This window comes from Arcobacter suis CECT 7833, assembly GCF_003544815.1.
GTDB classification, from domain to species: domain Bacteria; phylum Campylobacterota; class Campylobacteria; order Campylobacterales; family Arcobacteraceae; genus Aliarcobacter; species Aliarcobacter suis.
Map to the genome: position 1 here is coordinate 1497604 of NZ_CP032100.1, position 56318 is coordinate 1553921.

Annotated in this window: 66 protein-coding genes, 1 tRNA gene, 1 pseudogene and 1 riboswitch (2 of these 69 only partly in view); of the genes and pseudogenes, 15 read left to right on the top strand and 53 right to left on the bottom strand. The window is 25.3% G+C overall.

Annotated features, from left to right (window positions below):
• The 9 genes and pseudogenes from ASUIS_RS07680 to ASUIS_RS07715 all read right to left on the bottom strand — a co-directional run.
• Positions 1 to 1046 carry the 5' portion of a chemotaxis protein CheA gene (locus tag ASUIS_RS07680; protein ID WP_118886477.1) on the bottom strand. The gene continues 37 nt to the left of window position 1, outside the view, so the window shows 1046 of its 1083 coding nt (coding positions 1–1046); it begins with the start codon at positions 1044 to 1046; its stop codon lies off the left edge, out of view.
• Positions 1047 to 1658 carry a hypothetical protein gene (locus ASUIS_RS07685; protein ID WP_118886478.1) on the bottom strand — a complete coding sequence of 204 codons (612 nt, stop codon included), beginning with the start codon at positions 1656 to 1658 and terminating at the stop codon, positions 1047 to 1049.
• Positions 1659 to 1668: 10 nt separating this feature from the next.
• Complete coding sequence (locus ASUIS_RS14000) at positions 1669 to 2139, bottom strand: CZB domain-containing protein (protein ID WP_407923312.1); 471 nt, start codon at positions 2137 to 2139, stop codon at positions 1669 to 1671.
• A pseudogene (locus tag ASUIS_RS14005) lies at positions 2130 to 2709 on the bottom strand (methyl-accepting chemotaxis protein); the annotation flags it as partial. The pseudogene ASUIS_RS14005 and the gene ASUIS_RS14000, both read right to left, overlap by 10 nt.
• A gap of 579 nt (positions 2710 to 3288) precedes the next feature.
• The gene (locus ASUIS_RS07695; protein ID WP_118886480.1) at positions 3289 to 5139 is read right to left on the bottom strand and encodes a methyl-accepting chemotaxis protein; all 1851 of its coding nucleotides are present in this window, start codon (positions 5137 to 5139) and stop codon (positions 3289 to 3291) included.
• A 40-nt stretch (positions 5140 to 5179) separates the two neighbouring features.
• Positions 5180 to 7171, bottom strand: coding sequence for a HAMP domain-containing methyl-accepting chemotaxis protein (locus ASUIS_RS07700; RefSeq protein ID WP_118886481.1), 1992 nt, complete (start codon positions 7169 to 7171; stop codon positions 5180 to 5182).
• Positions 7172 to 7289: 118 nt separating this feature from the next.
• Positions 7290 to 7595, bottom strand: coding sequence for a hypothetical protein (locus ASUIS_RS07705; protein ID WP_118886482.1), 306 nt, complete (start codon positions 7593 to 7595; stop codon positions 7290 to 7292).
• Between the two features lie 257 nt (positions 7596 to 7852).
• On the bottom strand, positions 7853 to 8041 hold the full coding sequence (locus ASUIS_RS07710) for a hypothetical protein (RefSeq protein WP_118886483.1): 189 nt from the start codon (positions 8039 to 8041) through the stop codon (positions 7853 to 7855).
• A 10-nt stretch (positions 8042 to 8051) separates the two neighbouring features.
• On the bottom strand, positions 8052 to 8870 hold the full coding sequence (locus tag ASUIS_RS07715; RefSeq protein ID WP_118886484.1) for an HDOD domain-containing protein: 819 nt from the start codon (positions 8868 to 8870) through the stop codon (positions 8052 to 8054).
• A gap of 204 nt (positions 8871 to 9074) precedes the next feature.
• On the opposite strand from ASUIS_RS07715, the gene ASUIS_RS07720 reads away from it, so the two are divergent.
• Positions 9075 to 10130: a PAS domain-containing sensor histidine kinase gene (locus ASUIS_RS07720; RefSeq protein WP_118886485.1), complete on the top strand. Its 1056-nt coding sequence runs from the start codon at positions 9075 to 9077 to the stop codon at positions 10128 to 10130.
• Here ASUIS_RS07720 and ASUIS_RS07725 read toward each other — a convergent pair whose 3' ends face one another.
• The 7 genes from ASUIS_RS07725 to ASUIS_RS07755 all read right to left on the bottom strand — a co-directional run bounded on the left by ASUIS_RS07725 (position 10131) and on the right by ASUIS_RS07755 (position 15522).
• Positions 10131 to 10823, bottom strand: coding sequence for a winged helix-turn-helix domain-containing protein (locus ASUIS_RS07725; RefSeq protein WP_118886486.1), 693 nt, complete (start codon positions 10821 to 10823; stop codon positions 10131 to 10133).
• 69 nt (positions 10824 to 10892) lie between these two features.
• Positions 10893 to 12005: a hybrid sensor histidine kinase/response regulator gene (locus ASUIS_RS07730; protein WP_118886487.1), complete on the bottom strand. Its 1113-nt coding sequence runs from the start codon at positions 12003 to 12005 to the stop codon at positions 10893 to 10895.
• Between the two features lie 8 nt (positions 12006 to 12013).
• The gene (locus ASUIS_RS07735) at positions 12014 to 12643 is read right to left on the bottom strand and encodes an NAD(P)H-dependent oxidoreductase (protein ID WP_118886488.1); all 630 of its coding nucleotides are present in this window, start codon (positions 12641 to 12643) and stop codon (positions 12014 to 12016) included.
• A 24-nt stretch (positions 12644 to 12667) separates the two neighbouring features.
• Positions 12668 to 13573: a DMT family transporter gene (locus ASUIS_RS07740; protein WP_118886489.1), complete on the bottom strand. Its 906-nt coding sequence runs from the start codon at positions 13571 to 13573 to the stop codon at positions 12668 to 12670.
• Positions 13574 to 13593: 20 nt separating this feature from the next.
• Positions 13594 to 14622: an NADH:flavin oxidoreductase/NADH oxidase gene (locus ASUIS_RS07745; RefSeq protein ID WP_118886490.1), complete on the bottom strand. Its 1029-nt coding sequence runs from the start codon at positions 14620 to 14622 to the stop codon at positions 13594 to 13596.
• 12 nt (positions 14623 to 14634) lie between these two features.
• Positions 14635 to 14931, bottom strand: coding sequence for a putative quinol monooxygenase (locus ASUIS_RS07750; protein ID WP_118886491.1), 297 nt, complete (start codon positions 14929 to 14931; stop codon positions 14635 to 14637).
• A gap of 9 nt (positions 14932 to 14940) precedes the next feature.
• Complete coding sequence (locus ASUIS_RS07755; RefSeq protein WP_118886492.1) at positions 14941 to 15522, bottom strand: NAD(P)H-dependent oxidoreductase; 582 nt, start codon at positions 15520 to 15522, stop codon at positions 14941 to 14943.
• A 131-nt stretch (positions 15523 to 15653) separates the two neighbouring features.
• On the opposite strand from ASUIS_RS07755, the gene ASUIS_RS07760 reads away from it, so the two are divergent.
• From ASUIS_RS07760 to ASUIS_RS07770, 3 genes are all read left to right on the top strand, one after another.
• Entirely contained in the window at positions 15654 to 16025 is a 372-nt protein-coding gene (locus tag ASUIS_RS07760) for a winged helix-turn-helix transcriptional regulator (RefSeq protein WP_118886493.1), read from the top strand.
• A gap of 3 nt (positions 16026 to 16028) precedes the next feature.
• Positions 16029 to 16928: an AEC family transporter gene (locus tag ASUIS_RS07765; RefSeq protein WP_118886494.1), complete on the top strand. Its 900-nt coding sequence runs from the start codon at positions 16029 to 16031 to the stop codon at positions 16926 to 16928.
• An 83-nt stretch (positions 16929 to 17011) separates the two neighbouring features.
• Positions 17012 to 17746 carry a thioredoxin fold domain-containing protein gene (locus tag ASUIS_RS07770; protein WP_118886495.1) on the top strand — a complete coding sequence of 245 codons (735 nt, stop codon included), beginning with the start codon at positions 17012 to 17014 and terminating at the stop codon, positions 17744 to 17746.
• Between the two features lie 20 nt (positions 17747 to 17766).
• On the opposite strand, the gene ASUIS_RS07775 is transcribed toward ASUIS_RS07770, so the two are convergent.
• The gene (locus ASUIS_RS07775) at positions 17767 to 18789 is read right to left on the bottom strand and encodes a YeiH family protein (RefSeq protein ID WP_118886496.1); all 1023 of its coding nucleotides are present in this window, start codon (positions 18787 to 18789) and stop codon (positions 17767 to 17769) included.
• A gap of 101 nt (positions 18790 to 18890) precedes the next feature.
• On the opposite strand from ASUIS_RS07775, the gene ASUIS_RS07780 reads away from it, so the two are divergent.
• The gene (locus ASUIS_RS07780) at positions 18891 to 19760 is read left to right on the top strand and encodes a LysR substrate-binding domain-containing protein (RefSeq protein ID WP_118886497.1); all 870 of its coding nucleotides are present in this window, start codon (positions 18891 to 18893) and stop codon (positions 19758 to 19760) included.
• 1 nt (position 19761) lies between these two features.
• Here ASUIS_RS07780 and ASUIS_RS07785 read toward each other — a convergent pair whose 3' ends face one another.
• The 5 genes from ASUIS_RS07785 to ASUIS_RS07805 all read right to left on the bottom strand — a co-directional run bounded on the left by ASUIS_RS07785 (position 19762) and on the right by ASUIS_RS07805 (position 25659).
• Entirely contained in the window at positions 19762 to 20286 is a 525-nt protein-coding gene (locus ASUIS_RS07785) for a YbhB/YbcL family Raf kinase inhibitor-like protein (protein WP_118886498.1), read from the bottom strand.
• A 65-nt stretch (positions 20287 to 20351) separates the two neighbouring features.
• On the bottom strand, positions 20352 to 21197 hold the full coding sequence (locus tag ASUIS_RS07790) for a helix-turn-helix domain-containing protein (RefSeq protein WP_118886499.1): 846 nt from the start codon (positions 21195 to 21197) through the stop codon (positions 20352 to 20354).
• A 9-nt stretch (positions 21198 to 21206) separates the two neighbouring features.
• On the bottom strand, positions 21207 to 23876 hold the full coding sequence (locus ASUIS_RS07795; protein WP_118886500.1) for an ABC transporter substrate-binding protein: 2670 nt from the start codon (positions 23874 to 23876) through the stop codon (positions 21207 to 21209).
• 78 nt (positions 23877 to 23954) lie between these two features.
• Entirely contained in the window at positions 23955 to 24767 is an 813-nt protein-coding gene (locus ASUIS_RS07800; RefSeq protein ID WP_118886501.1) for an aldo/keto reductase family protein, read from the bottom strand.
• 10 nt (positions 24768 to 24777) lie between these two features.
• The gene (locus ASUIS_RS07805; RefSeq protein WP_118886502.1) at positions 24778 to 25659 is read right to left on the bottom strand and encodes a DMT family transporter; all 882 of its coding nucleotides are present in this window, start codon (positions 25657 to 25659) and stop codon (positions 24778 to 24780) included.
• A gap of 188 nt (positions 25660 to 25847) precedes the next feature.
• On the opposite strand from ASUIS_RS07805, the gene sugE reads away from it, so the two are divergent.
• Positions 25848 to 26171, top strand: a complete 324-nt coding sequence (gene sugE, locus ASUIS_RS07810; protein ID WP_118886503.1) for a quaternary ammonium compound efflux SMR transporter SugE — start codon at positions 25848 to 25850, stop codon at positions 26169 to 26171.
• A gap of 16 nt (positions 26172 to 26187) precedes the next feature.
• A complete protein-coding gene (locus ASUIS_RS07815) occupies positions 26188 to 27543 on the top strand; it encodes an SLC13 family permease (protein WP_118886504.1) in 1356 nt (451 codons plus the stop codon).
• 13 nt (positions 27544 to 27556) lie between these two features.
• Here the strand turns inward: ASUIS_RS07815 and ASUIS_RS07820 are convergent, their stop codons facing one another.
• A complete protein-coding gene (locus ASUIS_RS07820; RefSeq protein ID WP_118886505.1) occupies positions 27557 to 28084 on the bottom strand; it encodes an NAD(P)H-dependent oxidoreductase in 528 nt (175 codons plus the stop codon).
• Between the two features lie 122 nt (positions 28085 to 28206).
• Between ASUIS_RS07820 and ASUIS_RS07825 the strand changes: the two genes are divergently transcribed.
• Entirely contained in the window at positions 28207 to 28548 is a 342-nt protein-coding gene (locus ASUIS_RS07825; protein WP_118886506.1) for a winged helix-turn-helix transcriptional regulator, read from the top strand.
• A 2-nt stretch (positions 28549 to 28550) separates the two neighbouring features.
• Here the strand turns inward: ASUIS_RS07825 and ASUIS_RS07830 are convergent, their stop codons facing one another.
• From ASUIS_RS07830 to ASUIS_RS07840, 3 genes are read right to left on the bottom strand one after another with little or no spacing between them, the layout of a single operon-like run.
• Positions 28551 to 29141: a Crp/Fnr family transcriptional regulator gene (locus ASUIS_RS07830; protein WP_118886507.1), complete on the bottom strand. Its 591-nt coding sequence runs from the start codon at positions 29139 to 29141 to the stop codon at positions 28551 to 28553.
• Between the two features lie 4 nt (positions 29142 to 29145).
• The gene (locus tag ASUIS_RS07835; protein WP_118886508.1) at positions 29146 to 29766 is read right to left on the bottom strand and encodes a hypothetical protein; all 621 of its coding nucleotides are present in this window, start codon (positions 29764 to 29766) and stop codon (positions 29146 to 29148) included.
• Position 29767: 1 nt separating this feature from the next.
• Positions 29768 to 30343 carry a TetR/AcrR family transcriptional regulator gene (locus tag ASUIS_RS07840; protein WP_118886509.1) on the bottom strand — a complete coding sequence of 192 codons (576 nt, stop codon included), beginning with the start codon at positions 30341 to 30343 and terminating at the stop codon, positions 29768 to 29770.
• Between the two features lie 91 nt (positions 30344 to 30434).
• On the opposite strand from ASUIS_RS07840, the gene ASUIS_RS07845 reads away from it, so the two are divergent.
• Positions 30435 to 30971 carry a carboxymuconolactone decarboxylase family protein gene (locus ASUIS_RS07845; RefSeq protein WP_118886510.1) on the top strand — a complete coding sequence of 179 codons (537 nt, stop codon included), beginning with the start codon at positions 30435 to 30437 and terminating at the stop codon, positions 30969 to 30971.
• A 44-nt stretch (positions 30972 to 31015) separates the two neighbouring features.
• On the opposite strand, the gene ASUIS_RS07850 is transcribed toward ASUIS_RS07845, so the two are convergent.
• From ASUIS_RS07850 to ASUIS_RS07880, 8 genes are all read right to left on the bottom strand, one after another.
• Positions 31016 to 31360: a zinc ribbon domain-containing protein YjdM gene (locus ASUIS_RS07850; protein WP_118886511.1), complete on the bottom strand. Its 345-nt coding sequence runs from the start codon at positions 31358 to 31360 to the stop codon at positions 31016 to 31018.
• A 49-nt stretch (positions 31361 to 31409) separates the two neighbouring features.
• Positions 31410 to 31652 carry a helix-hairpin-helix domain-containing protein gene (locus ASUIS_RS07855; protein WP_118886512.1) on the bottom strand — a complete coding sequence of 81 codons (243 nt, stop codon included), beginning with the start codon at positions 31650 to 31652 and terminating at the stop codon, positions 31410 to 31412.
• 16 nt (positions 31653 to 31668) lie between these two features.
• The gene (locus ASUIS_RS07860) at positions 31669 to 32115 is read right to left on the bottom strand and encodes a GyrI-like domain-containing protein (RefSeq protein WP_118886513.1); all 447 of its coding nucleotides are present in this window, start codon (positions 32113 to 32115) and stop codon (positions 31669 to 31671) included.
• Positions 32116 to 32175: 60 nt separating this feature from the next.
• Complete coding sequence (locus tag ASUIS_RS07865; protein WP_118886514.1) at positions 32176 to 32931, bottom strand: alpha/beta fold hydrolase; 756 nt, start codon at positions 32929 to 32931, stop codon at positions 32176 to 32178.
• 236 nt (positions 32932 to 33167) lie between these two features.
• Positions 33168 to 33581 carry a VOC family protein gene (locus ASUIS_RS07870; protein ID WP_118886515.1) on the bottom strand — a complete coding sequence of 138 codons (414 nt, stop codon included), beginning with the start codon at positions 33579 to 33581 and terminating at the stop codon, positions 33168 to 33170.
• A gap of 61 nt (positions 33582 to 33642) precedes the next feature.
• The gene (locus tag ASUIS_RS13710; RefSeq protein ID WP_153801669.1) at positions 33643 to 33807 is read right to left on the bottom strand and encodes a hypothetical protein; all 165 of its coding nucleotides are present in this window, start codon (positions 33805 to 33807) and stop codon (positions 33643 to 33645) included.
• Positions 33797 to 36628, bottom strand: coding sequence for an HD domain-containing protein (locus ASUIS_RS07875; RefSeq protein ID WP_118886516.1), 2832 nt, complete (start codon positions 36626 to 36628; stop codon positions 33797 to 33799). Before ASUIS_RS07875 ends, ASUIS_RS13710 begins: the two co-directional genes overlap by 11 nt.
• 260 nt (positions 36629 to 36888) lie before the next feature.
• Positions 36889 to 37173 (bottom strand): hypothetical protein, encoded by a 285-nt coding sequence (locus ASUIS_RS07880; RefSeq protein ID WP_226799879.1) that lies wholly within the window; start codon positions 37171 to 37173, stop codon positions 36889 to 36891.
• A gap of 97 nt (positions 37174 to 37270) precedes the next feature.
• On the opposite strand from ASUIS_RS07880, the gene ASUIS_RS07885 reads away from it, so the two are divergent.
• A complete protein-coding gene (locus ASUIS_RS07885; RefSeq protein WP_118886517.1) occupies positions 37271 to 37516 on the top strand; it encodes a helix-turn-helix domain-containing protein in 246 nt (81 codons plus the stop codon).
• Positions 37517 to 37538: 22 nt separating this feature from the next.
• Here ASUIS_RS07885 and ASUIS_RS07890 read toward each other — a convergent pair whose 3' ends face one another.
• From ASUIS_RS07890 to ASUIS_RS07900, 3 genes are read right to left on the bottom strand one after another with little or no spacing between them, the layout of a single operon-like run.
• Entirely contained in the window at positions 37539 to 38570 is a 1032-nt protein-coding gene (locus ASUIS_RS07890; protein WP_118886518.1) for a GNAT family N-acetyltransferase, read from the bottom strand.
• Positions 38567 to 38854, bottom strand: a complete 288-nt coding sequence (locus ASUIS_RS07895) for a chorismate mutase (protein ID WP_118886519.1) — start codon at positions 38852 to 38854, stop codon at positions 38567 to 38569. The genes ASUIS_RS07890 and ASUIS_RS07895 overlap by 4 nt, the downstream gene beginning before the upstream one ends.
• A 12-nt stretch (positions 38855 to 38866) precedes the next feature.
• Positions 38867 to 39310, bottom strand: a complete 444-nt coding sequence (locus tag ASUIS_RS07900; RefSeq protein WP_118886520.1) for a GyrI-like domain-containing protein — start codon at positions 39308 to 39310, stop codon at positions 38867 to 38869.
• Between the two features lie 96 nt (positions 39311 to 39406).
• A riboswitch (FMN riboswitch) is annotated at positions 39407 to 39548 on the top strand.
• A gap of 71 nt (positions 39549 to 39619) precedes the next feature.
• On the opposite strand from ASUIS_RS07900, the gene ribB reads away from it, so the two are divergent.
• Both ribB and ASUIS_RS07910 read left to right on the top strand, forming a co-directional pair.
• Positions 39620 to 40237, top strand: a complete 618-nt coding sequence (gene ribB / locus ASUIS_RS07905; RefSeq protein WP_118886521.1) for a 3,4-dihydroxy-2-butanone-4-phosphate synthase — start codon at positions 39620 to 39622, stop codon at positions 40235 to 40237.
• Positions 40234 to 41022: an ABC transporter ATP-binding protein gene (locus ASUIS_RS07910; RefSeq protein WP_118886522.1), complete on the top strand. Its 789-nt coding sequence runs from the start codon at positions 40234 to 40236 to the stop codon at positions 41020 to 41022. The genes ribB and ASUIS_RS07910 overlap by 4 nt, the downstream gene beginning before the upstream one ends.
• Before the next feature lie 58 nt (positions 41023 to 41080).
• Here ASUIS_RS07910 and ASUIS_RS07915 read toward each other — a convergent pair whose 3' ends face one another.
• Together ASUIS_RS07915 and ASUIS_RS07920 are read right to left on the bottom strand one after the other, a co-directional pair.
• Positions 41081 to 41968: a cation diffusion facilitator family transporter gene (locus ASUIS_RS07915; RefSeq protein ID WP_118886523.1), complete on the bottom strand. Its 888-nt coding sequence runs from the start codon at positions 41966 to 41968 to the stop codon at positions 41081 to 41083.
• A gap of 74 nt (positions 41969 to 42042) precedes the next feature.
• Complete coding sequence (locus ASUIS_RS07920) at positions 42043 to 42408, bottom strand: hypothetical protein (RefSeq protein ID WP_118886524.1); 366 nt, start codon at positions 42406 to 42408, stop codon at positions 42043 to 42045.
• Between the two features lie 313 nt (positions 42409 to 42721).
• Between ASUIS_RS07920 and ASUIS_RS07925 the strand changes: the two genes are divergently transcribed.
• Positions 42722 to 43852, top strand: a complete 1131-nt coding sequence (locus ASUIS_RS07925; protein ID WP_192894419.1) for a tyrosine-type recombinase/integrase — start codon at positions 42722 to 42724, stop codon at positions 43850 to 43852.
• 169 nt (positions 43853 to 44021) lie between these two features.
• Here ASUIS_RS07925 and ASUIS_RS07930 read toward each other — a convergent pair whose 3' ends face one another.
• From ASUIS_RS07930 to ASUIS_RS07940, 3 genes are all read right to left on the bottom strand, one after another.
• On the bottom strand, positions 44022 to 44873 hold the full coding sequence (locus tag ASUIS_RS07930; protein WP_118886525.1) for a DUF6710 family protein: 852 nt from the start codon (positions 44871 to 44873) through the stop codon (positions 44022 to 44024).
• A 208-nt stretch (positions 44874 to 45081) separates the two neighbouring features.
• Positions 45082 to 45792, bottom strand: a complete 711-nt coding sequence (locus ASUIS_RS07935) for a nucleotidyl transferase AbiEii/AbiGii toxin family protein (RefSeq protein WP_118886526.1) — start codon at positions 45790 to 45792, stop codon at positions 45082 to 45084.
• Complete coding sequence (locus tag ASUIS_RS07940) at positions 45792 to 46355, bottom strand: helix-turn-helix domain-containing protein (RefSeq protein WP_118886527.1); 564 nt, start codon at positions 46353 to 46355, stop codon at positions 45792 to 45794. The genes ASUIS_RS07935 and ASUIS_RS07940 overlap by 1 nt, the downstream gene beginning before the upstream one ends.
• Before the next feature lie 488 nt (positions 46356 to 46843).
• On the opposite strand from ASUIS_RS07940, the gene ASUIS_RS07945 reads away from it, so the two are divergent.
• On the top strand, positions 46844 to 47323 hold the full coding sequence (locus ASUIS_RS07945) for a lysozyme inhibitor LprI family protein (RefSeq protein WP_118886528.1): 480 nt from the start codon (positions 46844 to 46846) through the stop codon (positions 47321 to 47323).
• Positions 47324 to 47404: 81 nt separating this feature from the next.
• Here ASUIS_RS07945 and ASUIS_RS07950 read toward each other — a convergent pair whose 3' ends face one another.
• The 8 genes from ASUIS_RS07950 to ASUIS_RS07985 form a co-directional block, all read right to left on the bottom strand.
• Positions 47405 to 47956 carry a DUF6471 domain-containing protein gene (locus tag ASUIS_RS07950; RefSeq protein WP_118886529.1) on the bottom strand — a complete coding sequence of 184 codons (552 nt, stop codon included), beginning with the start codon at positions 47954 to 47956 and terminating at the stop codon, positions 47405 to 47407.
• 1 nt (position 47957) lies between these two features.
• On the bottom strand, positions 47958 to 49439 hold the full coding sequence (locus tag ASUIS_RS07955) for a hypothetical protein (RefSeq protein WP_118886530.1): 1482 nt from the start codon (positions 49437 to 49439) through the stop codon (positions 47958 to 47960).
• Between the two features lie 194 nt (positions 49440 to 49633).
• Positions 49634 to 49885 (bottom strand): hypothetical protein, encoded by a 252-nt coding sequence (locus tag ASUIS_RS07960; protein ID WP_118886531.1) that lies wholly within the window; start codon positions 49883 to 49885, stop codon positions 49634 to 49636.
• Between the two features lie 14 nt (positions 49886 to 49899).
• The gene (locus tag ASUIS_RS07965; RefSeq protein WP_118886532.1) at positions 49900 to 50229 is read right to left on the bottom strand and encodes a hypothetical protein; all 330 of its coding nucleotides are present in this window, start codon (positions 50227 to 50229) and stop codon (positions 49900 to 49902) included.
• An 11-nt stretch (positions 50230 to 50240) separates the two neighbouring features.
• The gene (locus ASUIS_RS07970) at positions 50241 to 51254 is read right to left on the bottom strand and encodes a type IV secretion system protein (protein WP_118886533.1); all 1014 of its coding nucleotides are present in this window, start codon (positions 51252 to 51254) and stop codon (positions 50241 to 50243) included.
• A complete protein-coding gene (locus tag ASUIS_RS07975) occupies positions 51254 to 51544 on the bottom strand; it encodes a hypothetical protein (RefSeq protein WP_118886534.1) in 291 nt (96 codons plus the stop codon). The genes ASUIS_RS07970 and ASUIS_RS07975 overlap by 1 nt, the downstream gene beginning before the upstream one ends.
• Entirely contained in the window at positions 51529 to 52161 is a 633-nt protein-coding gene (locus ASUIS_RS07980; RefSeq protein WP_118886535.1) for a phage replisome organizer N-terminal domain-containing protein, read from the bottom strand. Before ASUIS_RS07980 ends, ASUIS_RS07975 begins: the two co-directional genes overlap by 16 nt.
• 118 nt (positions 52162 to 52279) lie before the next feature.
• Positions 52280 to 52510, bottom strand: a complete 231-nt coding sequence (locus ASUIS_RS07985) for a helix-turn-helix transcriptional regulator (protein WP_118886536.1) — start codon at positions 52508 to 52510, stop codon at positions 52280 to 52282.
• 130 nt (positions 52511 to 52640) lie between these two features.
• Between ASUIS_RS07985 and ASUIS_RS07990 the strand changes: the two genes are divergently transcribed.
• Positions 52641 to 53195, top strand: coding sequence for a hypothetical protein (locus ASUIS_RS07990; RefSeq protein WP_118886537.1), 555 nt, complete (start codon positions 52641 to 52643; stop codon positions 53193 to 53195).
• A 74-nt stretch (positions 53196 to 53269) separates the two neighbouring features.
• Here the strand turns inward: ASUIS_RS07990 and ASUIS_RS13520 are convergent.
• From ASUIS_RS13520 to carB, 3 genes are all read right to left on the bottom strand, one after another.
• Positions 53270 to 53345 (bottom strand) — tRNA-Glu (locus ASUIS_RS13520).
• 62 nt (positions 53346 to 53407) lie between these two features.
• Entirely contained in the window at positions 53408 to 53851 is a 444-nt protein-coding gene (locus tag ASUIS_RS07995; protein ID WP_118886538.1) for a Sua5 YciO YrdC YwlC family protein, read from the bottom strand.
• Between the two features lie 6 nt (positions 53852 to 53857).
• A protein-coding gene (gene carB, locus ASUIS_RS08000) for a carbamoyl-phosphate synthase large subunit (protein ID WP_118886539.1) crosses the window boundary here: on the bottom strand, positions 53858 to 56318 show its 3' portion. 782 nt of this gene lie beyond the right edge of the window; 2461 of the gene's 3243 nt are visible here — the last part of the coding sequence; the start codon falls outside the window, past its right edge; the stop codon is at positions 53858 to 53860.

Below are 56318 nucleotides of genomic sequence, written 5' to 3' on the forward strand. Positions count from 1 at the left end.
ATACCAATGCTTCCATCACCTCTTACCGTTGCTCCTGCAACACTATCAACTTTTTTAAAGTTGGTTTCTATTGCTTTTAAAACTACTTGTTGCTGTTGTAAAAATTCATCTATAAAAAAGGCTGCTTTTTGTGTTCCTGATTTTACGATTATTAAAATACCTTGGCTTAAATCTTGTGTTTTTGGAACAATATGTAAAAATTCATATAATCTTATTATTGGTATAAATTCATCTCTTAACATAAGTAAAGCTGAACTTCCATCACCTACTAGTTTTATCATCTCCTTTGTAGGTTGAATTGATTCAACTATTGATGAAGTTGGTAAAATAAAAATATTATCTCCAATTTTTATATTTAAACCATCTAAAATAGAGTGAGTTAAAGGAACTGTTATTGTAAAAGAAAAACCTTCTTCTAAATCACTTTTTATTTCTATATTTCCATTTAATTTTTCTACATTTTCTTTAATTTTATAAACATTTTTTAGTTGATTATCTTCTTTGATTTTAGGAAACTCTTCTTCAAAATCCAGTTCATCTTTATCAAATCCTATTCCATCATCTTCTATACAAAATGACATTTGTCCATTTAGTTGTTGAGCGATTATTTTTATAGTAGCTTCTGGATTTTTATCTTTTGCTGTTCTTTCTTCTTTTGTTTCTATTCCATAAAGAACACTATTTGTAATCAAAGTTTTAATAGATAAATCTAAATGTTCAACCAAAGATTTATCTACTTTAGTTTCTCCACCAACTATTTGTAATTTAATTGATTTATTTGCTGGTAATATTTCTTGAATAATATTGTTATAAATTGTGTACATACTTTCAAACTTAATCATTCTTATATCTGTTGCATAATCTTGAAGTTCAACTATATGTCTTTGAAAAAGAGTGATTTTTTCAACTAAATTCTTTTTTTCTTCACTAGCTGGTAAATTATCAACACTTTGAGCCATCATTGAGTTTGTTATTACTAAATCTCCAACTTTATTTAAAAGTTTTTCTAGTTTTTGTAAATCTATTGTTACATTTGAACTAATCATTTATTTCCTTTTAGTTTTTTTTCTAGTTGTATTTATTTTATATTCTACTTTTTTTAACTTCTCAATTAACTTTGAAGAGATTTTGTACATACTCATTATAATCTCTTTTTTTTCATTATCTAATTCTTTTTTTGAATTATCGTATCTATTTATCAAATCTATATAATCAATATCTTTTAAATATGGATAAAAATAAGCAGTTTTTTCTTCTTCTATTATCCATTCACTTAAAAGTGAAATAACAACCAATTCAGGTATCCAGAAACTTCCATTTGGAAGACAAACTTCAATGGTTTTTATTAAAGTATCGTAATAAACCATTAAAGGTTCTTCTTTTTTTGCAAGTATTTTTAAAGTTGCATTTTTATGGGCATTTTCTATCAAACTTCTAAGATATGTTGAATTTATTACTGTATCTTGCAAATTTAATAACAAATCTTTCAAAGTCAAATACACAACTTCATTATCCTTTTCATTAGCTAATTGAAAATAATATCCATCACTATCGACTTGATAAAAATATTGTTCCAAGGTTGTTCTAACAAATACTAAAAGAGCTTCAGTTTTAATATCTCTTAATAATTTTGGTTTTATTCTATTTGGACATGTCAATGATAAACCTTTAACAAGCGTTCTTTTTAACCATATTTAATTCATCAAAAATATGCTGTGTTATATTCTCTATTTTAATCGCTAAATCTTTTAAGTTTATATCAGCTGTTTTTTTTACATCTTCATTTATATAAGTTTGAACAGATTTATGAATATCTTCATGATATCTTTTTAAACTATTCCAACTTTCTGTATTAGTATATTTCTGAATACTTCTCTCTGATTCATCAATCCACTTTCCTAATGCACAATCATGATGTGATACAACTGACCATGTCTCATTTTTTCCTAATTTCGCAAAATTAGTTTCTTTAAATCTAATATGATCATTTTTTAATTTAGCTGTTTTAAAAACTAGATCTACATCACAAATGTAATCTCTTGTTTGTTTTGAATATTCTGCAAAGTTCGCTGCTTGTATTAATTTAGTAGAAAGTTCTGATACTTCTTGTGATAAAGAATTTATTTGATTTGCTCTCATTGCATTTTCTTGAGTAACTCTATCTAATTGATTTACTGCATCATTTATTTGATGAATACCTACTTCTTGTTCTTTACTTGCATCTTTAATATTAGATATTAAAGAAATAGTATCATTAATTCTTTTACTTAATTCTTTATATCCATCTATCATATTTCCTGAAATACTTTTCCCAAAATTAGCTTTTGTAGTTGCATTTTCTACAATTGACTTAATCTCTTTAGCTGCTTCAGCACTACGTGATGCAAGATTTCTTACTTCTTGAGCAACTACTGCAAATCCTTTTCCTGCTTCTCCAGCTGTTGCTGCCTCTACTGCTGCATTTAAAGAAAGTATATTTGTTTGAAATGCTATTTGGTCAATTACTGTAATTGCCTCATTAATAGAATTTACTTGTACATTTATCTCTTCCATTGCGACTGTTGTTTGATTTGCTAATTTTGCTCCATTTTCTGCAGATTTATGTACTTCATTTGCTAAGAAATACATATCCTCAATACTTTTAGTATTATTTGAAATTGTTGATGAAATTTCTTCTATTGAAGCAGCTGTTTCTTCCAAAGATACTGCTTGTCTATTTGCAGAAGCAGATAAAGAAGAAGATGCTTCTGATAAAATAGTTGTATCTAAATCAAGCTTTTCTCCACTAGTTAGAATCATTGCCAATAATTCTGAAACATTATTTCCAATTAATCTTGCACTAGATTTTAAACTACCATAAACTCCTATCATATTAATTTTTTCATTAACTCTACTTTCAAAATGTGAAATTCCAAAATCTAGTAATACATTACTTATGGATGAAATCTTTATTTGAAGATTTTCAGAAAGAAAATTAATTTTATTTTTAATAAATTCCATTTTTTCATCATCATATCTTGATGAAATTTTATACATTAAAAACCCATTCTCAATATGATCAATCATTTTTTCTAATTCCATATAGAAATTTTCTTTTTCTTTTTCTTTTTTTTCAAATTCAAAAATTCTAGCTTTTAGCTTTTCAATTTCAATATCTCTTTTCTTATAATTAAACATTTTAATTTTCCTATTAGATTTATTATAAACAACTTTTGTTTCTTATTTTATTCCTTTATGTTATGTTCTTTTATATAAAATTTGATTTTGAATTACATAACAAAAAGAGTTTTATTTTACATTTATATTTTTAGCTCTAACTTCATTTTTACCTAGAAACTCTTTTGCATTTGCATTTGATACAACTAGTTTTGCTATTTCATCAGTTATTACAGCCACATCATTGGTTTGTGATGCAATTGCTGCATTTTGTTGAGTTTGTCTATCTAAACTATTTACAGCATCATTAATTTGCTCAATTCCAGAAAGTTGTTCTTTACTTGACATTTCTATATCAGAAATTAAATTAATTGTATTTGTAATATTTTGATTTAACTCTTTGTATCCTTCAATCATATTATTAGCAATTTGTTTCCCATCATTTGCTTTTGATGTTGCATTTTCTACTATTGTTTTTATCTCTTTAGCTGCTTCTGCTGATCTATTTGCAAGGTTTCCCACTTCTGCAGCAACTACTGCAAATCCTTTTCCAGCTTCTCCAGCAGTTGCAGCTTCAACAGCTGCATTTAAACTTAGAATATTTGTTTGGAATGCAATTTGATCAATTATACTAATAGCATCAGTGATTAGATTTACTTGAGTATTTATTTCATCCATTGCAACTGTTGTTTGATTTGCTAGTTGTTCTCCATCATGTGCAGATTTTGTCACACTACTTGAGTAACTAGACATTTTTGCAATTGTTTGAGTATTATTCCTAATATTTGAAGTGATTTGCTCTAAGGCAGCTGCTGTTTCTTCTAAAGATGCTGCTGCTTCATTTGAGCTAATATTTAACTTATCAACATTAGCAAGTAAAATATTAGAGCTTTCATCAAGTGTTAATCCATTTGATTTATTCTCTACTAGCATATCGTTTATAATGTCAGCTAGTTTATTTAATCCAACTGTCACTTGACTATTACATCCCCCAATTCTATGAGTAAAATCAAGTTTTGCATATTTTTCTAGGGCAAGTGAAATATCATTTATATTTGTACAAACTTTTAATTGAAGTCCAAGTAACATATCATTAAATGCATTTCTTAACTCTTCAAGACTCTCATTTTGAGTACTTTTTTCAATTCTTTTATTTAAGTATCCATTTTTTACTTCATTTACTACTTTTTTTACATCATCTATTAATTCATTATCTTGAATTATTAATCTTTCTATTTTTTCTATATTTTTATTTACTATTTTTGCCATCTCTCCAAATTCATCTTCTGCTTTATCATTTAATAAAAAAACTCTTGATGATTCTCTATTTAAATATGAGAAAAATGACAATAATCCCTCTTTGAAGTTATTTAGAGATTTAATAATTACATTTGAAATAATCAATGACCCTATTATAAAAATAACAATTGTAATTAATGCTATTATTGATAATAAACTATTTAGAAATTCATTAGCTTCATTTTTTAAAGCTATTGCACTAGAATTTATTTTATAAAGTTTTTCTTCTATAGATACGCCAATGGGTCCCATTTGAGAAATAATAACTTTCATTTCTGGAGTTTCTTCTTTTATACCATTTTTCAAATCATCTATTCTTTGATTTGAAAAAGAGTCAAAGTACTCTAAGTATTTTTTTAAACTTGAAATTATCTCATCACATAAAATTTTATTTTTTTCTACATTTAATGTACTTTTAAACTCTAAAACTTCTTCATTTAATAATAAAAACTCTTTTCTAACGTTATATATGTTTTCTTTATTGGGTAACCTTAAAAATTGAAAAGCAGCAATTCTAGATTTTAAAACTTGTTGAACAAGAATATCTGATTTAGTTGCAGCACCTTCTCTTAAGCTAGTTACTCCACTCAAATGATAATAAATAACACCTACTACTATAACTATAAATATAAATATAGTTGGAAATAAAAATAATTTCTTTTTTGTACTAAATCTATCTAACATTTTTTTACCTTTTTTGTATACATTAATTATTTATGAAGTTCTAAAAGCTTTCCCATTCTACATCATCTTTTTTATTTGAAATTATTTGTGTATTTGTTTTTTTATGTAGTACTTGATTTGTTCCTATATCGTAAGATGAATTTGATTTTAAATTCATGGCTTTTGCTTCAACTTCATTTTTCCCTTTAAACTCTTTTGCATCTGCATTGGTAACTACTAGCTTCGCTATTTCATCTGTTATTAATGCAACATCATGTGTTTGACTTGCTACTGCTGCATTTTGTTGTGTTTGTTGGTCTAATTGATTTACTGCATCATTTATCTGCTCAATTCCCATTAATTGCTCTTTACTTGACATCTCTATATCTTGGATTAAGTTAATAGTATTTGTGATATTTTGATTTAACTCTTTATATCCTTCTATCATATTATTAGCTATATCTTTTCCATCATTTGCTTTTTTTGTAGCATTTTCAACTATAAGTTTTATCTCTTTTGCTGCTTCTGCACTTCTACTCGCTAAATTTCTCACTTCTTGAGCAACTACTGCAAATCCTTTTCCAGCTTCTCCAGCTGTTGCTGCCTCTACTGCTGCATTTAAAGAAAGAATATTTGTTTGAAATGCTATTTGATCAATTACTGTAATTGCCTCATTAATAGAATTTACTTGTACATTTATCTCTTCCATTGCTACTGTTGTTTGATTTGCTAATTGTTCACCATGATTTGAAGATGCTGTTACATTTTTTGAATAATTCGCCATTTTTGCAATATTTTGCGTATTATTTCTTATATTTGAAGTAATTTGTTCTAAGGCTGCGGCTGTCTCTTCTAAAGATGCTGCTGCTTCATTTGAGCTTATATTTAATTTATCTACATTTGCAAGTAAAATATTTGAACTTTTATCCAAAGTTAATCCATTAGCTTTATTTTCTACTAACATTCCTGTTATTGAATCCCCAAGTGTATTTACACCATTTGCTAGTTTTAAAAGATGTTCTTTTATATCTTTTGTTGAAATCTTTTGAAGATAATGATAGTTTGAATACTCTTCTAAGATATGAAGTACATTATCAATATTTGATTCTAAATTACTTGCCATATTGTTTAATACATTTTTTAATTCCATTAATGCAGGATTTGAAACACTGATATTTAATCTTTGACATAAGTCACCTTGCTCAAATTCTCCTAAAACAGCTATTGTTTCATCAATTAATCTTCTATCTTCTTCAATACTTTTTTGAGTTCTTTCTATATTATCATTTACTACTTTTGCCATTTCTCCGAATTCATCTTTCGAGCTTTCATTTAATAATGAAACTTTTGAAGATTCTCTATTTAAGTATGAAAAAAATGATAATAAGCCATCTTTGAAATTGTTTAATTTTCCAGTAATATCTCTAATAACTAAATAAGATAATCCTAAAAGAATAAAAAAAGACATTACAATTATAATTATAATTACTGTTTTACTTGTTTGATAAATTTCATAAGCTATTTCCGTTTCATTTTTTGCAACTTGAAGTTGAAGATTTATTAATGCAGAAATTTTTTCACCAATTGGATCAATTTTTTGATAAAGTTCTTCAACAGTAATTTGAATTAAAAGATCTCTATTTTTATTTTTACAAGCCTCTTTGATTTTTTTTGCAATTTCATCACCTTTAACCATAAGATTCTCAACATCTTTTACTAGAACTGCTTCTTCTTTTGTTAAAGTTGTAGAGATATAAGCTTGCCACTGTTTTTTTATTTTAGATTCTGCTAAATTAATATTATCTATACATTTCTGAAAATCAAAATTTTCATTTCTAGTTTGATGAGTTGTATCAACAATGTTTATTGCATATTCTTCTGCAATTATTTTCAATTGTTCAAGAGGAATAACTCTATCATTATAAACCGTTTCTAATCCACTATTTACCTTTTTTAATTCTATAACTCCGAATATACCTATTACCATTATACTTATTAATGCAATTAATGCAAGTAATGATAATTTAGACTTTGTCCTCATATTTTGTAACATTTGCTCCCTTTTTTTTTATTACTACTATCTACTAATTATTCTTTTACTAATTTCAAACTAACAACATTTTTTACTCCTACCTAAATTTATTTGTAGTTTTATAAAATTATTTTTTATTTTAAGTTAAAGGGAAACTTTTAAAAGTTTCCCAATTATCAACTTCTTGAGTTTTTGCTACTATTGTTTTTTCCACTTTTTTATTAAATACAATAGATGTTTTTTTACTAACAGCAACATTTAAATTGTAATTAAAACTTGATATAATCAAATTTCTACCTTTTACGCTATTTTTACCATCAAACTCTTTTGAATTTGCAATTTCATCAGTAATTTTTGCAACATCTTGTTTTTGTGTTGATATTGCTGTATTTTGTTGAATTGATTTACAGCTGAATTTATTTGTTTTGTCATATCTAAATAGCATTTAAAGCATTTTCTTTTGCAGTATTTTCATCTATTTTAGCCTCGAGAAAAGCTTTATATTCCGACTCAATATTTTCTTCAATACATTTAAATTACTAATCATCTTTTTCCTTTAAATTCTTTTTGTTTTTTTATTTTATGTAAATAAATATTTCATAATTAAAAAATTAAATAATTTTTTGTATTGGAATAGAAAATAGTATTATTTTCTATTCCAATAATAATAAATAATAAAAAAGAGTGTTGATTTATTTTTATTTAGCAAAATCTAAAATTATCTTCATCCAATAATTTTAATATTTCTTCTTCACCATATTTATCTGTAATAAAATAATATGCTTCATAAGGAGTTAATCCCTCTTTTATTAGATACTCAAAAATATTAATTAAATCATCTTCGTTTCTAATATTTTTAGAAATACTCTCTAAACAAAATCCACTTAACATATGTATTATCCTAATGTTCTAATAATCTATTTTGTAAAGTTTCTATTGCTTTATTTAAAAAGTCTGTTTCTAAATTATATGAAATAGCTTTTTTTAGAGCTTTTTTAGTACTGCTATCACTAAGTAAAGAGTATGGATTACAAGCTGTTTTTATAACATCTAAAACTTGAGCTCGTTGTTTATATTCCGCACTACAGATGTTCGTATTATCAACAAATTGAATCATATTTACTAATTTATCATCAAAACCCCAATATTTAAATATCTCTGCTGTAACTTGAGATGTTGTAAATCCTATTAATTCTTTTTCAACATCTACTGTATCAATACCTTCTTCTATTTTTTTACTGAATTGTTCAGATAATCCCCTACTAACAATTAATTCAGATAAAATGAATTTACCTATTTCTTGTAAAATTGAAGCTAATAAAATTTCTTCTTTTAAATTATTATCAACGTCTCCTAACCATAAATTTACCAAATTATAAGAAGCACTTGAAGCTTTAGTAAAATCTTCTGTATTTATGCAATAAGGAGATAAATCAGTTGTTAAAATATTGTTAAAAGTTTCACTAATAGCCACATAAATAGTAAAATTAATTCCTAATAAACTAATAACTCTTCCTACCGTTTCAACTTTTGATCGAAAACCAAATAATGCTGAATTAGAAATTTTAAGAAGTGTTGTTATAACTAAAGCATCTTTTTCTATAATTTTTACCAACTCATCAATTTCTTTGTCTTTTTTCTTTCTAAAATTTTCTATTTCTTCTATTGTTTGTGGTAAAGGAGGTAAAGATTCTATTTTCTCTAAAATATTTTCAAGCACTTGTTTTCCTATTTACTTAGATAAATATCTAATTATTATTTATTAATAATTATTTTATCAGAACATAGTATCATACTAGTAACATTTATTATTTTCTTTAAAATAACAAATAATTAAAGTATTATTGGATTTTTCTTTTAATAAGATGTTTCATACAAAATTTTGTTAGAATGTTGAGTATGAAATTTAAAATATGAGAAAAAGATGCAAGATACGAATAATATTTTTATGGATTTGAATGAAATAATAAATAATTCCATAGAAGGTATTTTAATAATTCAAAATGGTTTCATACAAAATATGAATCAATCACTTCTTGATATTTTAGGATATGAAAAGAAAAGTGATTTAATAGGAAATCTTGCAACAGGAATTTTAATTCCAACTTCAAAAGAAAAATTTATAAAATACAATAGTAAATTCTTTCAAGAAATTTCATTAATGACTAAAAATGGGGATGTTATTCCCGTTATTATAAAAATAAAAGATATATCTTTTTCAAATAAAGATTATAAAATGGTTTCTATTTTAGATTTAAGTGAATTAAAAGAGAAAGAAAAAATGGTACTTCACCAATCAAAACATTCTGCCATGGGTGAAATGATTTCTATGATTGCCCATCAATGGAGACAACCTTTATCTTGCGTTTCAAGTATGCTAAGTAGAATAAAACTAAAAAATAATATGAATAATGTAGATAAAGAGTTTTTAAATAATGTTTTAGATGAAATGAATGAATATATTCAATATATGTCAAATACTATTGATGATTTTAGAAATTTTTTTAGTGTTGATACAAAAAAAGAACTTGCTACTTTAAATGAAATAGTTCTTATTGTATTTAATATGCTTGATAAATCTTTTAGTTCTCAAAACATCAAAATTGAAATCCAAAATTCTGAATTGTCAAAAATAAGATTATTTAAAAGTGAATTAATTCAGATTTTACTAAATATATTAAATAATGCAAGAGATGCATTTTTAGAACGAAACATCCAAAATTCAACTATTAAAATTTCATTTTTTGAAGATAATGATTGTCAGAAGATTTTTATCGAAGATAATGCAAAAGGTATTGATGAGAAAATAATAATGAATGTTTTTGATCCATATTTTTCAACTAAAGCTATAAAAAATGGTTCTGGATTAGGTTTATATATTTGTAAAACTATCCTTGAAAAGGATAGTTTAGGGACAATAAAGGTAGAGAATAAAAATGCCGGAGCTTTTTTTACAGTTATTGTAAATAAAAAAAACTAATTAAATAGTATTTATTACATAACCTCTATTTGATGAATTTTTAATAAATGATTCATCTGTTTTTTCTCTAATGTGTTTAATAACATTTCTTAATGAATAAATAGAAAACTCTTTTCCTCTCCAAACTGTGCTAGAAATATCTTCGTAAGTAACTAAAACATTTGGATTTAAAGCTAATAGATTTACTAGCTTTCTTTCTGTTTTTGTAAGTTTAATGATTTTTTTACCTTGAAATAAAATTTCTCTACTTATATCAAAATAAAATCCATTTTCGAATTGAACTTTTTTGTTTGTATATAAAAAACTTAAACTTATTTCTATATTATTTAATAAAAAACTTTCATCAGAACTTTTATTAAAAATCACATAAGTATTACAGTATTTATGCAAAGAAAACTCTTGTGGAGTTTCATCTTCTAATACAATCATTGGAATATTAAAAGTATAAGATTTTGTTTGTTTAAAAACATCAATAAACTTCCCTAAAGAATTTTTACTATTATCAAAAACAATTAAATCAAAGGCATTAATTTCACCATTTAACAAAGCAAATTTATCATTATTGAAAAATGAAATATTATGTTTGTCACCTGAAATTTTTTTTAACTTATCTAAAAATTTCATATCTTCACTTATAACTAAAACTGAATTAACATTTTTATTATTTGTAGTATAAAGAAAAATACTGTTCATTATAAAATCTCCTAAAAAATATATTTACAAAGGAATTTTATAATTAAATGGTATTGCAATAGTATCATTTTAATAATTTTCTAAAAAAATTATAAAACTTAGTCCTTTTTGAGTATTTAAAACTTTTAATTCACCATCAAAACTGTTTTTGATTATCAGTTTTACCATATGTAGACCAATACCAGTGCCACTATCTTTTGTTGTGAAATAAGGTTCTAATATCTTTTCTAATTGGTTATTTTCAACACCTAAAGCATTGTCTTCAATTATTAAAATATTTTTATTATCTTTTTTAAATAATTTAATAAAAATTTCTGGTTTTTTAATATTTTTTTCTTTAAATGCATCTAAAGAGTTATTTATTATGTTTATTAAAACCTGAGTTAGTTCAACTTCAACACCAAATAATTCTAATTCTTCATCAATATTTAGATGAAAAACCACTTCTAGTTTATCGATTTTACTTTTTAATATTTCTTTTGATTGATAAATTGAATTTTTAATTAAAAAGTTTTCTTTTTTCTTATTAGGATTAAAAAAATCTAAAAAACCATTTATTGTTTTATTCATATATTCAATTTGCTTTTTAGTACTTTTATAAAAATCTTCCATATAAATATCATTTAATTCTTTAAATTCGTAAGACAAATTTATATCTTCAACACATAAAGATAAAACATTTAAAGGCTGTTTTAGTTGATGAGAAATCAAACCTATCATTTCTCCCATACTTGCCATTTTAGCACTATGAATTAGTAAATCTTCGGCTTTAGTGAGTCTATCATTAGAAGTTTTTATGGTATTAAAAATATTTATGTAAATTTTGAGTTTTGAGATTAGAAGTTTGTTATCAATAGGTTTTGTAATATATTCTATTCCACCTATATTGTAACCTCTATTTTTGTATTCATCTTTTTCGTAAATTCCTGTTATAAAAATAACAGGAATATCTTTTGTAGATTCAATATCTTTTAGATATTGAGCAAATTGGAAACCATCAATATCAGGCATTTGAACATCGGTTAAAATCAAATCAATAGGATTATTCATCACTATTTCTATTGCTTCTTGAGCTTTAAATGCTGTAAAAATGTTTATATCGAAGTTTTCTTCAATTAACAGTTTTAAAGAATAAATATTTTCAGGAATATCATCAAGTAACAATATACTAAATTTATTCATTTTTTTCCTTATTTTATATATTCAACCACATTTTCCAAAGGTTCTCTTAGTTGTGATGATTGAGGATTTATTCTATATCCAAAAGGAATTATAGTTGATAATTGATATTTTGTAGTATCAAGTTTTAAAATTTCTTCAACTTTTTCTTTTTCAAATCCTTCAATCGGGCAAGAATCTATTCCTTTAATTGCTGCTGCCATCATCATATTTTCAATAGCGAAAACTGTTTGTTTAGTAGTCCAAGCATAAATATTTTCATCACTTGAAAGGGTTTGTTTTAAATGATTTGCATATAAATTCAAATACATATCAAGTTTTTCTTGAGGCATTTCTCTTCTTTTGAATTTTCGCTCAACAATACCAGATTCAGGTCTTACAGCATCTATTGCAGCTAATACAATCACTAAATGTGAACAAGTAGTGATTTGAGCTTGATCCCAACAAACAGGTTTTAATTTCTCTTGTAACTCTTTATTTGTAATAACAAGAAATTTCCAAGGTTCCATTCCAAAAGAAGATGGTGCTTTTCTTCCAGCTTCTAAAATATAAGTTAATTCTTCATCACTAATCTTTTTTGTTTCATCAAAAATTTTACAAGCATGTCTAAATTCTAGAGCTTCTAAAAATGTTTTTTCCATATTTTTTCCTTTATATTAATTTTATTAAACACTTAATATTTTACTTTTTTCTGTTTTACTTTTCATATTAAACAATAAAACAGCAACAAAAGACAACAAACAACCCAAAACCGTAGATAAAACTATTTTTTCATTATATGCGAAATAACTTGAAATAATAGCACCAACGGGAACAATAAACATAAAAACTCCCGTACGATGAGCCCCTATTTTACTAGCTGACATAAAAAATAAAGTCATTGCAAAGGTTCCTGAAAAAACTCCAATAAAAATTATATTTATCCAAAATACCAAATCTAATGCAGAAAAATCAAAAGGATGACTAGGCAGTGCAAAAAGCATATTTATAAATCCAGTTACTCCAAAAACCACTAAAGTATAAAACATAGGATCAGCTCTTTTTGAGGCTTTTTGAGAAAATATTGTAATCATTGCCCAAACAATCGCACAAGCTAAAAAATATGAACTATTTATATTTAAAAATGCAAAGCCTTCAAATGGAACTCGAAGAAGAATCAATGAACCTAAAATTCCAATACCAAGTGCAAAAATCTGTTTTTTTGTTACAACTATTCCAAAAATCATGATAGATAATAAATATGTAATAATTGGAGCAATTGAAGTAACCATAGTTCCTCCATATCCAGCTTGTCCATGAGAAAGTCCAGCAAAAAACAAATAGTTGAAAACAGCACTTAAAATTCCTGCTCCTAACATATATAAAAAACCTATTGTATTTGTTTTTAGTCTAGTTTTCATATACCAAATAACTGGTAAAATACTTAAAAAAGAGATAGCATATCTCCAGAATGCCGCAATTTCAGGAGTTGAATGCTCAACTGCTGCTTTTCCAGAAGTCCATGCAACTCCCCAAATTAACATAGCTACAACCATACCAATAAAATATTTGGTATTATTTTTATTATCCATTTTATCTACTTTTTGATTTATTAAAACGCTCGTTGATAAGATGAATTAATCTTATCTTTTTCTTTAAATTCACTTGCCGCATAAAAAGCAAAATTTGGACTTCGTAATAATTCTCTTCCATAAGCCACAAAATCACAATATTTTTCTTCTAAAAGTTTCTCACCTTCAATTGCTGTTGTAACTAATCCAACTGCAATAACTGGAATACTAATCTCTTTTTTTATCTCTTTAGCCCAATTACTTTGGTATAAAGGTTCAATTTTTGGTGTTTTATCTGTTTTTTCTTGATTTCCACCTGAAGATACATGAATAGCATCAATTCCTAGCTTCTCAAGCTCTTTTGATAAATAGATTGAATCATTTATATTCCATCCATCTTTCATCCACTCATCTGCGCTAATTCGTACGATTAAAGGTAAATCAACTTTTTGTTTAATCTCTTTTGCTATTTCTAAAACTAATCTACATCTATTTTCTAAACTTCCACCATAAATATCTTCTCTTGTATTACTCAAAGGTGATAAAAATTCACATAATAAATAACCATGTGCAGCATGAAGTTCAATTGCATCATAATTGGCACTTTTTGCTCTGATTGCAGTTTTTACGAATAATTCTTTAATATTTTTTATATCTTCTAAACTTGCACTAATTGGTGTTTTAAATGGTTCTTCATCACTAAAAGCTATTACACTTGGAGCAATAGGAGTTGTATCTTTAACAGTAGATTTTCTACCTGCATGGGCAATTTGAATAGCTGTTTTTGCTCCAAAAAAATGAATATCTTCATTTAATTCTTTATGTTGAATTATTTGTGAATCTTCCCATAAACCTAAATCTGCATCTGAAATTCTTCCTTTTGGCTCAACAGCAGTTGCTTCAACTATAATAAATCCAACACCACCTATTGCCCTTGCTAAATAATGGGTTTTATGAAAAGTTTTTAACTCTCCACTATCATCACTTTTATACATACACATAGGAGGCATAACTATTCTATTTTTTAGCTCAAGTGTCCCTATTTCTCCTTTTTTAAACAATAAACTCATAACTATTCCTTTTTAAATATCTAATTTTTCCAATTTACTAATTGATAAATTTTCTATTTTATTTTCTATTTTTGCAACAAAAGTTTTAAAATGTTCTTTTTGTTCATGTAAAGCTAAAAACTCAGAATTTTCCCAAGTTTCAACAAAAGTAAAACTATTTTTGTCACTTAAATCTTTGTGTAATTCATATTGAATACAACCTTCATCGTATTTATGTGTTGCTTCATAAAGTTTTACAAGTTCAGAATAAACTTCATCTGTAAACTCTTCTTTTACTTTTATATTTGCAACTATTACTATGTTTTTCAAGTTATTTCCTTATAAAAAGTTTTTAGTTAAAACTTTTTCAAATTTTTCTAGTTCAATATCTAAATTCAAATCACCTTTAAAAATATCATGAACTGAATAAGTTTCCAATGGTTCTAATCCACAAAATTGGAAAGTTTTGTGAACAGCAACATGAGCTTGGTCTAAAGACATTCCATCAAATAAACTATTTTTGTTATCAAAAGCAGATGCTGGGCAATTATAAGTTAAAGATAACATATATTTTTTACCTTGTAATAATCCACCACTTCCGTAAAGTTTTGAAGCATCAGTTCGGCTTCTTCCATCACTTGAATAATGTCGCCCTTGTGTAAATGTTTCATCAAAATATTTTTTTGCAATCCAAGGAACACTCATCCAATAAACTGGATATTGAAATAAAACATAATCTGCCCATTCAAACTTTTCACACTCTTCTTCTACGTTATAACCTTTTTCAATGTTTGTATGTTTTATTTCAAAACCATTTTTAACAAAAAAATCGTTTGCTTTATCTATGTAATGTTGAGTTAATTCACCCTTTGCTACAACATCGTAATATTGATGACCATTTAAAATTAAAACTTTTTTCATATTTTACTCCTTAAAATTATTTGAAAATTATATACACTATAAACTTAATTTACTCTTACTTTACTTTAGGTAAGTAATAGAGTTTAATTTACTTTATGTTATAATGATTTTGAAAATTTAAGGAATTTAATATGTATTATATAAACGATAAAGAATATAGATGTTCAGTTGCTGTAACACTTGATATTTTTAATGATAGATGGAAGTTAGCAATAATTTGGCATTTACTTGATGGAGATAAAAGATTTAAAGATTTACATGAAATTATAAATGAAATTACTCAAAAAACTTTAACAGTAAAACTAAAAGAACTTGAAGAAAAAAATATTATAAATAGAGAAGTTTATGCTGAAGTTCCACCAAAAGTAGTTTATAGTCTAACCCAAGCTGGGAAAAATCTAAAACCTGTTTTAGAAGAGATGCATAAATGGGGAATAGACTATGTCCAAGAGTTTGGAAAAATAACTCCTGAAAATCTTTGTAAAGCAAATATTTGTAATTAAGTCATGGAAAATTTTGTATTAATTTTATTAGCTATTGCTATTGGTTATGGAATAAATAGGTTAAATATATTTTCAAAAGATGCTCCAACAATTTTAAATCAATTTGTAATATATATTTCACTTCCAGCAATGATACTTTTACAAATTCCTAAACTTAGCTTTTCAATGGATACTTTGATTCCAATTATAATTGCTTGGATTGTTATGTTTTTTAGTGCAATTTTAGTTTTATTGTTAGCAAAATTTTTCTCTTTTTCAAAAGAGATTACAGGTTCGCTAATGTTAGTAGCAATTTTGGGAAATACTTCATTTATGGGAATTCCAATCGTAAACGCTTACATGGGTGAAAGTGCAATGCCTTATGTTTTAGTTTATGACCAATTAGGAACTTTTATTGCCTTGGCAGTTTATGGAACTTTTATAGCTTCTTATTATTCAAGTAAAAGCCAAATTACTTTTAAAATAATTACTTTTAAAGTTCTTACTTTCCCACCTTTTATATCTTTAGTCGCAGCTTTATTTTTAATTGGAGTTGAATTTAATCCAATTATTTCAAAAGTTTTAGCTACATTTTCAAGTACAATAGTTCCAATGGCTCTTGTGGCAGTTGGTTTACAGCTACAATTTAAACTACCCCGTGAAGATATAAAACCTTTTACACTTGCTCTTCTTATAAAACTTCTTATTGCTCCAATTATTGCAATAATTATTTGTAAAATATTTTCTTGGAATAATGATGTTTCAATAGTTTCAATCATGGAAGCAGGAATGGCTCCAATGATAACAGCAGGTGCAATTGCATCAATGGCTGGACTTGCTCCAAGGCTTAGTTCTGCTATTGTTGGATACGGAATACTGATATCATTTATTACAACAGCAATTTTATTTAAAATGATAAATTAATATTATAATTTTCTTTAAATAATACACGCATTCTTAATATAAAATAGATACAATACGCAAAAAAATTTATATTAGGATTTGTAATGTTTGATTTTACAAAAAAAGTGATAATCAGTTCTTTAGTTCTAGCAGGTAGTTTGAGTGCTGACTATAAAGAAGTATCAAAGGTTGAGATAGCTCAAATGGAGCAACTTGAATTATTTAAAAGAGCTCAAATAAAAATAAATAAAGCTTATGATACTGGAAGTTTGTATATTTTAAATATCAGTGTTCAAGGAAATCCTGATGAGATTTATTTAACAAAAGATAAAAAACTTGTTCTTGCAGGGGATGTAATTGATGCTTCAAATGGAATGAAAATAACTTCTCCAGCTGATGTAGCTCCAATTAGAGGAAAAGAAGCTTTTGTTTATGGAACAGGAACTGAAGAATACTTTTTATTTACAGATCCTGAATGTAAATACTGTAAAATGTTAGAATCTTATCTTCCAAAAATTCAAGATAAAGTAAAAATCAGAGTGTTTTATTACCCACTTGATTCTCACACAAATGCAAAAGATTTATCTTTATACATAATGAGTCAAAAAACAACAGATAAAAAAGTAACTGCTATGTTTGATTCAACTGCAAGTATAGAAAAAGCTAAAAGTATGAAATATACTCAAGCAGAACTTGAAAAATTAGAAAAACAATTAGATGAACAAATCCAAATTGGAATGAAATTAAATGTTCAAGGAACTCCAACTCTTTTTGATAAAGATGGAAAAAATATTATTTGGGTAAATTTACTAGAAAAATTCGGTATTGAAGTAAAATAAGTATCTTTAAGATACTTATTTTAAAAGAAAAACTTAACTAAAAAATATCCTACAACCATTAACCAAATAAATAAAATCAAAGACAAATAAAAAGGTTTCATTCCTACGTTTTTAAACTTATCAAAACTTGTTTCCATTCCTAAAGCTGTCATTGCCATTGTTAGAGAAAAAGTATCTATAAAGTTTATACTTTTAATTATATTTTCAGATAAAAATCCAAAAGAGTTAAAACCTGCAACTAATATAAACATCACGGCAAACCAAGGAATAATAAGCTTTGTTTTCTCATTTTTATTATGAAATCCAGTTTTAATCAACCAAAAAGATAATAAAATTAAAAAAGGCACTAAAAATATAACTCTTATCATTTTTACAATAATTGCATCTTTTGATACAGCTTCACCCAAAGATGTTGAAGCTCCAACAACATGAGCTACCTCATGTAAAGTTGAGCCAATATAAACTCCCATTTCAGATGCACTTAAATCAAAAATTCCTAATTTATATAAAAATGGATATAAAAACATAGTAATAGTTCCAAAAATTACCACAAAAGAGACAGCAATTGCACTTTTATAGGCTTCATTTTTCAAAACACTTTGAGTTGCTAATACAGCAGCAGCTCCACAAATAGAACTTCCAGCACTACATAAAATAGTAATTTCTCTATCTAGTTTTAAAACCTTCGTTCCTATTATATATCCAAAGATAAAAGTAAAAGCAACTATGCAAAAAGCTATAAAAACTCCACTAAACCCTACTTCTTGAAGATTTTGAAAAGTAAGTCTAAATCCATATAAAATAATCCCAAATCTTAAAATATATTTTGTAGAAAATATAATTCCACTTTGCCAAGTAGCTGGAAGTTTATGTTTTAAAGTATTGGCATAAAAAATTCCTAAAACTATTCCAATAATAAGTGGGCTAATTGCTAAATTTCTAAAAAAATCTGCTTCTGCTACAATTGTTGCAATTAATGCAAAAATACCTACAAATAAAACTCCATAAAAAGTATTTTTAATATTTAATTTATTAGTTTTCATAATATTATTCCTTTGATTTTTGAAGTATAACTGATATATTTTAATTTGTAAAATATATTATTTTTAATATAATGATTAATATTTCTAATAAGGACTTATAAATGACACTAAAAGAGTTGCACTTTTTTTATAAACTTTGTGAAAATCCACAAGTAACTCAAGTAGCACTTGAATTAAATATAAGTCAATCGGCAATTTCCCTGGCTATTAAATCTTTGGAAAATTCTTTAAATGAACAGCTTTTTGATAGAATTGGAAAAAAACTGATTTTAAATGAAAAAGGGAAATATTTTAAGGAAAAAACTCTTTTACACTACTTGGCACTTATTGATGCACAAAATATTTTTCAAGAGAATAAACTTGCAGGAAATATAAGAATAGCTACAAGTAAAACTATTTCAAACTATATAATGCCAAATATCTATTATGATTTTTTAACAAAATATAAAGATGTAAAACTAGATATTTTAACCATAAATTCAAGCAAAATTATAGATAAAATTCTAAAATCTCAACTTGATATTGGACTTATTGAAGTTGATATACAAAATTCAAGTTTAATAAAAGAAAAACTATGTGATGATGAACTAATAGTTGTTACAAGTGACAAAAATCACCATAAAGAAGCTTTTATTGATAGCATAAAAAAAAGATGGATTTTAAGAGAAACTGGCTCAGGAACACGAGAAATATTTATAAATCATCTTGGAGAAATAGCAAAAGATTTAGATATTTTTATGCAATTACAAGATTTTGAAGAGATTAAAACTATAATTTTAAATAATCCAAATACAGTAACAGCTATCTCAAAAGTTATTGTACAAAAAGAGCTAAAAGAGAAAAAACTATTTCAAATCAAACTAAAAAATCTAGAATTAAAAAGAGAGTTTTATTTAGTTTATCATAAAGAAAAATCAAAAAACCTACTTTTTGAAACCCTAATAGAGTTTCTAAAAAGCAGATTTATATAATTTATCTTCCGTAATATGAAATCAAAGAAGCTTTTGCCAAAGAGTGAGAGTTTAAATAAAATCCAACTAATGCAGCATTTGCATTTTTATCTAATCCTAAAGTTTCAACATCAAGGGCATGAACCGTAAAAATATATTTATGAGCTTTATCTCCTTGGGGAGGACAAGCACCACCAAATCCACTTTTTCCATAATCAGTTATACTTTGAATAGCATCTTTTGATTCACTATTTCCAAAACCACTTGGAAGTGTAAATTTATCTTTTGAAATATCAAAAACAACCCAATGCCACCATCCTGAGCCAGTTGGTGCATCTGGATCATAAACAGTAACTGCAAAAGATTTTGTTCCCTTTGGAGCGTCTTTCCAAGAAAGTTGTGGTGAAATATTTTCACCAGTACATCCAAAACCATTGAAAACTTGTTTGTTTGTAAGTTGTCCTTGTAAATCAGTACTACTTAATGTAAAATTTTGTGCAAAAATAATACTTGCACTAAAAACTATTAATAATGCTATTTTTTTCATAATCTTTCTCCTTTAATTTAAAAATATTATATAAAAAATGAATCTTTAATTCTATTAGAAAAAATTCAATTTTTGTTGTTTTTTATCTGTTTTGGAGTAATTTTATACTCTTTTTTAAAAGCTTGAATAAACCAAGAAATATTATCAAATCCACTTTGTTGACATACTTCAGTAACATTATAGTCTGTTGTTTCAAGTAATAATTTTGCTTTTTCAAGTTTTTTAATAATTTGCCATTTTTTAGGAGTTATTCCAAAATTATCTTTAAATTTATTTCTAAAAGCTAAATCAGTAATATTAAACTCTTTTGCAAATAAAAGCACATTTTTATCGACTTCAAACTCTTTTTCTATTTTTGTTTTAAAAGAATTATTTGTATAAATTGAAGATAAAAATGCTTCAAAACTCTTTTTTGAATTGGATTCCAATATATTTAAAAAGGCTTCTTCTAATTTAAGTTTAATTATAAATTCTTGGTTTGATGTTACAGTTTTCAAATATGATAAAACAGAAGATTGGAAAATTTCAAATTTTGTTGTTTTTTCAATTTTTAAAATATTATTCTCAAATAATCTTTTTTCATCAAAATGTAAATCATATTTTTTTATAAAATCCAAAAGAAGATTATCATCATACATAAATAATATTGCTTCATAATAGTTATCTAAAATTTCACTCATTACATAATTTCCACTTTTTAAAAAAAGTACATCTTGTGAGTTTGCGACTATTCTTTCATCTTTAAAATGAAGTATTTTAGAACCTTTTATTACAAATATAAGCATATTTGTAGAGATAAAAACTTCATTTTTATGTTGTTCTTCATATTGAATATATTTGCATATTGAAAGATTTTCTAACTTATTTAAAGTATGATTTTTTTCCAAAAAATCAGGTAGTACAAATTTCATTAAAATATCCTATTCATTTACTACTTTATTTCTTCCTGATTCTTTTGCCATATAAAGCAATTTATCTGCTTTTTTATATATATCATCTATATCCATAATATTGCTTGCATAATCGCTAATTAACCCCATAGATACAGTAATATGTTCACTTACATTACTACTTTTATGTTCTATTTTTAAATTTTGTATATTTTTTAAAATTTTATTTGCAAATTCAAAAGCTTTTTCTTTATTTTGGCATTTAAACAATATACCAAACTCTTCTCCACCTAATCTAAAACAATAATCATTTGCTCTTGTAGTAGATTCTGTTAAGGTATTTGCTACTTTTTTTAAAGCATTATCCCCCATTTGATGACCATATGTATCATTGTATTGTTTAAAATAATCAACATCCATAATCAAAAATGAGATAAATTGATTTTCTCTTTTTGCACTATTTATAAATTTTGTAGAAAAATCATTAAAATAACGTTGATTATAAATATTTGTTAAACCATCTGTTATAGATATTTGTTCAATAATTTTTTTATCAGTTATATCTTGTTTTATTGAAATGTAGCCTATTTTGTTATTAAACTCATCAAATTTTGGGCTTATTGTTATGTGTATCCAATAATCTACTCCATCTTTTGCTCTATCTTTAATATCTCCCTTCCAAATCTTATTTGCACTAATTGTATTCCACAAATCTTTATAAATTTCACTAGAAATATCAGGATGTCTTACAATATTATGATTTTGACCAATAAGTTCTTCCCTTGAATACTTACTAATACGACAAAAAGCACTTGAAACATCTGTGATAAATCCTTTTAAATCTGTTGAAGAAGAAATTATATGTTCATCAATTAATTTATTAAAACTTTTTAATCTCGTTTCTATTTTTTTTCTTTTTTTAATTTCTATTTTTAATTTTAAATTTGCATTTATAAATATAAAAAGAATAATTCCAAATAAAAATATTGTTCCAAAAACCCAAAGTGCAATTACTTTATAATTTGTTGATTCTCCAATATTTATAGGAATCCATTTATTAAAAATTATTTGTTTATCTTCAAAAGTCAAAGTACCAATTGCTTTATTAAAAATATCATTTAATAAAGGTTCATCAACTCTTGTTCCAATACTTAAATCCCAATTTTCATCTATTTTTCCACTAATCTTTAATTGGGCAATAAATTTATTTTGTATAGCATAAGAAACGGTGGTTAAAGTATCAATAAATCCGAATAATTCTTTATTTTTAACTTTATTTAAACCATCTTCAATATTTTCAACTTCAGAAATATTTATATTAGGATATTTCTTTTTTAAAACTTCAACATATGCATAATCTTTTACTATACCTATTTTCTTATTTTCAATATCAGAAATATTTGGGATAAAAAGTTCATCAATTCTTGTTACTATAATCAAAGGAGATTGAATATATGTTTTTGTAAAATTTAAAAATTCTTTTCGTTTTTGAGTTGATATAAGAAGAGAAATAATATCGCATTTTTTATTCTCTACAAAAGTTAAAGATTCTTTCCAACTTGAAGTTGGAACAAGTTTTAAAGGAATACCTAATTTTTGTTCAAAAATTTTAAAATAATCTGCTGTGATACCCACATGTTTTGAATCAATAATTTTTTCAAAAGGCATCCAATTTGGATCAATACAATAAGTCATCTCTTTTTTATTTTTTATATAATTTAACTCTTCTTTAGTCAAATTTAAATTATTTTTGAAATCTCCAAAAATAAAATCTTTTATATTTAAACTATTTTCTGATAAACCATAATCTTTATATAATTCTGAAATATATTGAAAACGTCCCTTATCTGAACTTCCTAAAGTAGCATCTTTTATATCTATCATCTCTTCAATTACATTTGCTTCAAATCTTAAATGCTCAATAGATTTTTTATTATTATATTTATTATGAATTAATTGAACTATTTCTTCTTTATGCTTTAAAGCATAGTCCCAACCTTTTAGTGTTGCTTTTTTAAATTTTTCGACACGATCTGGATGATTTATTGCTTCATTTTTATTTGTAAATAACATATCTCCATATAAATCAAATCCATAATTTATTGGATTAATAACATTAACATCTATATTTTTTTCTTTAAAATAAAAAGGTTCATTACTCAAATAAGCAGAAGATAAATCTATCTCTTTGTTAAGCAATTTTAAGTAGTCATTAGCTTCTCTTTTTGCTACAAAATTTGGTTTAATATCCATCTTTTTTAACATTGCTAATATTGCAAAACTATCAATATCATTTCCATAAAATGAAATGTTTTTATTATTTAAAGCATAAGGAGAATCTATTCCACTACTTTTTAAAGAAATTAAAACATTTGGAGAATGCTGAAATATAGGAGCTACAATAACAACTGGTTCATTTCTCATTTTATACAACAATAAAGCTGAATCAGCTACTCCGTAGTGTGCTTCTTCATCTATTACTTGTTGAATATTATTAAATCTTAAATCTCTTTGTTTTATATCAACATCTAATCCAACTTCATCGTAAAAACCTTTTTCTTTTGCAACATAGTATCCTGCAAATTGAAATTGATGAAACCATTTTAATTGAAGAGTTACTTTTTCTTTAGAATATGCAAATGTAAATAATAAAATTATTAATATTATTTTAGATTTGAAGAGAATTTCAATTATTCTCATAAATTAAACCTTTTTCTTAAAAATTACCTAAATTTTTAAAATTATTATACTAAAAATATCAGATAATAAATCGAGGTATTAGTTTAAAAAACTGGAAATTTGTTTAATTTCTTCATTTGTAAGTTCAAAACCACTAATTTTCAAATCTTCAATCATATGTTTTGTTGAAGTTGTGCCATTTAGCGGAACAATATCTATATGATTTAAAAATCTATAAAAGATTTCAGCTACACCTTTTTTATATTTGAGTGCTAGATTTTGTAAAACTTCATGTGAAAGAATATTTGGATTTGCAGTTAGTGACCAAAAACTCTCATAAGTGATGTTATGCTGTTTACAAAAAGCTCTTAAATCTTTGTCATAACCTGATTGAGCATAAAATCTGTTTTGGACAATAGTTGGTTTTACTTTTGCGTTATTGTATAAATATTTTAAAACATCTAAATCATAACAATTACTAATTCCCAAAGCCCCTACTTCTTTTTTGTCATAAAACTCTTCCATTTTTTGCCAAACTTTTTGAAGTTTACTTCCTGGATATACGGGTGAATGTAAAATATAAGCGTTTATAAAGTCAGTTTTTAGATTTTTTTTAGATTTTTCAAAGGATTTTTCTACTTGTACTTCTATTTCATCACTTTCTAAATATGGCATATTAGTTTGGTCTTGTCCATCAATTGGAGTAAATTTTGTTTGTAAAAATAAATCTTCTCTTTTTATTCCTATTTCATACGCTTTTTGTAAACCAAGACCAACTAAATCTTCTCTGTAATGTTTTGGTTGACATGCGGTATCAATGCCTTTAAAACCTTGTTTTAAAGCTTCAAAAACTAAATTTGTTGTATTTTCTTTTTTCCAAGCTGTTCCATAAATCATATTTGGTATTTTCATAATAATTCTCTTATTTTTGTTTTAATAGAACTATTGTAGCAAATGTTGAGATTATAATTCCCACTAAAATCCAAGATGTTATAAGTTTTCTTTCAAATATATACATCAATACAGCAACCGCTGCTGGATTTAAATATATATATGCCATAAGTTTTTTAGGACCTAATATAATTGAAGATTTTTGATATAAATACACAGTTGTTAAAGTCGCCCCAATTACTAAATAAGCCATATAAAAAATCAAATCTCCTTCTATTTTTTCCCACTCTAAAGGTATATTAAAAATTTCTAAAGCTAAAAACATCCAAATGCAACCACCAAGTAAAGTTGTAAAAACTAATACAAAAAGTTCATCATCTTTTTTATGAAGAAATTTTAATGAAATAGAATACAAAGCCATAAAAACCGTTGCAAACAAGAAAATAAAATCTCCATAATTCAAAGAAAAACTCAAGAATAATTCTAAATTTCCTTTAAAAACAACAATACAAGTACCAATTATTCCAATAAAATATAAAATCATCTGATAAAAACTAATTTTATCTTTAAATATAAAAACACAAAAAACTGCAGTTATTAAAGGAACTAAAGTATATAAAGTTCCAGCATTTAAAGCAGTTGTTGTCTCTAAAGCTTTGAAAAATGAGATAAAATATAAAGAGTAAAATAGACTAATAATCATGGCACGAGGCATTGTAGAAATAATTTTTTCTCTAAGTTTTTTGTTTAAAAGAACCACTGGTGATAAAAACAAAGAAGCTAAAAAAAATCTAAACAAAGTAAGTGAAATAGAATCAATCACTCCTGAAAGTTTAGAAGAAGCAATAAAAGAACCAGCTACTAAAAAAGTAGCAAAAAGTACTAAAAAATGAGCTTTAAGTGTTTGAGTCAAAAAAATCCTTTGATAAATAATAGATGTAATCTTAGTGAAATAACATTATAATTTCATTTACATATGTTGATTAAACTATAATTTATCACTTTTTTAAGAAATTTTGTATAAAATTTATACAAGTAAGTAAGGACGACCTTACCTCTACATTTAATTTAGAGGACGACCTCATTTTTAAAGGAAAATGTATGAGTACAAATTGGGTTATTCTTATAATTGCTGGATTATTTGAAATATTCTGGGCAATAGGTCTTAAATATACGGATGGTTTTAGCAAACTAATACCTAGCATTTTAACTATACTTTCAATGCTTATAAGTGTTTGGTTACTAAGTATTTCACTAAAAACTCTTCCTCTTGGAACTGCTTACGCTGTTTGGGTTGGAATTGGAACAGTTGGTACAGTAATAGCTGGTATAATTCTTTTTAATGATTCTGTTAATTTACTTAGAATTATAAGTATTCTTTTTATTATTCTTGGTATTATTGGATTAAAAATCACTACTTCTTAAAATAAAAAGGCTTTTTTTGATTAAAAATATTCTATTCTTTCTTATTCCTTTAGTCATTTATATTAGTTTATCAAACTTCATTGTAGATGAAAAAAATGTGATTTTAGTAACTTTACTTATAACAGTTATTATTTTTTGGGCAACTTCAATAATACCTGATTATCAAACTTCGCTAATTTTTTTATTTACAAGTTTAATATTTTCTTTAAGTAGCAAAGATATTATTTTTTCAGGATTTTCATCTTCTGCATTTTGGCTTGTATTTGCTGGAATGTTAATAGCAAGTGCTATAAAAAATGTAAAATTAAGTGAGAGATTTTCAACTTTTTTTACCAATATAAAAAATCCAAGTTATTTAAGTATTTTGATTTATATAAATATTTTTTCTTTATTATTTAGTTTTATTATGCCTTCAAGCTTAGGAAGAATTGTACTTTTAATTCCAATTGCAGCTATTATTGCCAAAAACTTTGGATTTAAAGAACATGATAATGGTTATGTTGGAATCATGTTAGCTTTTATTTTTTCAACAGTAATTCCTGCTTTTGCAATTTTACCTGCAAATGTACCAAACATGATATTAAGTGGATTAACCCATGAAATCTATGGTTTTGAGCTTTTATATTCGCACTATTTAGTTGCAAACTTTTTTGTTTTAGGTTTTATAAAAAATATAATTATTGTTGCTATGATTTATTTTATGTATCACGATACAGTAAAACCTTCTATTTTAAAAAGTGAAAAAAATCTTTTATCAAAAGATGAAAAAATAGTTATTGGTACAACGCTTATGATGCTACTTTTTTGGACTACAGATTTTATTCATGGTATTTCTGCAAGTGTAATTGCTATTGTTGGTGTTTTATTTTTAGCAAATCCAGCTATAAATATCATAAAAAACAAAGATTTAAATAGCATAAATTTTGCTTCTTTACTTTTAGTTGCTTCGATTATTAGCCTTGGAAATATAGTTGCAAATAATGATTACATAAAAGAGATTCTAAATACAACTATTAATCATTTTGAACCAACAAGTTATGAGATACTAAATCAAATAATTATTAGTTTATTTATGGCTATTAGTGGTATATTTATAACTCAACCATCAATTCCAGCAATTTTTACACCAATGGCAGAACATATAAGTTTAATAAGTAATTTTAGTTTAAATGAAGTAATTATGATGGAAGTAACAGCATTTTCAACTATATTTTTACCATTTCAATCACCACCAATAATAATTGGTTTAGCTTTAGCAAATATCAAACAAACTAAAGGGGTTAAGTTTTTATTGATACTTGCTGTTATTACTATAATTTTTTTATTTCCATTACAATATTTCTGGATGCAACTTGTAAAAAATATAATTTAGACATTTCAAAATTTTATTTTGAAATGTTTTTTATATATTCCACATAATTTTTTGCAGATTCTTCAAGTTGTTCATCACTTATAACAAATGTTTCATAAGTAACAAAAGGATTTTGATAATCCATTTTTATATAATTTGCAGTTCCAACAAATGGAGTTAAAAACTCTTCAACTGAATGTTTATTACTTCCTGTTGAGCTGTATTGTGCTATTCCACTTCCTGTACTTACAGCAATAACAAACTTTTTACCTTCAAGTTTATAGTTTTCTCCATAAGCAAAATTATAAGTAAAAACTACATCTAACCACTCTTTTAAAAGTGCTGGAGAACTTAACCAATACATTGGAAATTGGAAAATAATTACATCATTTTGTAAAAGTAATTCTTGTTCTTTTTCTACATCTATTTTAAAATCTGGATATTTTGCATATAAATTATTTACTGTTACATTCTCTTCTTTTTGAGCTGTTTGACTTAAAAATTTATTTACTCTTGACTCATCTATATTTGGATGAACTAGGTTGATTAATACTTTCTTCATTTTTTATCCTTTTATATATTTTCAAAATCTTATCCATTTATGACATTTTTGTCAAGTAGTGATAAATATGTCATAATTGATATTTTAGTCATTATTAGATAAAATACGTCAAAGGATAAATAATGATAAAACTAAATGGAAAACAATACGAATGTCCAAGTAAAATACCTATGGATTTAGTTGATGATAAATGGAAATTTTTAATACTTTGGAATTTATCTACAAAACCATTACGAATTAGTGAATTATCAGAAAAAATTTCCGACACTTCACAAAGAACTTTAAGCAGAAAACTAAAAGCTTTAGAAGAAGTATCTCTGGTACAAAGAGTTGTTTTTCCAGAAGTTCCACCAAAAGTTGAATATTCACTAACAATTCATGGGGAAAGACTTCTTGAAATATTTACAATAATGGCTAAATGGGGAGAACAATATGCTAAAGATATGGATGCGATAATAGAATAACTTTATTTATTTAACTTTTTTCTAATTCGGCTTAATTGAGTTGGAGTTATGCCTAAATGATTTGCGATATGGTGCTTGGCTATTCTATTTTCGATATTTGGATTATTTTTTATAAAATTCTCATATCTTATTGTTGCATCATCAAGAATTAGAGAAATCTCATTTTTTTCTTTTATTATTACCCAGTTTTTTTCTAAATAATTTATATAAAAAGTTTTAAATTCATTGTATTTATCTATCAACTCTTTATATTTTTCAAAATCTATAAAAATAAGCGTACAATCTTCCAAAGCTTCTATATTTAGATATGAATCTTCTTTTGTAAGAAGTGAAACCTTTGAAGCTGAAAAATAATTCTCACTAAAAAGATTTTTAGTATAAATCTCACCATTCTCACCTAAATAATAAGTTCGTAAAATCCCTTTACAAATAAAATAGATATATTTTGCTTTTGAATAATTATCAAGTAAAATTTCACCTTTTTTTACCTCTTTTAAAAAAGTGATATTTTTGAGTCTTTCAAAATTCTCATTATTAAAATCATAATATTGTTTACATATATTTCTAAACTGCTCATAATACAACTCTTTCATAAAATCAATCTTCCATACCAATTCTTAAAAATCCAGTAAATGCTGCATTATCAAAACTCAAAGTTTTATCTACATTTTTTTTCATCTCATTGAGTATTTTTTTGTAAGAATCATAAAATTCAAAACTAGGAGTTGGTTTGTAAACTAAATCTTTTATTTCAAAATATTTGATTACATTTTTTGTGGTTGTAGGTTTTATAAAATACTCTTTTTGTCTATTGTTATAATACAAAATTACAGAAATTATCGTCCATTTTGCAAGACTATATTGAGCTAAAAACTCTACTATTCCCTCAAAACCATTTTTTTGATTTCCATGTAGAAGTTCATATAATTCAATACTTAACATATCTTTTTCATAGGAAGTTAAACCAGCTAACATATCACGAAATTTTAGTTTATCAAACAACGAAACCAAAACAGATTTTTGAATGATTTTGAAAAAAGCATCCACAACCAAGTTTGGATTAGAAAAATTCTCTTTTTTTAGATTTTCTTTTGTGAACTCTTCAAGTTTTGAGGGGTTAAACTTTTTCATTGTTGGGAAAAACTTCGCATCTTCAAAACCCTTTGGATATTGAAATAAAAACTCTGCTTCCATATCTTTTAATTTTTCTAAATTCATCTTAACTCTTTTTAAATGACATTATATATGAAGATAAAATATCAACAACATCTACATAATCTTGGATATTTCCAGTAGCTTTTGCAGATAATATTGCACCTTCTAAAGTTGAAGCTATATAAAGCGCAAGTTTTGTTGTATCACACGCTTTCATCTCATTTTTTTGTATTGAAATATCTAAAATATCTTTTATATTTTTTCTAAATGATTGATAAATCTCTTCCATTAAAACTTTGAAATCTTCATCAATATTTGACATCTCTTGCACAATATTTGCAATAGGACAACCTTTGTTAAAATCCCTTTGGCTTGTATCTTTTAAGCCATTTATAAAAGCTTCTAAATAGCCTGATTCTAAGGCTAAAATCAAAGAATATCTTTGTACAAATCGTTCGTAGATTTTCTCTTTTATACAAACCAATGCCATATCTTTTTTATTTTCAAAAAAATGGTACATTGAACCTTTATGTACCTTTGCATTTTTTAATATTGTAGTTAATGATGCACCTTGATAGCCATTTGAATAAATCTCACTAAAGGCTGAATCTATTAAATTTTTTCTTGTATTATTTTCCATTTTGAATTATAACATTTTAAACTTGACAAATTGGTCAAGTTTTATTAAAATTAGACTTGACCAATTTGTTAACAATAAAAAAGGATAAACAATGCCAATTATAAAAACATACGAAACAAATGAAGTAAGTGGTGAATTACTTGAAATTTATAATGAAATTATCAAAGTAAGAGGAAGTGTTGGAAACAATGCAAAACTATTTAGTTCAAGTCCTGAACTTTTAAAACAGCAATTAGATTTTATAAAATATTACTCAACTCACCCTACTTTATCAATGGCACTACTTGCAAGTATTAGAATTTGTGTATCAAGTAAAGAAGAGTGTAATTTTTGTATCGATTTTAATACAGCAATGTTAGTAAACCATGCAAAATGGAGTATTGAAGAAGTACAATCAATGAAAAAAGATTTAGATAGCTCAAAATTAACGCAAAAAGAGAATGCCCTTTTGAAATTTGTAATCAACTCTATGAAAGATCCTCACAAAGTAAATGAAAATGATATGGATGAACTAAGAAAGTTGGATTGGCAAGACAAAGATATAATAGATGCACTAAATCATGGAGCTAGAATGTTAGCAACTGATATATTATTTAACGCATTTAAAATTGAAGATTATAAGGCTTGAGATTTTAAGAAGTTTTGAAATTCAAAACTTCTTATTTAATTAAATTAAGATTTTTTAACAAACTCTTGTTTCAATTTAATAGCTCCAACACCTGTAACTTTACAGTCGATGTTATGACCATCATTTCCTTCAACAAGTCTAATACCTTTTATTTTAGTACCAACTTTAATTCCAGATGAACTTCCTTTAACTTTTAAATCTTTAATAACAGTTACATCATCTCCATCTTGTAAAATAGTACCATTTGCATCTTTTACTACTAATGTATCACTACTTTGCTCAGCTGCATCCTGTGACCATTCATTAGCACACTCAGGACAGATATATAAATTCCCATCTTCGTAAGTGTATTCACTTCCGCATTTTGGGCAGTTTGGTAATTGACTCATTATTTTCCTTTTGACATTAAATGCCCGATTATACAATAATAATGCTTTCTTATGATTTAGGGTGATTTTTTGCAAAATCTATTGCATTTTGAACAGCTTTTTTTGCTTGAGGAGAATTTTTCCAACAAGAACTTCCTAAAATATCTGAAACGATATCTGTAATCTCTTCCACATTACTTTTTGCCAAATCTTCTAAAGAATTAATACCGATTTGTTCAAATCGTTTAACAACTGTTTCGCCTACATATTTAACTTTTAAGAGTTCTTCTTTTTGCTCTTTTTGAAATGCCATATTTTTTGCCTAAATGTTATTTTATAGAAATATATATTTCTATTTCATCATCTTTTGAATATTTTTCAAAATCAAAATTGTATGCTCTTTCATACTCACACTCTTTTGAAGCGAAATAGTCCCAAACTTCATGCCAAGTTTCTATTACAACTTTTGGAAATTCACCTTTTTTTGAAAATACCAAATATCTATCTTTTTCTATAGTAATTGCATTTTTAAATTTTGTAACTTCAACACCAATTGTATAATCATAATCAGAATTTACATCTTTTTCATATTTATTGTAAACTCCAAACATAGCCAAATTTCTTGACTTGTTGAATGTTTTACTTTCAATATTTTCATCTACATATCTTTGCCAAAGTTGTGGTATCTGTGCTGTTGTTTCATCTAATTCTATTTTGTTGTTTGTTCTTGTTGTGATTCCCGCAACATAAAATTTTTCTAAATATTTTACTTTCATCTTTTCACTTTATTAGTTAATTTTGGAACGTATAGTACTATAATATTTTTTCATAGAGATTTAGAAAAATCTTTTTATATATGAAACAACTATCTCTTTTTCTTCTTTATATACTTCATGTTCAGCAAAAGGGATATTTAAAATTGAGCACTCACTTAATTTGCTTTGAAGAACTTCAAAACTATTTAATGAAGTTAAAAAATCATTATCTCCTCTTATTAAAAGTGTTTTTGCGCTAATATTTTTTACATTTTCATTTGGATAGCCACTACTTGACTCATCTATCCACATTTTAATCAATCCTTTTGATAATAATTCAAAATTTGCTTCTGAGTTTAGTTTTTGATATAAATCATACTCTTTAGAAAAAATATTTTTCATTTCTTCAGCTGTTAATGATTTATATATATCTTTTTGTTGTTCATCAAGATTCCATGAAGAAGCAATTGAAACGAGTTTCTCAACTTTTATTTTATTTGAAGAAGCCATTCTTAAACCAACAATGCCACCATCACTAAAACCTATAATCGAAACTTTTTTTATATTTAAATAATCTAAAATAGCATATATATCATTTTCTATAAGTTCATACGATAATTTATTTTTTCCTAATGTAGAAGCTCCATGTCCTCTACTGTCAATGCCAATAATTCTATAATCGTTTATAAAATCTTTTGCTATTTCACCTAAATCTTCAATAGTTCCTAATCCACCATGTAAAAATAGAAGAACATCTTTACTTTTATCACCTAACTCTTCATAGTAAATTTTTGCTGTATCAATTTGTAAATAAGTATTATTTTTATGAGTAAACATAACTGTATCCTTTTTTTAAAAATGTTATCATAGAAAAATAAAAAACAAAATAATTATTACAAATTGTAATGTTTTTATATTATTTTTTCAAATCAATTTCCATACTAAAATTTTTCAACTCAACATTTTCTCTTTTTACAAGATTTTCTTTAACTTGTATAAATCCAAACTTCACAAAAAATGGCTTTGCAGTGATACTTGCATCACTTTGATTTTATCCTTGAACTTTCGAGAATTCAAGTTTTTTTACTTGCAAATCCTAAAATATAACCATTGATATCTTTGATATAAAACTCTCTTTGTCCATACCAAGTAGTATCAATTTCTTTGTAAATGCTTACTTTATCTTTTATTTTTAAATACAATTCATCAACATTTTCAACATCAATATACAAAGTTAAAGAAGCTCCTATATTGTCAAAAAAGACTCCAACATCTTCTTTTAAACTTTCAACGCTTTGAAGCATAATTGAAATATTGTCTTTATGTATCATTGCCCAAATATAATTTAATTCTTTTTTGATTTCTGTATCAAAAATAGTTTTTGACTCATCTACTAGCATTTGTAATTCAAAATCAAAATTTTCTTGATAGTATTTTATTGTTGAAGCTATATCATTAACAGCTAAATTCAAAGTTATTGATTTCATTATAAAAGTCCTTATGTTTTTAGAAATATATTATTTTTTGGTTTAAAGTGCGTATTATCAATTAAGATTTTAATATTTTTAAATAATAATTTGCTTTTGGTTGAAACTCAAAATCTACTTTTTTTAAATCAAAAAAAGAACTATATTCTTCAAAAGTTCTTCCCGTTATTGCTATGTTTTCTAGCTTTAGGGCATTTTGTTTTTCCTTTATGATTTTATATTTCATCTATGAAATACCATTTTGGAAAATTAATTTTTCTTATTAGATATTGTTCAATTTCATTTTTCTTAATAATCTTATCTTCAACTAATTTTTCTAATACATTAATTTTTAATACTTGATTCAAAGAATCTAAAAATGAATTATTAAAGCAATTTTGAAATTTTGTAGAATAAGGAAACCCATTTTGTAAAACTCCAAAAAAGTGATTTTCTTTATCATCCCATTCAAAATTATTCAAAACAACTTTATGACTATTAAAAGCAACTTTTGCAAAATTATTAGTTATTGAATTTTTAAATGCTTTTACATAAATTTTTTTATCATTTTTATCTAATAATTCACATAAAAAATTATTTTTATTAAATGATACAAAATTTAAATTATAATGATTATTTGAAACTATTACAAAAATATTACTATCTATTTCATCATCTGCACTAGTCCAAGTATAATTATCATTAAAATTTTCAATTTTTAAATCAACTTTTTTATCCACAAGAATCGAATTATAGGTAAATCCTTTAATATTATCAGGACTTGAAACTTTATTATATTTTGAAAATGGTTTTATAAATTGATAAAAGTAGTGAATATTTTGAAAATTTTCAATAATTACAAAATCATAATTATTTTCTGTTAAATATCCTAAAATTAGTTTTTGATTATTATCTTGAATAAATACATTTTTTATAATTGCAATTTTATATGTTTTATCATCACTAAAACTATTTATTATGTCAATGAAACTTGAATATTGATAATTATATTGATTTGTTAGGACTATAATTTTTTTTAAGACTTGAAACATTTTTATATTAAAAATAAAATCTAATTCATTTTGAAAATTCAATATTTTTCCTCTTCCATCATTTAAGAAACTTAATAATTTGTTATAGTCATAATTTTTTTCTATTAAATAATTTATAACTTCAGTAGATATAACCTCTTTTAATTTTTTCAATTCATCATCTTCATGTATTTGATTTCTTGATACTTTTAATTTTAATTTATATTTTGAAGAAATATCAATTTCATATTTAATATTTTTAGAAAAATTTGGAATAATATTTATCCCTCCAATAACGAAATTTTGTTGAGAAAGTCTTGTATTTTTTAAATAATGCTGTCCATAACCATGTAATATTATATAACCGTTCAAATCTTCATTTTCATTGATATCAATTATCTCAATATCGTTAATTAATTTATAATCATCAGGTACATCAATATTGCTTTTATCAAAAGAATAAGTTTTATCTTTCTTAATATCTTTTAAGACAATTGGAATAGAAAATCTTGTCATATTGTTTTCTATAATTTCATTTATAGAAGAACTTTCTATTTTATCAAAAAAATCATCATGTAATTTTAATTTAATACTCGTCCCATTTTGTTTTTTTGTTGTAGGTAATTGCTCTATATATTTATCTTTTACATTCATGATAAAATGTATTGGATTGTATCCTTCTTTAAATGATTCAATTTCTATTGTATCTGAAATCATAAAACAAGAAATAATTCCTATTCCAAAGTTACTTATTGGAGTAAAACTCATTCCCTCTTTTGTAAAATATTTACTTGTATAAAAACTTTTTCCTATTTTTATTACATAATTTTCAAAAGTTTCTACATCAATTCCTATACCATTATCAATTACTTCTAATGTCTTATTATCTGAATCATATTTGATAAAAACTTTTGGATTATAACTAGTAAATTCATCATCTTTTTTATCAAATATTTCTTTATAATATTTACAAGCATCATAAGAATTTTGAATTAACTCTCTAAGAAATATATCTGGCTTATCATATAATTCAGTCCCCATTAAGATATTAAGAACTTTTTCATAATCAAGATTTATTTCTAGCTTCGTATAAATATAACCATCTTCAATAATCTCATGTTTTACTGGTTCTTTTAATTCTAAATAATATTCATTTGAATTATTTTTGTTTAATAATTCCATACTGTCTTTTCGCTCAATTTCAATCCATTCAATAAATTCTTCAACTTTTCTATGAATTTGAATTGATTTTGGCTTAGCATGATATTCTATAAAACTAGTAGAAAAATTACGTCCAGTTATTGATTGATGCTTTAACCATTCTCCTTGACTAATAATATTCTTAATACCTATATGATGAAATAAATAAGGAGGTGTTCTAAAAATATCAAAATCTAAGATATCTCCAAGTCTTAATAAAATAGCTAAATATTGGACATTTACATATTTATCAACTATTAACAATTTTTGAGGAAACTTTTTTTCATCTTCTAAAAATTTAACAGGTTTCTCATGACTTAAAATTATATTTTTTATATAATCTGATAAATCAATCCCTTTAAATTCAAATTCAATTTTATATTCTGCAAAATGATTTTTAAAAACATCTACATAATTACAACTTCTTTGTACATGTGTTCTTCTAATTAATTCTGTTAAGATTTCTTCATCTGAAACACTTGAATCAAATTCTCTTGTAAGTTTTATAAATTCATCACTTTTTAATAACTCTTCTTTTTCTGCATTATTTATTACCATACCTATATCATGTAATAAAACTACATAAATTAATATTTGAATTTCAACTATATTTAGATTTACATTTTGAGGAAGAATTTTACTAATAATATTTAATATTTCATAAGAGTGTTTTATATCATGATTAGTGTATTCGGGCATATTAGATGGTATTCTATTTAATAAATCTGTTACAACTGGAACTAAATGACTTAGTATATTTGTGCTTATTATATTATTATTTTCTCCAAATTGTTCGACTTCTAACAATTTTAATCTGTCCAAAAAATATTTTTCCATATATAAAATCCTAATTTGTATTTTCTGATATTACTATTAAAGTAAACATTTTACCAAAAATAGAATTTAGTATCTATTTTTAATTATTTTCACTCCCAAAAATCCATGACTCTATTTTATGTATTTTTACTATCTTCAAGAATTTGAAAGATTATTTTAAAAGCTATTTTTATGTATTCAGTCTTTTGGATAGTTATTCATTATCTTAAAATATTTTTTTTAAGGTCGAATTTTTGACTTTTAAATTTCAAACTTTCCTATTATAAGTTAAAATAAAATTCTTCAAAATCATTAATATCAGTTTGTTCTAATTTCAAATATTTCTCAATATATTCTTTAAAAATTCCACTTCTTAAAAAGTAATTAAATATTTCTTTATCTATATATTCTTTTTCAACTATTGTATGAAACAATCTTAGAATATCACTCAATTTTTCCGAATTATTAGATGAAATTAATATTTCAAAAATCATTAAATATTCTTCTATTTTAAAAGATTTGCTTGTTTTATCAATAAAATATTCTGATTTAATTCTTAATTTCATTTTTCTTATTCTTTAATGATATATGTATCGTTGAACAAATCATATCAAAGAGTATATTATCAACAACTTAAATATATATATCGTTGGGAAATATAAAATGAATGATTTAGAACTTGAAAATTATGGTGAAAATATTTTGGATATTGTTTCTGCTAATGTAAAAAAATATAGAGAACAAAAAGGTTTAACACAAATGCAGTTGGCTTTAGAGATTGGATTAAGTGGTGGAGCATATCTTGGTCGAGCGGAAATCAGAAAAAATAATCACCATTTTAATATAAAACAACTTGCAAAAATTTCTAAGATTTTGGATGTTGATATTAAAAAGTTTTTTGAAGAATAATTTGAAGTCGAAATTTTCGACCTCAAATTTTCAAATTCATTTCCATACTAAAATTTACCAACTCAATATTTTCTCTTTTAACTAAATTTTCTTTGATTTGTTTAAATCCAAACTTCTCAAAAAAAGGTTTTGCAGTAATGCTTGCATCTGCTTTGATTTTATCTATATTTTTGTTTTTTGCAAGTTCTAGAATATGATTTAAAAGTAGTTTTCCTATTCCACAATTTTGATATTTAAAATGAATATAAAAACAATCAATATACCCATCATAATATTCACAAAATCCTACAATTTTATCTTCAATCATACATAGATATGGTTTTGATTTTTCAAATCTTTTTTCCCAAATCTCTAAATCATAATTTGGATTTGCCCAAGCGTTTAGTTGCTCTTTTGAGTAGTCTTTTTTATTAATATTATGAACTGTATCTATAAAAAGTTCAACTATTTGTTTTAAATATTTTTTATCATAATTAACTATAAAAAATGAAACATCAGGAAAAATATTTATCATTTCATCATAAGTTTTATTTTTAGTCAAACTTTCAACTACAACATCCAAAGGTTTTGAGTAAATTTCTGTTAAATCAAACTCATCTTTTTCTAATTTGAAAGCTAGTTCTTCAAAAGGTGGATTAAACTGTGCATTTACACCTTTTTTATTTCCTCTTGCATCTATTTTATACCAACCATAATTTTTCAAATAAATTGCATTTAAACCATGTAAACAATAAATATCTTTTTTATATTCACTACAAGATAATCTTTGATAACAAAACCCAGCAGGAATGCCATTTGCTCTTAAAAGTGCAGCTAAAAGATGTGATTTTGCATAACACCAACCCGTCTTATATTTTAAAACATCACTAGATATACAAGTTGTAATTTCATCTTTAAAATCTCCACTATGGTGGATATTATCTCTTACATAAATAAAACAGTTTTTTGCTATTTCTTCATCTGTTATACAATCTTTTGATAACTCATGTGCAAGGTTTTGAATATCAGGATTTGTAAAATCTATAACTTGTGTCTCTTCTAAATACTTTTTCATTTCAACTTTTCAAACTCTTTCATCTCAAGCTTTATAAAACTATTTATCATACTTCTATAAACATTTTCAATAACTTCTTCATTTGCACCAGTTGATTTTGCTAAATCTTTTACTTTATTGATAACTTCTTCCACTCTTGTTGGTGCTTTTACATCATCGCTATCTTTTTTGAACTTTGCTGCTTGATTTACAAAATAACCTCGTAAAGCTATTAGTTTTACTATTTGTTCATCAATATTGTTTATGTTATTTCTAACTTCATCTATTGAATTGCATTTAATCATTTTAGATAATCCTTATTTTATAGAAACATAAATCTCTATTTCATCTTCTTTTGCATATTTTTCAAAATCTATTTCAAAAGCTCTTTCATATTCACTGTTTTTTTCAAAATAAGCCCAAATTTCTTCCCATAACTCTACTACAACCATTGGAAGTTCCCCTTGTTTTGTAAAAACTAAATATTTTTTATCTTCAATTACAATAGCATTTTTGGGTTTTGTAACTTCAACACCAACTGTTACTTTGTAGTTACCACTTGCGTCTGATTCGTAGTTGCTATAAACTCCATACATAAAATCACTATTTGCTTTGTCAAAAGTTTTTTTATAAACGTCTTTATCAAAATATTCTTCCCAAAGAGCTGCTATTTTGCCATTTTCTTCACTCATTTCAAATTCATTATTTGTAACTACACTAATACCTGAAATCATTAATTTTTTTACTCTTGTAACTTTCATTTTTACTCTTTATTTTTTATTATTTAAGGATTATATTAAATATTACCTCTAATTTACTTTTTTATCTAAGTAAATTTTCGTTACTATTTTGCAAATTTATTTTCTCAGGGCAAGGTGAAACTCCTTACTGGTGGTAACTATTTTATAGAAGTCCACGAGCGCCTTATTTTATAAGGGTCAAGCAGATTTGGTGAAAATCCAAAACCAACAGTTATAGTCTGGATGAAAGAGAAAATTAAACTATATTATTGTTTATATATTAGGTTTATTGCCCTGATTCGATAAGTTTACTTTATAAAAAGGAAAACTATGAATCAACAAAAAAATATTGAGAATGCTATAAAAGCACTTCAAGATGGAAATGGTATTATCATCACAGATGATAAAAATAGAGAAGACGAAGCTGATATTATTTTTCATGCAAATACAATTACAACTTCACAAATGGCGCTACTTATAAGAGAATGCAGTGGAATTGTGTGTTTATGTTTAACTTCCAAAAAAGTAAAAGAGTTAAATCTATCTATGATGGTTCAATCAAATAATTCAAAATTTCAAACACCATTTACAATTTCAATTGAAGCAAAAGAAGATATAACAACTGGTGTTAGTGCAAAAGATAGAGTAACAACTATAAAATCAGCATTAAAAGAAGATGGAATAAATCATATAATTTCTCCAGGACATATTTTCCCATTATGTGCAAAAGATGGTGGAGTTTTAGAAAGAAATGGACATACTGAAGCTAGTATTGATATAATGAAAATAGCAAATTTGGAACCAAATGCAGTTTTGTGTGAAATTACAAATGAAGATGGTTCTATGGCAAAAGGTGAAGAAATCATAAATTTTGCAAAAAAATATTCAATGCCAATTATTAGTATTGAAGATATTATTGAATATAGATTAAAAAAGGAAATTCTATGAATATTATCGATTTTGAAAATATAAATGTAGGATATGATGAAAAAATTATATTAAAAGATTTAACTCTAAAAATAAAAGAAAAAGAACATTGGGCAATTCTGGGAGCAAATGGAAGTGGGAAATCAACTTTGATGAAACTAATCCAATCTGAAATCCATCCAAGAAAAACAAATGTTTACAAAAAAGAGATTTTAGGAAAAGCAACCTACTCTATTTTTGAACTAAAAAAACAATTAGGAATCATTACAAATGATTTACACAACTATTTTGCAACTCATGGAACTTTTTTAACTGGTTACATAACAGTTTTAAGTGGTCATTACAGTTCAATAGGAGTTTTTAAACATCAAAACTTCACGATAGAGCAACATGAAAAAGCGAAGAAAACTATGGAGTTTTTAGAAATAGAACATCTTGCAGATAAATATATTGCAGAGATGTCAACAGGAGAACTAAGAAAATGTATAGTTGCAAGGGCGTTGATTCACGACCCAAAAGCATTTATTCTTGATGAACCAACAGTTGGACTGGATATAAAAGCGCAAATAAATTTTATAAAAATGCTAAAAAAACTATCAAATCAAGCTTCGATTATTTTGGTAACTCACCATTTAGAAGAGATTTTTGAGGAAATAGAAAATGTAGCTTTGATTTATAATAACACCATTTATAAAAGCGGAAAAAAAGAAGAAATTTTAACAAGTGAAAATCTATCGGAGATTTTTGAAACAAATGTACATATCAATGAAAAAAATAGTAGGTATTTTGTGGAAGAGATTTTTTAACTTTTTACGCTCAAGATTCCTTAAAATAAAACTTTAAAGGAATCTTGAGTTTTTGAATCTAAAACTCAAAAACATCAATATAAATATGAAGTTTATGTTGGTTAAAAGTTTTTTGAATTTTATTTTTTAATTCTTTTATATCTTGTTCTATTTCATAACCTGTCTTATCATCTTTAACGTTTATTGAAATTACCAATAAAACTTCATCCGAACCTATAAACATACTTCTAACTGAATTTAAATGAACTAATACGTGAGATTCTTCTTTAATTAAATTTTTAATTTGTTTTATAGTTTCTCTATCCAAACTTTCACCAACAATCAATTTTTTTAATTCAACAAATAAAATTGTAGATAAAGATAAAAGTAATAATCCAATCATAAGTGCAGCTATTCCATCAAAAATAGGATGAACAAATAAAGAAAGTCCTAGTCCAATTCCTAATATAAAAAGCCCTAATAAAGCCCCTGAATCTTCTATTAAAACTACTAAAATATGAGATGAAGAACTTTTTTCTATTGTTTTAAATATATCTTTTAATTTAGAATTACTCTCTTTTAAAGCAACTCTTAAAGCTCCACCTTCTAAAATAATAGCAAAAATAATAATTCCAACTATAAGCCAAGGATATTGAATTTCTTGAGGATCCATTATTTTATGAATACCTTCATAAATAGAAAATAATCCTCCCAATAAAAATAAAACCACAGCAACAACAAAAGACCAGAAAAAGTTGGCTTTTCCTTGACCAAAAGCGTGAGCTTCTGATTTTCCTCGTCTTGCTTGACTTTGTCCAACTAATACAAGAACTTGATTTCCGCAATCTGCTGTACTGTGAATTGCTTCTGCCATCATAGAAGCAGATCCTGTGAAAAATGCTGCAATACCTTTTGCACAAGCAATAAGACCATTTGCGACTAATGCAGCTTTAACGCTTTTTGACATTTATGTAACCTTTATAATTTAAAAAATTTGTAAATTCGATATATAAAAACTTGATAAGTTTAATCTTGTAAAAATTAAGAAAAAAAAGGAGGTGCACGAGGATTAAATAAATATAATAAATTCTTTTTTAGATAAATATTAATAGCAATATTTATTTTATTCTGGGATAATGGAATAAAAACAACCAAAGTAGAAATTGTACCAACAAAATCTTTATCAAATATTTTTCTTTTTTGTAAATCAAAACTTGTATCTACTTCAAGATTATCTGAATAATTTATTTGTTCATAAGAAGTATAATTACTATTTATATCAATCTGATATTTATTATAACTTTGTTCAGTTAGATAAATAGATGAACTTGTCCATTGGATTAAAAAAAATATTAAAATTAAGAAAGATGCGTTTATATAGTTAAACCTATTTATACGGGAGTTCATTATCACCACTATTAGATTTTAAACTGTAAATACAGTAGATAAGAGAATAGTATAAGTAATATTATTAAAACCTACTTATAAAAAGAATAAACTTACAAAAGAGTTTAGTATAAAAAGATAAATTAGATCAATGGCGACCCCAGCATGATTCGAACATGCGTGTTCTGGAGGAAATCCTAAACTATAAATATTTCCAATAATCCTTAAATATTAAAATACTCAATAAATAGCCTATTTATAGGCTTCTTGCAAACTTGACAAATTCAAATAATCTCTATAAAATTCAATATTATTATTCTAAGGTGGGAAATAAGTGGGAAATATTGAAGCAAAAACAATCAATTATTCTAAAAGATTTAATACCAAATTTAATGGTGTTTTTTATAGAGAATCTATAACAAATGATAAGCTAGATAAAACATATTATATCAGATACAAAGATAAAGACAATAAAGATAAAGAGATAAAAATAGGCAAATATTCTGAGGGATTTAGAGAAAATTATTGCAATCAATTAAGAAATGAAATTATAACAAAACAAAGAATTGGAGAAGAACCTCCAGCTGCAGCAAGAAATAAAAAGAGAACAATTTTATCAATTGAAACTATTTCAGAAAACTATTTTTCTGAAAGAAAAGAGGGACAAAATAAAGGGACAGATAAATCAAATTATAAAAACTATATATTACCCTACTTTAAAACTCTTGATTTTGAAAACATATCTAAAGATGATATACAAGTATTTACAAATCAATTAAAGAAAACAAAATCATTAATAAAAAAAGACCTTATTTCAGATAAAACTATAAACAATATTTTAAACTTTTTAAAAGCTCTGATTAAATACGCATTTAGAAATGACTATATCAAAAATGACTTTTCAAAATATATTCAATTATTAGAGATAGATAATGCTCGAGAAAGATTTTTAACTAAAGATGAGATAAAACTATTGTTTGAATATTCAAAAGATGATGAGACCCTTTATTTGCTTTTTAAACTAGCATTAAATACTGGAGGAAGATTAGCAACACTATTAAATATTCATAAAAAAGATATTGATTTTACACATGATTTAATAACACTAAAAGATTTTAAAAATAATAGTACATATAAAGCTTTTTTAACAGATGATTTAAAAGAGCTTCTTGAGAAAAGAGTAAATTCTTTAAAACCAAATGATATGCTTTTTACATCAAATCCAGAAAGAAGATTAAGAGCTAAGTTAGACGAACTATTTAACAAAGACATTGATGATAATGATAGAAAGAATAAAATTGTATTTCACTCTTTAAGACATACTTTTGCAAGTCATTTAGCTATCAATGGAACACCTATCTTCACAATTCAAAAGCTTATGAACCATAGAGATATAAGAATGACTTTGAGATATGCTAAATTAAGTCCTGATAGTGGGAGAGAAGCTGTTCTGAATTTATATTAATAATAAAGAATTAACTGGTAATACATTTACTTCAATTAATTCAATGGAAGAATAAAAAAATATTGTATAAATTTTATTGAAAAAAAATAACTATTAAGTGATGGAAGTCTTACTTCATCACAAATAGTTACAACTAGACACTATTTTAGATTTTGTTGTTTTGATTTATTTAAGACAGATTTTGCTTAAAAATTTGTTGAGATAATTTAAGCATTATTGCCTCTCGATAATCTTCTATATAATATTTTTCATTATCTAAAATCATTTTATTAAAATAAAATTCTGCTCTTAGAATATTATCATTAAATTTAAATGCTTTTATATCATTAGTAATTTTATATTTTATTTCACTATTTAACATAAAACCTATAGCATTACTATGATTCCCATTTGAAATAATTAAAGTATTAATATCTTTATAATACCTTCCACAATGGTTTTTAAAATCTTGATTAAATCCTCTATTTGTAATTAAACTATATGTTTCTATACCCCTCTTTTTAGTCAATCTATCAATAGACCAAGGACAACTAATAATATGTGGATTTAAAATTTCTTGGATAGAGTCATCAGGTTCAGAAATTAAACTATACATAAAGAATTTTACATTTTTTAATTCTTTTTCTATAGTATCTTTAGGTATATATGTTTTTAAAATATTTCCAATTTGAATATATTTCAAAAAATTTGAAAATAATATTTGATTATATTCATTATTTTCCGTTAAAAAATGATTTGTAATTTGATTAAATATAATTTCTTTGTCTTTTTTTTCAAATATTTCTTTATCTTTATCAAAAAAATACCTAATTTCATCTATATTATGAGAATATTCTTTTTTAAATATTTCATCATCTATTAAAAAATCAAATTTTCTTGATAAAGTCCTTATACTATTTTCTTTTAAATTAATATCTTTTACATATACTAATTTAAAATCATTTTCCCAAAGAACTTTAACAAATTTTTTAATAAAATTTAATTTTAAAGTTTTTATCTTTTTATCAATATAGTCAATCATTAATTATTCCTTTTTTTTAATTAAAGAATAATAACCAGATAACTTTTTTTTGCTATTAAAAATTTAAATAATTATGATTCATTAATAAATAAACAACTAATAATTTTAAATTTATATCACTAAAATACTTACATACTATAAAAGTTTTAACATAAGATTTCAATACAGTACATCTAGTTAACTTTGTTCAATAATTAAATACTGTTTTCTAATCATATGAATAAAGTTTCTCTAATAATACTTCATAAATATATTTTTCTATTTCAGCTCTATACCATTCATAAGATTTTGGATTTTTTACTAAAGTATTAATACCTTCATCATTTGGTCTTTTATAAAATTGAGTTGTAGCTTGTATTTTTTTATATAGATTATCAATGCTATAAGTAATATTATTTTCTAAATAATTATTTATAAAATCATTTGCATTAATATGCTTATTTGATAATATGAAATGAATATCAAATAAATCTCTATATTTTTTTCTATTCCAAAATGCCATAGTTTTCATGTAAATTATAGTATCAAGTGATGCTATTTTTAAAGTTGAGTTTTCATAGTAGCTATATTTATCTTTTTCCCAAATTGATATTTCAGATAAATTAAAAGGTGGTGTAAAAAATTCTACTTTCACACCATTTAACATAAATTTCATATAACTATCATTTATATCTTCTCCATCATTGGTTACATAATCTTCTATTGTTGGGTCATGTTCTAACTTTACAGCATTATATTTATTCATCATATCTTCAATTTCTTTACGAGGTAGTTCAAGTGATGCAAAATCTAAATCTTCTGACAATCTATGATTTATAATATGGCTTAATGCTGTTCCTCCAACAAATTTAAAATCATTTTTTATAAAAAATTCATCATTCATTATCAATTCTAAAGTATCTTTTGTTTTTTTTAGCATTATCTTTTCCTTGTAATATATTTAGCATGTTGATTAAAAGATTTTAATAATTTTATATCTTTTTGTTTTAGTATATATGGTTTAAGTCTATCAATACCAAAATATTTAATAAGTAACATTAATCTTTTTTCATCCCAATTAAAAAGTACAATACTGATAAAATTTGGAATTTCATAAACATGACCATTTTCTACACTATAAAATAGTTCATTACCAAATACCTCTTTATCTAAAATTATTTGTTTTTGTTCTGCTTGTATAATTGGTTTTAAATATATATTCTCATTATTAGCATTTTTATTACTTGAAGTTCTTTCTTTTTGTTCATTAAATTCAAATCCATCTAAAAATCCTAAAAATTGTTCTTCCTTTTTTAATTTTATTAAAATTTGAACAAAATTCTCAAATGAAATTTTTCCTGTTTGTTCAAAACTTTTATAAGTAGCATATTTAATTTCTATAAAATCTGAGAACTCTTCTTGCGTTAAATCTAAAGCAATTCGTTCTGCTCGTATTTTCTTACTTGCTAATTTTAAAATTTTAAGTGTAATATTTAAAATCATATTTGAAACCTTATTTTTTTATTATAATTGCTATTATTTTATCAATTATATATTAAATATATTATTTTTTCAATTTAATTGCTATTATTTTATCAATTATAATTTAATTATAAGTTAAATATTTTATTTTCATTAATAATATGTATATATTTAAGAATTATCATTTTAGTGAGTCCTTATTAATCCTAACTCACTAAAGTGAAATTTATATCACTAAAATACTTTTATTCAATTTCTTTTATACATAAACAATAAAATTCTTTATAAAAATCTATAGTTCTTTACTTTATACGTTATTATTTTTTCTTTTATATTGTTTTAGAATTTCGCTGGCGAAATTTAATAATTATAGTTTTTGTCATATTCATTAAAATTTTGGAATGTAATTTTTACATAAAATATATAATAAAAGTATGTAATATAATTATTTTAATATTTATATATACATTAAAAAGATATTATTCTTTTTACAAAATAAAGGATAAAGAATGAAAAAAATTGTTTTTACATTGGGAATGTTGATTTCACTTAATTTGTTTGCATTTGAAAATAAAGATATAGATACTTTCTTAAAATTAGAATCTTTTGAAACAGTTGAAAAGTTTGAATCATATATTAATAAATATACTCAAGAGTGTTTAGATAATGGATTTGGAGGAACGGGTTCAATACCATGTTTTGTGTCTTATGAACTTTGGGATAAAGAATTAAATATTTATTATAGAAAACTTATGAGTAAATTAACAGCTAAGGAAAAAGAGTTATTAAAAGAATCTCAGAAGAAATGGCTAGAATCTAGAGATAAGACTATTGAATTTAATTCTCTAATGTTAGATAAAAATTATGATCAGGAAGGAACAATGTTTTTGTTAGACAGAGCAAATGTTGCAGATTCAGATATATCTGAAATTATTAAAAATAGAGCTTTATATTTAAAAAATTGGTATGATAAATTAAATAATAGGTAGTGTAAAATGCATAGATAAGTATTTTCTGGATTATTATTGACCATAAATTCCGGAATAATACTTTTCTTCTTTGTCATATTTTTAATATTTTGATACTTTTAACACATTTCCCTTCAAACTATTTACTTTATTAAACAAATCATTTTTTGATAAAACTAAATTATAAAAATCTATAACTTGAGTTTTAGTTAATGATTTATCTTTGTACAAAGAGCTTATATCATCAAATAAAGAAGAATTTATACCTATCCTTGACAATAGTAATTTTTCAACATTGTCTATTTCAATCAAAATCTTTTTATCATTTTCACTTGTACAATTAAATAATGCTGCTAATTCTAAATACTTACTAATAAACTCTTCTTGCGATAAATACTCATCTTTAGAGAACTGTTTATGCTCATTTGATGATATACTAAATTCAATAGTTTCTTCATCTATCACTTTTAATACTTGAGCTAAAAATAAAAATGAAAAAGTACCTTTATTTATTTTTTTCGATAAGTTCTTTTGATTTTCATTTATGCCTTGTTCTTTTAATCTTTTTTCTAGTTCAATATAATTTATATTTTTGCCTTCTAAAATACTTGTTAAATATTTTGTGATTTTATTTTTTAATACTTCTTCATTCATTTTAATCCCTTTCAAATCCTCTATCTTTTTCAATAGATTTATTCTTATCAAATTTCGCGGGCGAAATTTCTTTAATAAATTCTTTTACAGTTTCAATATCTGATGTATTCAAATACTTCTTTATAAACATTTTAAAGTTATCTAACTGATTACTCTTTTCTTTTAAAATACCTCGTTCTTTAGTCAAAGATTCAATATCTTTAGTTAATTGTTCTTCTTTGATTGAAGCTTTGGTAATAAAATTCTCTACGGCTTCTGTTTTATACACATAAACCTCTTTTGATGTTAATAGTCCGTCTTTAATTTTAATGCGTTCTTTTGGAATTTTATTTCCAATATATAGCTCTTGATTTCGTTCTCTTTCTTTGTAACTATCTAGCTTGCCATTTATATAATCAATTGTTTTTAATTTTTCATTTAATGTTGTTTGTAAATCTTTGAGGTTAAGCTCTTTGAATTGAATCATGTTTTTTAGGTCTTTGTTGATTTGTTCAAGTTGTGCGAAATCTTCCCTTTTAGCTGTTCCATGAGTTTTGAGTTCTTCTCGCAAAACTCTCATTTCATTTTGTAAGTCTTTTTGTTTTGCTAACTCACTTTGATTCGATAACTTTAACTCTCGTTTTGCATCAATAGACCTTTTAAGTTGCCAATGATTCATACGTTTATTTTTAGAAAACTCTGTTCCTCTTTGCATACCTAAACTATCAGCGACAATAGTTTGAAGTTCTCTCATATCATTTCTATCTAAACGAGCAGTTTTACCAGTATCTTTGTTGAAATTACTATATAAAACATGAGCATGATAATTTATCTTTTGTTGAAACTTTGATACATCAGCTTTGTTCTCATACTGTTTGTCAAAGTACCAACTCTTATCAGCTTGATTATAAAATATATTTCTATTTGGTGCATAATCAATTACTTCATTTGTAACATCTTTGTCCAATTTAATATTTTTCCATGATAAATTATAAGCGGTATATTCTAAATCTTTTAAATCATATTTTGTATCAATAAAAACACCCTCGTCACGATGAATGCTCGTTGCAAGTATGTAGTGTCCTGTAAATCTTTTATTTAGGTTTTTAAATGTCTTTTCAATATCTTCAATTGTTGTATTTGGCTTTGTATTTAATACAGCTTCTTTTATTAAATTTTCTTTGGCTTTTGGTTGTATTTTTTGACCGATTTTTTCTTTATAAATTTTCTCGGCTTGTTCTTTAAATTGTTCAATATTTTCATACGATTTATTTTCATTTACTTTTGAATCATGGACTAATAAATAAGTTACCTTACTTTTTCGATTCATGTGTTCAAGTGAATGTTTTGTTCCCGTTTGAGAATGAAAAGAGGACTTATAAAAAGCCCCTTTTTCTATTTTATTAGTTTTGTCGGCTAACTGCCCACTTTTATAAAACCTCATGCTCTGCTCGGGCTTAGGTGTACCTTTGTTACGTTTTAGTTCTTCTTCTAATTCATCCATATCTCCTCCCTTTTTTATTAAATTAATGAAGCCCCCTTGAGGGCAAATTTATTCTTATTTATCCCAAAGGGTGCTAGTATGCAAACTAATACCCTAAAGGTGTATCTCTTTGAAATCAAACCATAAAGGTATTGATTTAGAATCTAAAAGGGAGAAATCAATCTCCCAATTTTTGCTTCACACATTTAATTCTCTCATGCTCTGCTCTGCGTTTGATGTTTTAAATTGTTTTCAATCGTTTCTGTAAGTAGTTCAATTTCATCTTCATCTAAACCTACTGCTTTTCTAGCCAATTCGGCCATGTCAGCTAAAGCGCTACTCAAATATAAGTTTTGATCGAATAATTTTGAATTTTCAGCTTTCAGAATCCTATTTTCTACTTTCAAAATCTCATTTCTTGATATTTCATTTTTTTTAATTAACTCTTCTATTGTATAATTCATCATTCATGTTTTCCTTTTTATATTTCTAAAAGCTTTGCACTTTGAATGTTTAGATAGCCTTTATTTGTTCTTGAGATTAGTAGCTCCACCGCTCTATCAATCAGCTCTAAATTCTTAAAGGTAAGACTTTTATCTCTTGCAGAGTAATCTTCATTAAAGAACACCGAAATTTTAAATTTGATGTCATCTATTCTAAAAAACACAAATAGATTAGAACTCTTACCCCAACATAACAAATCAATTTTTGCAACTAATGGTTTTGATAAATCAAACTCTTTCAGATGATTATTATAAGCGCTTAAAATCGACTTTATTTCATCGTAATTGAATATTCTATTAGCTTTCATGCTCTGCTCTCCTATCTAATTTGCACTTTATTTGCAAGTGTGTCTTTTAGCCCACTTACTATTGCTCCACCTGCATTTTTTGCTGTTTTATTAATCGCTTGTCCAGCAAATTTCAATCCAGTATATTTTGAAAATGAGCTTACCATAGCCCCACCCGCTGACAATGTACCTACACCACTTGTTAAACTACTTCCCTCATTTGAGCTACCTATCAACTGATTAATAATATTAGGTATTTTAAACACTCCAATAATTACTAAACCTTGCGCTAATATTAGAACTAAAATAAATTGGATATTTTGTTCAAAACTTGTATCTATTGCCTTAGCTGTTACCATAGTTAAATCAACTACTTTTATTGATACTAAGCCGAAAAGTATTGTAAACGGAGCATACAGAGAAATAGATATATAAAGCTTTACCCATGAAAAAAATACATACTCTGTTTTTTTCCAAATTAGTGTAGGTAGAATAAGAGGTAATAAAGCTAAAACAATCTCACTTAAAAAGATTGAAAAAACAGTATTTAAGATAATTACCAACATTAATAAAGACCCCGAAAACCAAACGATAATTCCATAAATAAAAGGAGCAATATTTGAAATTCCCCCTTTATCAAAGATACTCTTAGTAATTAATGTTTGAGCGCTATACAATGAATTGATTATATTTTCAACATCAGCTGAATTATTAGCTTTTCTAACTAAACTGTGTATCGCAGTTGTAAAAACATCTCGTGGTAGATTGAAAATATCAATCAAATTCTGGAATACAGAGTGATTCATTAATAACATTTTTACCGTTGAAAAAACAAAAATAGACCATATTGATTTGTATGCAATTTCTTCACTTCCAAATTTTTTAAAGGCTATCATAAATCCAATATAAACTATTGCAAAAGCAAAAGCAATATTGAAAAATCCATTATCAAAAATTATTCTTGAACTTTGATAAATTCCATTATTTATATCTACTGTTACATTCTTGAATATGCCTATTAAAGTTTTAAATATATTTTGTTCCATCAGAATTTTTCCTTTCCATTAGTAGAGTTTTCTTTCTCCTCCAATTCTCTTAATTCTGCTTTTATTTTTTCCATTTCTTCTTTTACATTAAAAGGTGTTATATCACTACTTAGAAGATTTGAAATTTCATCTTCTAGTAATGCTTTACTACTTAATAACTCAATAATGTATGCAGATGAATCTCTGATTAAGCTATCTGCTGTTAAGTATAATTTTATTAGGTTATTACGTTCTAATTCTGTCTCTAAAAGCTTTTTTATAACTTGATTTTTACTTAATTTTTGATACACAGTATTTCCTTTAATAAATAATCTTGGTGATTCTCTGCGTGATTAACAACATCAGATAATGAATGTTTTTTTAGGTAATTAATAGTAATTTGGCTGACATCTAATTTTCCAATATCCACGTTTGCCATTTCATTTGCAGTCAAAGAAGAATACAATGAAAGTTTTTTGATATCCTCTTGTATATCTCCTCTTCTCTTCTCTATCTCTATCTCTTTTCTCTTGTCGGACATTGAGAGGACATTGTCTTTTTTTTGTCTTTCTCTATATTCTCTTTTTTTCTTTGCAAAGTCTGTTTCAATACCAGTGAGTTCTGCCACTAAAGGAATATAAAAAGTTTTTTCATCTTTCTTTTGTAGGATATTAGTTTGAGTTAAAAAACCTAGAGTTACAATTAAATTATCTTCATCTTCATCTAGTATTAATGCTAACTCTTTTTGTAAGTTTTGTTCTATATTTTGGAACTTAATAAGCCCATTATCTTTTAGGCTTAGAAGCATAATTTTCTGGAAAATTATAGTATATGTATCTCCACCAGCCATTTTTCTCAATTTTTTTATTCTCAAATCTGAAAAAAATGTTTCTTTTAATTTCAACCAATAGTATTTCTTTGTTGACATACTTTCCCTTCTTACTTTTCAATAGCAAATAAGGACATACTGACTATAATGCAGTTGTCCAACACATTGGATATAAGTCCACTTTTAGCGTTCGGCAAAACTTTTTAAAAGTGGACGGTTATGCTGTTTTTACAGTATTTGATAACCATTCAATAATGGCATTCTTAGGGTATAAAACTCTTCCTTTTTTTCCACTATCGATTTTTTTAAAAGCAGGACCCAGTCCTATCTTTCTCCAGTTATCTAATGTACTAGAACTTACGCCAATAATTTCCGCAGTTTGTTTTTGATTTAGACAAATACAACCTTTTAGTTCAGGTCTTGCATTGTTTAATTCTTCTAATGTCATTCTTTCTCCTTTATTTAAGATATTCAACATTTTTGTTGAATTATGTTGAATATTTGAATATTGACATTATTAAACTTAATATTATATAAATTGTTGTATTATGTTGAAAAATGTTGAAGAGGGAATTTTTATGGATAATGTAATTGAAATTTTAGAACGATTATTTAATTTTTATAAAGTTACGAATGTTGCTGAGTTGTCACAAAAAATAGAAACATCACAAGCAACAATATCAAGTTGGAAAGTTAGAAACTCAATTAATGCAGTAAAAAAGAAATGTAGAGAATTAAATATCTATGATGAAATATTTACTGATAAAGTTTTAATAAATGAAAATATATTTGAAGATGAGCTCAATACTATTTATGATATTTTAATTGATAATGCAAAATACACATTAAAAGATAAAATAAATAAATTATTTGACAAAAATATTTTAAATAAGATGGATACTTACTTAACAAAAAAAATATTAATTAGAGTTCTAAATAAACTAAAAGAAGAAAATAAAAGATATCCCATTAATATATCAAAAAAATATCTTTTAAAAGAAATATCTGATACTAAAATCAATTTTACTGAACCATTTAAAAGAAAAGAGTTAATTTCAATAATCGAAAAAAATTTTTCTAATCTTGAATGTTATGTTTTAATAAACTATTATGAAGAGCTACTAGAAAAATAAAAGAGGTGGGAAATAAGTGGGAAAGAGTAAATTTTAATAAAACTTAAAAAGCTTATAAAAGCCCTTTAAATCAATGGCGACCCCAGCATGATTCGAACATGCGTGTTCTGGAGGAAATCCAGACGTCCTTGGCCACTAGACGACAGGGTCAAAAAAGAAGAGTGAAATTATATTTTAGTTTGAGTTTGTTCTTGCTTAAAAATGCTAGTTTATTATCTTAATCTCTTTAAAGAAGCTTTTGAAAGTTTTATTATAGATGAGGCTTTTGTTTCAAAAAAACCTTTTTTATTTTCTACTATTACATCAGCACCATTTACTGCAAAATTTTTATCAAAACTTTCAGTTGTTTTATTTGCAGAAGTTGAATATAAAATACTAAATTTATGGATAAAATCATAAAAATCTGAATTTTTATCTACTACTCTAAATGATTTTGTATTTGGATAAATAAAAGTAGTTTTTTTACTATTTCTTACTTTTTTTCTAAACTTTTTGGGAACTCTTGTATGTTCATTTAATGTTTTAAAAGAATCTACTGTATGAAGTATTTTTTTAGAAGTTGGTCTTTGTTTGATGGTTGAAAGTTTCTCATCATTTAAAGATGAGAAACCAACTGTTGTATCTGTTTGAACCAGATAAACTAAAGAAGAATCCATAAACTCTTAATCGTTTAAGAATTCTTGGATTGATTTTGGAGTTGAAACATCATTTGTTTTTAAAACTCTGATTGCTTCAACAGCAGCATTTGCAGCAGCAACTGTTGTAAAATATGGAACATTCATTCTTAAAACAGCTCTTCTAATATCTTTTCCATCATCTTTTGATGACTCTTTTGCTTCACTTGTATTAATTGCCATTGCAATATCACCATTTGTAAGTAAATCTGTGATATTTGGTCTTCCTTCACTAACTTTTAATACTTTTTCGCACTCAACACCAGCTTCATTTATAATATTATAAGTTCCACCAGTTGCCACGATTGTAAAGCCATTTTCAGTTAAACCTTTTGCAATAGTTGGAGCAAACTCTTTATCTAAATCGCATAATGAAATAAATACTTTTCCAGCTTTTGGAAGATCATTTTTTGCTGCACTTTGAGACTTAGCAAATGCCATACCAAAGTTATCTGAAATACCCATAACTTCACCAGTTGATTTCATTTCAGGACTTAAAAGTAAATCTGCACCAGTTAATTTATTAAATGGGAAAACCGCTTCTTTAACAGCTACGTGACCTTTTAATTTTGGTTTTAATACACCATTACCCTCAGTTACAATATCTTTATCATAAACAGATAATGCAGCTCTTAAAGTTTCACCCCACATAACTCTAGTTGCAACTTTCGCAAGTGGCATACCAGTAGCTTTTGATACAAATGGAACTGTTCTTGAAGCTCTTGGATTTACTTCAATTAAATAAATTTCACCTTTGTGAATTGCATATTGAGTATTCATTAAACCAACTACACCAAGACCTAAAGCCATCTCTTTAGTTTTTGTTTCTAATTGTTTAATTAAATCATCACTAATTGAGATTGGAGGTAATGAACAAGCTGAATCCCCTGAGTGAATCCCAGCTTCTTCAATATGTTGCATAATTCCACCAATATAAACTTCTTTTCCATCACAAATACAATCAACATCAAGTTCGATTGCTCTATCTAGGAATTTATCAATTAAAACTGGTGCATCATTTGAAACTGAAACTGCTTCATCCATATATTGTTTTAACTCATCACTTGAGTAAACAATTCTCATTCCTCTTCCACCAAGTACAAATGAAGGTCTTACAAGTACTGGATAACCGATTTTTTCAGCAATTTCAATAGCTTCTGTTACTTCTACAGCTGTTCCATTTTCAGGTTGTAATAATCCAATATTTTCAACAAATGCTGAGAATTTTTTTCTATCTTCTGCTAAATCAATAACTTCTGCTGTAGTTCCTATGATTTTTGCCCCTGCTTTTGTTAAAGCATTTGCAAGTTTTAAAGGAGTTTGTCCACCAAAGTGTACGATTACACCATCTGGATTCTCTTTTTCTACTACACTTCTTACGTGTTCAAAATCAATTGGTTCGAAATATAAAACATCTGAAGTATCATAATCTGTTGATACAGTTTCAGGGTTGCAGTTATACATAATTGTTTTTACACCCATTTCATTTAAAGCAAATGATGCGTGTACACAACAATAGTCAAACTCAATACCTTGACCAATTCTATTTGGTCCACCACCAATAATCATTACTTTTTTCTCTGCTGATTCAGTTTTAGCAACTTTTGGTAATTTTGTAATATTAGTTGTAGAGTATAAATATGGTGTTAAAGCTTTAAATTCAGCTGCACAAGTATCAACTTCGTTGTACTCAAAATCTACATCTAAAGCTTTTCTAGCTTGATATACATCTTCTTCAGTTTTTCCAATTAGATTTGCAATCATTTTATCGCTAAATCCATTTGTTTTGATTTTTCTCATAAATACTTCATCAGTTAAAATTGATTCATTTATAGAAGTTTCTAAGTTAAAAATCTCTCTAAATTTAGTTAAAAACCAAGGGTCAATTTTTGATAATTCAAAAATATCATCATTTGTAAGACCTTGTCTCATACCTTCCATTAGGTATAAAAGTCTTTTATCATTTGGTCTTCTAATCTCTTTTTTAATGAAATCTAAATCACCATCTATTCTATCAAATCCTACAAGTCCAGTTTCAAGTGAACAAAGTGCTTTTTGAATTGATTCATTAAATGTTCTTCCAATAGCCATTACTTCACCAACTGATTTCATAGAAGTTGTTAAAGTTGAATTTGCTTTTGGGAATTTTTCAAATGTAAATCTTGGAACTTTTGTAACTATATAATCAATTACTGGCTCAAACGATGCAGTTGTTCCTGTAATATCATTTTGAATTTCATCAAGTGTAAATCCAACAGCTAGAAGTGTTGCTACTTTTGCAATTGGGTAACCAGTTGCTTTTGAAGCAAGTGCAGATGATCTTGAAACCCTTGGGTTCATTTCAATTACAATCATTCTTCCTGTATTTGGACAAATTGAGAATTGAACATTTGAACCACCAGTATCAACACCTATTTCTCTAAGAATTGCAAAAGAAGCATTTCTCATA

Excerpts from the sequence above, each read along its gene's own strand:
- ASUIS_RS14000 (WP_407923312.1), bottom strand. The coding sequence starts at position 2,139 with ATGAGAGCAAATCAAATAAATTCTTTATCACAAGAAGTATCAGAACTT.
- ASUIS_RS07695 (WP_118886480.1), bottom strand. The coding sequence starts at position 5,139 with ATGTTAGATAGATTTAGTACAAAAAAGAAATTATTTTTATTTCCAACT.
- ASUIS_RS07700 (WP_118886481.1), bottom strand. The coding sequence starts at position 7,171 with ATGTTACAAAATATGAGGACAAAGTCTAAATTATCATTACTTGCATTA.
- ASUIS_RS07705 (WP_118886482.1), bottom strand. The coding sequence starts at position 7,595 with ATGCTATTTAGATATGACAAAACAAATAAATTCAGCTGTAAATCAATT.
- ASUIS_RS07710 (WP_118886483.1), bottom strand. The coding sequence starts at position 8,041 with ATGTTAAGTGGATTTTGTTTAGAGAGTATTTCTAAAAATATTAGAAAC.
- ASUIS_RS07720 (WP_118886485.1), top strand. The coding sequence starts at position 9,075 with ATGCAAGATACGAATAATATTTTTATGGATTTGAATGAAATAATAAAT.
- ASUIS_RS07725 (WP_118886486.1), bottom strand. The coding sequence starts at position 10,823 with ATGAACAGTATTTTTCTTTATACTACAAATAATAAAAATGTTAATTCA.
- ASUIS_RS07730 (WP_118886487.1), bottom strand. The coding sequence starts at position 12,005 with ATGAATAAATTTAGTATATTGTTACTTGATGATATTCCTGAAAATATT.
- ASUIS_RS07735 (WP_118886488.1), bottom strand. The coding sequence starts at position 12,643 with ATGGAAAAAACATTTTTAGAAGCTCTAGAATTTAGACATGCTTGTAAA.
- ASUIS_RS07740 (WP_118886489.1), bottom strand. The coding sequence starts at position 13,573 with ATGGATAATAAAAATAATACCAAATATTTTATTGGTATGGTTGTAGCT.
- ASUIS_RS07745 (WP_118886490.1), bottom strand. The coding sequence starts at position 14,622 with ATGAGTTTATTGTTTAAAAAAGGAGAAATAGGGACACTTGAGCTAAAA.
- ASUIS_RS07755 (WP_118886492.1), bottom strand. The coding sequence starts at position 15,522 with ATGAAAAAAGTTTTAATTTTAAATGGTCATCAATATTACGATGTTGTA.
- ASUIS_RS07760 (WP_118886493.1), top strand. The coding sequence starts at position 15,654 with ATGTATTATATAAACGATAAAGAATATAGATGTTCAGTTGCTGTAACA.
- ASUIS_RS07765 (WP_118886494.1), top strand. The coding sequence starts at position 16,029 with ATGGAAAATTTTGTATTAATTTTATTAGCTATTGCTATTGGTTATGGA.
- ASUIS_RS07770 (WP_118886495.1), top strand. The coding sequence starts at position 17,012 with ATGTTTGATTTTACAAAAAAAGTGATAATCAGTTCTTTAGTTCTAGCA.
- ASUIS_RS07775 (WP_118886496.1), bottom strand. The coding sequence starts at position 18,789 with ATGAAAACTAATAAATTAAATATTAAAAATACTTTTTATGGAGTTTTA.
- ASUIS_RS07780 (WP_118886497.1), top strand. The coding sequence starts at position 18,891 with ATGACACTAAAAGAGTTGCACTTTTTTTATAAACTTTGTGAAAATCCA.
- ASUIS_RS07785 (WP_118886498.1), bottom strand. The coding sequence starts at position 20,286 with ATGAAAAAAATAGCATTATTAATAGTTTTTAGTGCAAGTATTATTTTT.
- ASUIS_RS07790 (WP_118886499.1), bottom strand. The coding sequence starts at position 21,197 with ATGAAATTTGTACTACCTGATTTTTTGGAAAAAAATCATACTTTAAAT.
- ASUIS_RS07795 (WP_118886500.1), bottom strand. The coding sequence starts at position 23,876 with ATGAGAATAATTGAAATTCTCTTCAAATCTAAAATAATATTAATAATT.
- ASUIS_RS07800 (WP_118886501.1), bottom strand. The coding sequence starts at position 24,767 with ATGAAAATACCAAATATGATTTATGGAACAGCTTGGAAAAAAGAAAAT.
- sugE (WP_118886503.1), top strand. The coding sequence starts at position 25,848 with ATGAGTACAAATTGGGTTATTCTTATAATTGCTGGATTATTTGAAATA.
- ASUIS_RS07820 (WP_118886505.1), bottom strand. The coding sequence starts at position 28,084 with ATGAAGAAAGTATTAATCAACCTAGTTCATCCAAATATAGATGAGTCA.
- ASUIS_RS07825 (WP_118886506.1), top strand. The coding sequence starts at position 28,207 with ATGATAAAACTAAATGGAAAACAATACGAATGTCCAAGTAAAATACCT.
- ASUIS_RS07830 (WP_118886507.1), bottom strand. The coding sequence starts at position 29,141 with ATGAAAGAGTTGTATTATGAGCAGTTTAGAAATATATGTAAACAATAT.
- ASUIS_RS07835 (WP_118886508.1), bottom strand. The coding sequence starts at position 29,766 with ATGAATTTAGAAAAATTAAAAGATATGGAAGCAGAGTTTTTATTTCAA.
- ASUIS_RS07840 (WP_118886509.1), bottom strand. The coding sequence starts at position 30,343 with ATGGAAAATAATACAAGAAAAAATTTAATAGATTCAGCCTTTAGTGAG.
- ASUIS_RS07845 (WP_118886510.1), top strand. The coding sequence starts at position 30,435 with ATGCCAATTATAAAAACATACGAAACAAATGAAGTAAGTGGTGAATTA.
- ASUIS_RS07850 (WP_118886511.1), bottom strand. The coding sequence starts at position 31,360 with ATGAGTCAATTACCAAACTGCCCAAAATGCGGAAGTGAATACACTTAC.
- ASUIS_RS07855 (WP_118886512.1), bottom strand. The coding sequence starts at position 31,652 with ATGGCATTTCAAAAAGAGCAAAAAGAAGAACTCTTAAAAGTTAAATAT.
- ASUIS_RS07860 (WP_118886513.1), bottom strand. The coding sequence starts at position 32,115 with ATGAAAGTAAAATATTTAGAAAAATTTTATGTTGCGGGAATCACAACA.
- ASUIS_RS07865 (WP_118886514.1), bottom strand. The coding sequence starts at position 32,931 with ATGTTTACTCATAAAAATAATACTTATTTACAAATTGATACAGCAAAA.
- ASUIS_RS07870 (WP_118886515.1), bottom strand. The coding sequence starts at position 33,581 with ATGAAATCAATAACTTTGAATTTAGCTGTTAATGATATAGCTTCAACA.
- ASUIS_RS13710 (WP_153801669.1), bottom strand. The coding sequence starts at position 33,807 with ATGAAATATAAAATCATAAAGGAAAAACAAAATGCCCTAAAGCTAGAA.
- ASUIS_RS07875 (WP_118886516.1), bottom strand. The coding sequence starts at position 36,628 with ATGGAAAAATATTTTTTGGACAGATTAAAATTGTTAGAAGTCGAACAA.
- ASUIS_RS07880 (WP_226799879.1), bottom strand. The coding sequence starts at position 37,173 with ATGAAATTAAGAATTAAATCAGAATATTTTATTGATAAAACAAGCAAA.
- ASUIS_RS07885 (WP_118886517.1), top strand. The coding sequence starts at position 37,271 with ATGAATGATTTAGAACTTGAAAATTATGGTGAAAATATTTTGGATATT.
- ASUIS_RS07890 (WP_118886518.1), bottom strand. The coding sequence starts at position 38,570 with ATGAAAAAGTATTTAGAAGAGACACAAGTTATAGATTTTACAAATCCT.
- ASUIS_RS07895 (WP_118886519.1), bottom strand. The coding sequence starts at position 38,854 with ATGATTAAATGCAATTCAATAGATGAAGTTAGAAATAACATAAACAAT.
- ASUIS_RS07900 (WP_118886520.1), bottom strand. The coding sequence starts at position 39,310 with ATGAAAGTTACAAGAGTAAAAAAATTAATGATTTCAGGTATTAGTGTA.
- ribB (WP_118886521.1), top strand. The coding sequence starts at position 39,620 with ATGAATCAACAAAAAAATATTGAGAATGCTATAAAAGCACTTCAAGAT.
- ASUIS_RS07910 (WP_118886522.1), top strand. The coding sequence starts at position 40,234 with ATGAATATTATCGATTTTGAAAATATAAATGTAGGATATGATGAAAAA.
- ASUIS_RS07915 (WP_118886523.1), bottom strand. The coding sequence starts at position 41,968 with ATGTCAAAAAGCGTTAAAGCTGCATTAGTCGCAAATGGTCTTATTGCT.
- ASUIS_RS07920 (WP_118886524.1), bottom strand. The coding sequence starts at position 42,408 with ATGAACTCCCGTATAAATAGGTTTAACTATATAAACGCATCTTTCTTA.
- ASUIS_RS07930 (WP_118886525.1), bottom strand. The coding sequence starts at position 44,873 with ATGATTGACTATATTGATAAAAAGATAAAAACTTTAAAATTAAATTTT.
- ASUIS_RS07935 (WP_118886526.1), bottom strand. The coding sequence starts at position 45,792 with ATGCTAAAAAAAACAAAAGATACTTTAGAATTGATAATGAATGATGAA.
- ASUIS_RS07940 (WP_118886527.1), bottom strand. The coding sequence starts at position 46,355 with ATGATTTTAAATATTACACTTAAAATTTTAAAATTAGCAAGTAAGAAA.
- ASUIS_RS07945 (WP_118886528.1), top strand. The coding sequence starts at position 46,844 with ATGAAAAAAATTGTTTTTACATTGGGAATGTTGATTTCACTTAATTTG.
- ASUIS_RS07950 (WP_118886529.1), bottom strand. The coding sequence starts at position 47,956 with ATGAATGAAGAAGTATTAAAAAATAAAATCACAAAATATTTAACAAGT.
- ASUIS_RS07955 (WP_118886530.1), bottom strand. The coding sequence starts at position 49,439 with ATGGATGAATTAGAAGAAGAACTAAAACGTAACAAAGGTACACCTAAG.
- ASUIS_RS07960 (WP_118886531.1), bottom strand. The coding sequence starts at position 49,885 with ATGATGAATTATACAATAGAAGAGTTAATTAAAAAAAATGAAATATCA.
- ASUIS_RS07965 (WP_118886532.1), bottom strand. The coding sequence starts at position 50,229 with ATGAAAGCTAATAGAATATTCAATTACGATGAAATAAAGTCGATTTTA.
- ASUIS_RS07970 (WP_118886533.1), bottom strand. The coding sequence starts at position 51,254 with ATGGAACAAAATATATTTAAAACTTTAATAGGCATATTCAAGAATGTA.
- ASUIS_RS07980 (WP_118886535.1), bottom strand. The coding sequence starts at position 52,161 with ATGTCAACAAAGAAATACTATTGGTTGAAATTAAAAGAAACATTTTTT.
- ASUIS_RS07985 (WP_118886536.1), bottom strand. The coding sequence starts at position 52,510 with ATGACATTAGAAGAATTAAACAATGCAAGACCTGAACTAAAAGGTTGT.
- ASUIS_RS07990 (WP_118886537.1), top strand. The coding sequence starts at position 52,641 with ATGGATAATGTAATTGAAATTTTAGAACGATTATTTAATTTTTATAAA.
- ASUIS_RS07995 (WP_118886538.1), bottom strand. The coding sequence starts at position 53,851 with ATGGATTCTTCTTTAGTTTATCTGGTTCAAACAGATACAACAGTTGGT.